Raw genomic sequence first — 57,671 nt, 5'->3', positions numbered from 1 at the left:
TCTGTTCGCCTCGCTCGATCCTAACTCGCCCGACCAGTGCAGACAGCACTCGGTTTGAAGCCTCCGTATCGCGATATAACAGCTCGCTTAGGTCGGCTACCAACTCTGCAGCTTGATCAGGTCGGATGGGAGCGACTCTCGTGTGGGATTGCTCAGCCGCGGTCTGCAGAGACTTCAACTCAGAAACTTCTTTCCTCAGCTTGGCGACCTTTTGTAGCACAGGAACTAAATCATCCTCCTCATCAAAAGCTTCAAGCGAACCGACGATACGGTCAATCGATTTGGATTTCGACTCGATCGTCTGCGTGATGACTTCCGTGTTCGGCAATGGTGCCCGAGACAAATCAGTGAGGTGTTTGTTAGCAGCGTTTACAAGATCGGTCACGAATTGTCCGTCGGCCAGTTTGCCAAGTATGAAATTCAGCAGCGACTGATCGATGTGACTGAGAGTCTTACTCCCGTCCATCTTGCATCCATCGATGCCGTCCCTTCCTCTTGAACAGCAAACGACCGGCCGCGATGAACCGCGACCGGACCACATCGGATTTCCGCAACTGTAACAAAAATAGTTGAAGATTCGTTTCGCGTGACCCTCGTTGCGAGTGATTGATGAGTTCGCCGGATTGTAAGCCACGCTGAGCTTCTTCATCCGGTCTTGTGCACGCTGCCAGAGTTCATCATCAATGATACGAAGATGCGGCATTTCGCGTATACGCCACTCGTCCTCTGGACGATTCACGGTCTTGATCGCCTTGGTTAGAGGATCCATCTTCTTGGCCGTGCGGTTCCAAATTTCTCGACCGCGGTACATCTCACGTTGCAGGGCATTTCGAATCAGGGTATTGCTCCACGCTTGGCGATCATCGATTTGCTCCTCATTGAACAATTGTGCAATCCGCCGGGGACTCCAGCCATTATCGGCGTAGAGCTTGAACATTCGACGAACCTGCTCAGCTTCTGCCGGCACGATCACCACTTGTTGAACCGGCTTTCCATCTTGCGAGACAATTGTCGCGCCGTCGTCATCCAGGATTGGCTCTAGCGCATAACCGTAGCTGGGCTTGTAGAGCGGTTTTCCTTGTCGGAAAGCATCGTCCATTCCACGGCCTACTTTCTCGCGAAGCTGATCGACGAAGAGCTCGTGTAGCATGGAGAAGATGGTCAACATGATTTTCGACGTTGGGTTTTCTGAGTCAAAACCGTCGGTCGCGCCGATCAGACGCTTTCCACATTGCTCGATCAAACGTCCGAGGCTCAACGATTCGATGTGATCTCGGCTTGCCCGTCCAAGTTCATCGATAAAAAAGCACTTCGGAGCATCCGCGTCTCGCATAATCAGCGACTTCATCAGCTGATAGCCGCCCCTTTGATCCGTCGTGCCTGATATGGCAGCATCGGCAAACACGTACTGCCACGGAATAAAGAACGCCTCTTTCGCGGCTCGCTCCAACACGTTTTTGAGCTGCTGATCGAGCGACCGTGGATTTGAGTTCGCATCGCTGTACCGACAATACGCGACGCCCAATAATCCCCGCTCGCTTGGGCCAGCTATTTCCTTGCTCGGCTCACCGGAAATGTAAGTCCGCTCGAACAATTCGATCATACTGCCGAGATCGGAGTCTCGTGAAACTTCCGGGTAGATCCTGGCGATCTCTTTGGGCCAGTGTTGCTGCTGAACATCAAGATAGGTCTCAGCGAGCGATTGCAAACTGCTGCGATCGGGTAACCCGCGCTGCCTGGTTTTCGCTGTTTTAGTACCGTTCAATTCGGACTTTTCCGAATTTGGAGGACCAGAAACCTGCGAGGTTTTGTTGATGGACATGGGGAAACAACTTTCCCGAGCGACGGAGAATTGAACCGACGATGCGAGCTCAGAGACGGGGGAAGTGCCATGAAATTGGGTTTTCACGCTATTTTCCCTCCGTTGAGTTCGAAGACATCTTCTGCGGAAAACACAATGATTTCCGGCAAAACTTGCATCAGAAGACGCTGTCCAGGGGACTCGCTCCCCAAGGTGAATCTTGGGTCGCCCCGATTTTCTTTCGCCGTGTTCGACGGCATCTCTGGTTGGCAGTGACGTCCCTCAAAAGCTTTGCATTGGATTCCAGGGTGTCAAAGCGGGCTTCAACGGAGCCGACCAGAAAGATGGCCATCAAGTATCGATCGCCTTGCGAAGTGCTGAGAGACGACGGGCAAAAAAGCATGGGGGGGAAAGCTCCACGATATGGCCGCCCCCAGAGAAGTCCCGGTATCCATCGACCTTCTCCTTCATGGCTGAAGTGAGACGTTCTTAAAACGCATCGAGCCAGACGTGCATTCGCTCAGCTGATTACTGTCCGCCGTCACCGGGTACGGCGGGTGATTTCCAATCATGAACGCGTGAATCAGTACTCAGTCGCACACATCGCTAATCGAGGTCAAGTTTGGCGGCACGTCGGATTGCATCAACGAATCGGACATCACCGCCACCCTCGTTACTTGCGTATAGCGTGAGCTCATAACCGTCGGTCGACACAATGACGATGGTAGAGTCTTCGAGCCAGCTATCGCTCTGGATAAAGTCCACCGATTCGACCTCATCCAATGCAATCGAATCACACCATGTGTCGGTACCGTCAGCGACGTAGGACACTACACGCCTGTCCGTCAATAAATTCCCGTCACCTTCAGGAGTCATTGCGGATGAATAGAAAAAGAGTATTCGCTCGTCTTGAGCCAGACCCGCCGACGCGGAAACGATTTTGGTAATTCGTGGTGGCAGCTTGCCTCCAGGCAACACTTTTGTGTCTGCAACGTGCCCCGTCATCAATCCCCAACCAACAGCGGCGAACAACGCAATGATCGCCATGAGTGGGATGGATAGCAGCCCCGCAAGGATGAGAAGCGGTCGCGAATAAGACGGTTGTGCGTTGCTCATCAGGCTACAACTCGATGCGGGTAACGACGGAGACCACGGGGTCGGACCTTCAGATGGTTCATCCGGATTCATCATGGACTTGATAGAATTCTCTGCCGACGAGATTCACGATGCAATAAAAAGATCTGCACGAGCAGATTCTGGTGCCCTCTTTGCCCTGAACCGTCGCTGATGTTCATCTGGGCAACAAAGCCCAGGTGTTCCACGTGCATGTTAGATACGCTCGGGAAACGAAGTTCTGTTGCTTCGAATGCGATGTGGAACGCCCTTGCCTTGCCGATGCAGATGAGCGTCGCTGGAGACACCTGGTGGAAGAAGGCCAGGTCGCGATAGATCGAAAAGAGCAGTCGGCTCACGTGGTTGTTTGAACGCTTTGCAATCATCGACGAGAAAGCTTTTCACAAAGGTCAAAACGACATCGCAATGTTCTACGATTTGGACTTGGACAGCAAAATCAAGTCAATCAAGCGTCGGGTTGGTGGCCAACGAAATCGAGAGATTTTCAAGACAGCAATCCCCTCTGGCAGCCAGTGATTCACGAGAATCAACGCAAGATTTCGCCAAACAAGCTAAACGAGGCTGCGTCTTTTTGATGGCATGCTCGTCTTTACCTGCGAGAAGTCATTTTTTGAAAGGAACGCAATGAACCAGCCTCAATCAAACTGTCGAAGCTTCATCCGCCCAGAAGCCACCGCTTTCGAAACCTCACCGGAACCATCAGTTTCGGATTCAAACCAGGCCGCAGAAACGCAATGCTGTGGCGGGTCTCCGACGCAATTGTCAAACATCGCCGGGTTCAACCCCGCACGGGCGGAACCATCGACGCAGTGCTGCGGAACCTCGGCGCCGCCTGAGGCTGCTTCAAGCGCCGACACGCTGACTCAGCCTTCATTCAACAAGGCAAACGAATCTCTACCGGTCGCCATCATCGGTGCCGGACCGATTGGATTGTCCGCCGCCGCGAATTTGCTGGAACGTGATCAGGATTTCATCATTCTCGAAGCGGGATCGAGAATCGCCGCGAGCATGTGGGAATGGCGGCACGTGCGTCTGTTCACCCCTTGGTCCTACCTGATCGATCCCGCGTCAAAACGGGCTCTGCAGTCCGAGCGTTCGTGGAAGGAACCCGATGGTGACCACGTTCCTTTCGCTGGCGAGCTTGTTAAGAATTACCTTGATCCGCTCGCGGCACACGCTGGCATCTCGTCTCGTCTTAAACTGAATCACAAGGTCACATCGATCTCTCGAGATGGACACGATCGAATGAAAGACGGGAATCGAAATGACGCCCCCTTCTTGATCGTCGCGAAAACGAATGATGGCCCGCGTCGCTTCCAGGCTCGTGCCGTGATCGACGCGTCGGGAACTTGGGGCACGCCGAACCCAATGGGTGCCGGCGGAGTGTGGGCAGACGGTGAGCAACAGTTCCAAGCCAATATTAGCTACGGAATGCCAGACGTTTTAGACAGCGAGCGGCATCGGTATGCTGGCAAGCGAGTTCTAGTTGTTGGGTCGGGACACTCCGCCACCGGTGTCGTTTTGAGTTTGGCGGAATTGGCTGGTGAGTCTCCCGAAACCATGATCGCTTGGGCCATTCGCCGTAAGAATCCAGCCAAGCTTTGGGGCGGCGGATCCACGGACGAAATCGAAGAACGGGGTGCTCTGGGCACTCGCGTAAAAGAGGTCGTCGACAACGGCAAAGCAACGTTGCTGACCGGTCTTTCAATCGGCGCGATCCGCGAACACAAAGATGGATTGGAAGTCTTCGATGTCGACGGCGTGTCGCAAGTCGTCGTTGACGAGATCATCGTCGCAGCCGGGGCAAGGCCCGAATTGGGTATGCTTCGCGAACTGCGACTCGAATTTGACACTTCCACGGAAGCGACCAAGACCTTGGGACCGCTGATTGATCCCAACCAACACAGCTGCGGATCGGTCCCGCCGCACGGAGCCCTCGAGCTCCAACACCCCGAACGTGGGTTCTATCTGGCCGGGATGAAGAGTTATGGTCGGGCACCCACATTTTTGATGATGACCGGATACGAACAAGTTCGATCGATCGCAGCCGAACTCGCCGGCGATCACGAGGCGGCTCGGAAGGTCGAACTGAAACTGCCATCGACCGGCGTGTGTTCCACCGACCTCGCCTTTCAAGAACCAATGGCGGTTCCCTCGTGACCACAGCAATTCACTCCGTTGATCTCGACAACCGACTGACGGCGATCGTCCATCGCGAAGAGATCAACGGTAGAACGGAAAGAACATGACATGAGTCACGACAACACCACCACCGCTCAACTCTGGAGTTTGTTTGGCGAGCAGCTTCGATCGTTCTTCATGCACCGAGTCTCTGATGCGCAGCTCGCGGAGGATTTGTTGCAGGAGACCTTTGTTCGCATCCACACCAAACTGGATGGGGTCGACGATCAACAACGCATCCGCTCGTGGGTCTTTCAGATCGCTCGCAACTTGGTGGTCGATCACTATCGCGTCAAGTCACGCGAAGCGGCGACGCTGGCCGACGAAGTGAACGCTAGTCCGGAGAGCGAAGAAAGCGTTGAAGAAGTCGTTATCGGTTGGCTTCCCAAGATGCTGGAACAACTTCCGTCTGAGTACCAAGAAGCGATCGAGCTCTATGAGCTAAAGGGTATGTCGCAACAAGAAATCGCTGACAAGCTCGGCATCTCGTTGTCCGGTGCAAAGTCGCGGGTTCAACGAGGGCGAACGAAACTCAAGCAAGTCCTCTTTGACTGCTGCAGTTTCGAACACGACCGGCGTGGCAATTTGATCAGCTACCAAAGAAACCATGCGGACGACCCAAGGGACTTTGACGCGTGAGTTTCTTTCAAAACCTCTGCGTCGTTCTGCGATCAAGATCGTCTTGAGAGGTGAGCAACCCATCGGTTGCCACATCCCGATTGACATCCGCATTCGAATGCGGAGCAGGAAGGATTCAGCAATGAACACGGAACAAACACCTCACGAAAAACAGCCAACGCCCTGCTGCTCACCGTTGGCAATCACCGAATTGAGAACGGTCAACCAGAGCCAACCCACTACGAACGACAACTCAAAACCATGGTTCAGTGGCGGGGGAATTTGGCTGGGAGCACTGTCCGGAACCGGTGCGATCGTTGGCGGGATCACATGCTGTGGATTTCCGCTGTTGAGTGGTCTTCTGGCGTCGGTCGGAATCGGCAGCGGTGTCCCGTTGCGTGATTGAGCCCGAGTCGAACTCTGACTGAACCAGCCAACCGCTAAACTGGATTGACCGTCGCGTGCCCACTTTTTCTGGAATGTGCTAGGTTAGGCTAGCAGCCACGGAAGGTGCGTTCTTGTGGATCGCGACGAGGTAGGAACCCGCGGCGGATCGCGATTCTTCCGTCCGTTTTGTTCTTCCTAGCCAAATCAATCCGCTGATGCCTCGAGCGTCTCGGCCGAAACAAAGCTCATGGTCAAATCCTGCCGAAGTTGCAAACGTCCGATTGATCCGGATCGAGATTGGATTGAGCGATTTCTCATCGATGGTGCTCCGGCTCCGCCCGAGTCCCGGGCGACAAAGGCCGATTTGCGACAAGCTGTCGCAGAACGCGATCATTTGCTGAGCCAATTGCACGCGATGGCCCTGCGGATGCTGGCCAAAGAACTGTCGATCGCCGCCTCCCCATCGCTGAGCGACGATCGCACGCCCTCGCAGGTTCACGCTGATATGCAGCGTTGGATTCAAGATCGCGAACGTGCCCGGTGATCCCCGACCGGCTTAGTGAACGCCGATTCGCGGCCTGAACAGAAGCGATTCTTGTTCGGCGACTCCGAATTTTCGCGAAACTGGCGCATCCGTTGCTTGTGACCGATACGGGTCTTGCACCTTGTTCATTCATGCCGGCGCGGTTACACCAGAATGTTTCGGTTCGATCGTTCCCAGGCAACTTCCTGGAACCCCCTCGACGGAGATGTTTCATCCGATGGCGAAAACCCTAGTCGACTGCGGCAATTGCGGTCCCGATTTCAATGCCATACGTCAAATGGTGACCTCACACTTTGACGCTTCGGTGTTGCAGACCCACGGTGCCGAAGACACGATTGAGTTGTTGAAGAAACGCGACGTGGATCTCGTGACCGTCAACCGAAAACTCGATCGCGACTACACGGATGGATTGGACGTGATCAAGCAAATCAAATCCGACCCCGATCTCGCCAAAGTGCCTGTCATGTTGGTGACCAACTACGATGAGCATCAGGAAGTGGCCATGAGCGAAGGTGCCGAACGCGGATTTGGAAAACTGGAAATTGGTTCGGACAAAACAATCGAACAACTGAAGCCCTACCTGGTGGACTGAGTTGGTGGACACACCTTATCGAAAAATGCTGGCGGCCAAGATTCATCGTGCGACGGTGACGGGCGCAGACGTGAACTACGAAGGCAGCCTGACCGTTCCGCCGGAATTGTTGGTTGCTGCCAAAATCCATCCGTACGAGTCTCTCCATGTTTGGAACGTGACTCGCGGCACCCGCTTGGAAACGTACGCCATTGAAGGCTTGCCGAATTCCAGCGACGTGTGTGCCAACGGCGCAGCCGCTCACCTAATTCGCCCCGGCGACCATGTGATTTTGGCTGCCTACGCGATGGTGCCCGAAGCCGAAGCCGCGACTCATCAACCTCGCTTGATCTTCGTCGACGACAACAATCAGCTGTCACACATCGGCCCCGAGATCGCTGGTCCGAACATGCGTTTGGATTCAGACGGAACCAAACTGGTCTGCTCCAACACAAAGAAGCCTGACGGACAACCGCTCGCTGAAGGTTGCTAGTGCATGTCCGGTCCGGACGCTTCGCTCGTTGCTGCGATTCGGGCGAAGGAAACTCAGCCCAATGACTGGCCTCGCCAAACTCTGATGTTGCTGGTCTCGCTGGCGATTTTTTTTGCCGTCGGCTTGATTTGGTGGGACGTGCGGCTGGTGTTGATATTGGTCAGCATTCTATTGGTGCATGAAGCTGGTCACTGCATCGCGATGATCGCGTTCGGGTATCGCAACATTCGATTGGTGTTCCTGCCAATGTTTGGCGCAGCCGTCAGTGGTCACCAGGTCCAGTTGGCGACTTGGAAAAAGGCAATCGTCTATTTTGCGGGGCCGCTGCCAGGCATCGTGATTTCGATGGGATTGCTCATGGTTGCTACGGCGGGCAACTCAGATACGAATGCTTCCGTGACCGCGGTACCGATTCTGATGATGAATAGCAGCCGACCGTGGCTGTTCGAACTCGGAGGCCTTGGCCTGCTGTTGAATTGGATGAATTTGCTGCCGCTGCTGCCGCTCGACGGTGGCAAGATTGTTCAGGCCACGTTCACTCGCCCTTCGCCATGGCGGGAAGTGACCGGGCGAGTGCTCACGGTCGCGGCGATCACCGGACTCGGGATCTTGATCGGCGAGCCGTTGCTGTTGCTGCTGGTCATTCCGCTCCTGTTCACGATTCCGCTGACCTACCGAACTTCGTGGTTATGCGGGCAGCTGAACAACCAGGAGATCGAACAGCCGAACGGCCAACAAATCCCCGAATCCGCGATCGAGACCATCGCCTCTGCCATCGACGAAACGGCTCTTCGAGCATTGTCGGCCCCACAGAAAGCCTCGCTGGTCTTGCAGCTCTACGAAACCTTGATCGCGCCTTCGCCCAGCAAATTCGCGAGGCCGGCGATCTGGTTGGTGTACATCGGATCCATCACCGCGAGCACACTCTTTGGATGGTGGATTTGGACCCTTCATCGCTGGCACGATTCCGGGGCCGTCGAGCTAGGAATGTCAGCAAACATGGTCACAGGAGGCCGATTCGACAAAGGATCTCAGGCTGCCTTGTCCGCTGTCACCGGCCTTCTCGAGTCTGGCTGGCTCACGCTTTGAATCGCAACGATTGTGCGGGTGATTTTGGACGATCCCGACCAAGGTTGGTACATACCACGGTCGATCCGCAGGGCATCAGTGAGTATCCTGGTGCGATTGAATTTCGCCACTCATGAATGCCGCCACCATGTCAGACTCGTCCAACGTTGCCCACGGACCGAAATCCGAAATTTACGAAGCGTTGACGTCGATCCGGTTGATTGATCCACACTCGCACATCAATCCGCATTCGCCCGCATCGAAGACGCTGGCTGATGTGCTCGGCTATCACTACTACACCGAACTCGCGCACTCGGCCGGGATGCCCAAGTCGCACATCGAAGACAAGGCGATCGGGCCCAAGGAATTGGTCGAACGTTTGGTGGGCGGACTGCAGGCGCTGGAAAACACCGCTCAGTACAGCTGGCTGATTGAAATCTGCCGCACGTTCTTTGGCTTTGAAGAAGACCGATTGCACCTGAACAATTGGGAAGTCCTTTATGATCGCAGCGAATCGATCATGGCATCGGCACAGTGGTCCGAAACGGTGCTCGACCAAAGCAACGTCCAAGCCGTTTTCCTGACCAACGACTTCGACGACGCTCTCGAAGGCTTTGACACCGAAACCTACATTCCATGCCTTCGAACGGACGACCTGGTATTCCATCTCGCAAAACCAGAAGTTCGCGGCCGGTTGGCTGCTTGCACCGGCATCGAACTGGACGGCAGTCTCGAAAGTCTTCGTTCGAGTTTGAAACAACGCTTTGAACACTTCGTCAGCCGCGGTGCTCGTGCCTGTGCGATTTCGATCCCACCAACATTCACGCCGACCCCCGTTGGCGATGGCCGAGCGTCGACGGCGCTCAACGCTGTCTTGCAACAAGGTATTTCCGCAGATGCATCGCATCAGGAAGCTCTGTCTCGCCGAGTGTTCTGGACGCTGGCTGAACTTTGCGACGAATTTGGTCTGCCGTTTGACTTGATGATTGGCGTCAATCGTCAGGTCTACCCCGAAGGCGTCTTCCAAGGACAAGACCTCTACGATTCGCGAGTTTCGTTGATTCAGTATCGCGAACTGTTCAACTCGTTCCCGAACGTAAAATTCCCCGTCTCGGTTCTGGCAAGCGTCACCAACCAGGAATTGGTCAGCTACGCATGGATCTTCCCCAACGTGATCACCAACGGCCACTGGTGGTACAGCAACACGCCTTCGTTCATCGCTCGCGATGCAGCTGCACGGCTCGAAGCCGTTCCGCAAACCAAACAGATCGGTTACTACAGCGACGCTTACAAACTGGAATTCATCTGGCCCAAGTTTGACATGTACCGCAAAGTCCTCAGCGGTGTGTTGGCGGACCAGTTCGTCAGCGACCGAGGATGGTCAATCGAACGGGCTGTCGAACTCGGACGCAAAGTGCTTCGCGACAACGTGGAAGAGATCTTCCCGCTTCCAAAGGGTGCGCAGGACAGTTCTTCCTCTGAAGAAGTCAGCGACGACGCGGACGCTTCATCATTTGGTGCCGAGTCGTTGGGTGTGGTCGGCGTCGCAACTGCCGTGGCGGGAGTCACCGAAGTCTTGGATTTCGACTCCTCCGAACCCGCTGCCGAAACGAACGAGCCAGTCAGCGAGACAACAACGGAAGAATCCGATTACCTCCTGATCGACGACGAACCCGCCTCGGAAACGAGCGAAGCCGATTTGGCATCCAGCGAATTGGAATCGATGGACGTTGACGCTCTTCCTGCCGAGGAAGAAGTTCAAGAACTTGGCGTCGATGATGTCGAACTGCTCGACGATTCAGAACCGAGCGACACCTCAGCCGGACTGCTGTCCGAAACAATTGACGACGAGCCGCTTGATGTTGGCAACTTGCTGGATGACGATTCGCCCAGCGAACAAATCACTCAATTGCGTGGCGAATCCTCCTTCAATCCCGACGAAGATTCCTTGCAACTGGAAGCGGATCCCAACACGGGCGAATTCACTCTGCCAACCGGAGACGATGGCGGGGACGACGAAATCACCTTGTCGCCGAGCGATGAGCCGAGCAACCAAGATCAGCCTGCGAGAACCACCGACCCAACTGCGGAAACGGTCGAAGAAATCGAAGAGTTCGACCTGGATTTCTTGAGCGACGACGACGATTCCAGCAAGGACTCTTGAACCGTCGCGATGTGTGATTCGACATTAGTGAGTGGCGAAGTTGATGTCGCTTGCATGATGGCTGAACTCACGTGAGAACGACTGCGCACGCGCTGCAGAAGCAGCAGCACAAATCGCCCAACGTGCCTCGCCACGCCGCAAACTGCTCGCACCGCTCAGTTCGAGCCCACTGACCGGCGCAAATCTCAGTTTTCTTTTCCCATTTGCCTCGTCCCGGACGGTACTTTGGACGTCGACACACGTTCAATACTGTTGATGGCAATGCCGTGGGTAACGACATTTCGAGCGACAATGTTGTCACTTGCCATGCGACGACGCAGAGTCCCGAGGGAGAAACCGTGGTGCGACGTACTCGAAGCTTGAACTTGGGAACTCACTTCATCGCAATTGTGGGAGTCGGTTTGATCGTCGCGTTCGTCGCCGATGCATCCCATGCTAAATCACCGAATCCGTCGATCGATCCAGCGACGAATGAAACCGTCGCTCAACCGCTTTCAGTCCGAATGGCAGACGGATCGTCAAAAGAGGTCCCTGACTTCCAACGACACATCACTCCACTGCTCGGTCGTTTGGGCTGCAACGGGCGAGCTTGCCATGGATCTTTTCAAGGTCGCGGCGACTTTCAACTTTCGTTGTTTGGCTATGACTTCCGTGCCGACCATGCAGCGTTGCTAGATCCCGATACTGGCCGCGTCGACACCGACGATGTTGGTGAGAGCTTGATCCTGGCCAAACCCACTGATGCCGACATGCACGAAGGCGGCAAACGCCTGGATGTCGGAAGTTGGCAGTACCACACGCTACGCAATTGGATCGCTGCCGGTGCCAGCTTTGAAACGCAAACGATCGACGCGTTGGATCGCCTTGAGATTCAACCTTCCGAAATACAGTTCCAAAATGAATCGCAATCCGTTTCGCTGACAGCCATTGCACACTGGGCCGATGGAACCCGCGAAGACGTGACCGACCTCTGTCGCTTCACGACCAATGATGACGCAATCGCTGATATCGACGAACATGGATTGGTCTCTTCTGGCGAAACGGGTGACACACACGTCGTCATCGCTTACGACCGAGCGGTGGTTCCCATCCCGGTGATTCGGCGTGTCGCGATTCAGGAATCGATTCCATCGCCCGAGCCTTCTGATCATCCGATTGATCAGCTGATCCAGGTCAAACTCGACAAGCTTGGAATCACACCGTCGAACTTGTGCGATGACTCCGACTTCATCCGTCGGGCCAGCCTGGACATCACCGGAACTCTACCGGCAGCCGCAGACGTTCGTGCCTTTTTGGCTGACACACGTCCGGACAAACGAGAACGCCTGGTCGACGAATTGCTTGACTCGCCTGGCTACGCCGCGTGGTGGGCGACTCGGCTTGCCGATTGGACCGGCAACAGCGACGTGCAACTGAACAACGCCTTGCCCGTTCGCGGTTCTGCCTCGCGGCTTTGGTACGAATGGCTGAGAGTCCGTCTCGAAGACAACTTGCCCTACGACCAAATCGTCGAAGGCATCGTGATGGCAGACAACCGAGAAGAAGACGAGTCGTATCTGCAATATTGCAAAACGATGACGGATGCTTGCCGACCTGGCAACGAATCACAATTCGCTGAGCGTTCGGGAATGCCTTTGTACTGGGCCCGCCGCAATTTCCAAAAACCCGAAGAACGAGCGATCGGATTCGCGTATTCGTTCCTGGGAATTCGGATCGAATGCGCGCAGTGCCACAAACATCCTTTTGACCAATGGTCCAAGGACGACTTCGATCAGTTTGCAAAGCTTTTCAAAAGCATCGAAGCGAGACCGAACACGGTCGCCCGAGATTCTCGTGAGCAACGCGACCAACTGATTTCTAAAATCACCGGACAAGAAAAGCTCCGCAATGGCGACCTTCGAAGAAAGATCTACAAGGCCGCGCAACAAGGCGAAACCGTTCCTTTCCCCGAGTTGGTTTACAACACCGCAGCGTATCAAGCTCAGAAAAAACGTGCCAAAGCAAGGGCCAAAAAGAACCAGAAGGCTGCACCCATCAGCATTCCCGAAGGTCTGATCCTCGGTCAGTCTGACTCGGTTGCACTGGATCGCGACCCACGAGGCGACCTGATGGCTTGGCTTCGCCAAGACGACAATCCCTACTTCGCGAAAGCGATCGTCAATCGCGTTTGGGCGAACTACTTCGGCATCGGAATCATCAACCCGACCGATGACATGAACCTAGCCAATGCCCCGAGCAACGCTGAACTACTGGACGAACTGGCGAAACGATTCATCGACAGCGGCTATGACTTGAAATGGTTGTCCCGTGAGATCACCACCAGCGACGCGTATCAGCGAAGCATGGACTCGAATGCGAGCAATCGTCATGACGACCACAACTTTGCCCGTCACGTTCCGCGGCGACTCCCCGCCGAAGTGATCCACGACGCAGTGTTGCTTGCAACTCAGTCCAGTGAAGAAGCCGATCGAATGCGAGGCGAAATGCAACAGATGGCGATTGCCAATGGCGTCACCCAAAACCGCAACAACCGAAGTTTCGCGTTGCAGGTGTTTGGTCAATCCGAACGGGAAAGCAACTGCGATTGCGACCGGAGCGATTCACCCAGCCTGCTTCAATCGATCTATTTACGAAATGACTTTGAGATGTATCGACAACTTGGGTCGAAGGACGGTTGGGTCACTCAGACGATGAAGTCTCTCGGTCTCGAATCCGGCGACGCGGGAGTCGACCCTCAAATCCAGCGTCGAGCCGAACTGTTCCAGCGTCAAACCATTGCGAAGCTCAAGCGGTTCCAACGAATGACTCCCAAACAACGTCGCACCAACCGCGATCGAATTCGCGAGGAATACGGGCGAGTCCAAGACAAATTGGAACGTTACGGCTTCGCCTCGCCGGGATTAGCCGCGTTGTTGGATGATCCCGATGCGTGGGAACTGGAGCGGATCGAATCCGACAAAGACAACGCCCCAGAAACCTCGATGGATCAAGTCGTCGATGACGCATACCTTCGAACTCTCTCACGCTACCCCGACGATGGCGAACGCGAAACATCGCTTCAGTTCATCGCTGAATCCAAGTCGCCACAATCGGGTCTCGAATCGCTGATGTGGGCCTTGGTCAATACCAAAGAATTCATCATCACGCACTGATCAATCCATCGTTCGTCCGAAACGTTGACAATCGAAACGTCACTCCCATCAAACATTCCACTGGGCAATTCCAAATGAAACTTCATCGAACTTGCGATGGTATCGTTCGTCGCGATTTTCTTCGTGCGGGGACGCTGGGATTGGGTGCGGTCGCGTTGCCGGGCATGTCTTTGCCAACATTGCTGCGAGCGGAGGAAGCCGGGCGAGTCCTTCCCGGCGGTGCCAAACGTGCCATCTTCATCGAACTCAACGGTGGACCATCGCACATCGACACGTTTGATCCAAAACCTGATGCAAGCGATGGAGTACGCGGTCAGTTCAAGCCCATTCGAACGAACGTTCCCGGCATTCAAATCAGCGAACACCTGCCGAAACTGGCACAGGTCGCAGACAAATTCGCGATTCTTCGAGGCGTCAGCCACACACTCGCAGCGCATCAACTGGGGCGTGAGTACATCAATTGCGGCACCCGTCCGATCCCTTCGTTGGAATACCCCAGCTATGGCGCGGTGATGACTCGTGAACGTCCGGGCGATCACAACATCCCAAACCACGTTGCGATCCCCAAAGCATCTCACGGCGCGGGATTCCTTGGTATTCAGCATGCCGCACTGGAGACAAAGGCTACCCCGGCGCCCAACAAACCATTTTCAGTGCGAGGAATCGCGTTGCCGGGCAATGTTTCCATTGACGAAGTCACCCGGCGGCAAAGCCTTCTGAAGAAGCTCGATCGTCGATTCGCTGCCCTTGAGAACGACGAGTCGCTACTACAGGGACTGGACCGCTTTGGTGAACAAGCCTACGCAATGATCACATCGTCACGTGCTCGCGAGGCCTTCGACATTTCACGCGAACCGGAAAGCATGCAAAAGCAGTTTAGCGAAGACCCGTTCAGCCAAAGCTGCTTGCTCGCCCTTCGATTGGTCGAATCGGATGTTCGCTTCGTGTCACTTCAGCTCGGAGGCTGGGACACTCACCAAGACAACTTCACGAAGTTGAAGGAACAACAACTGCCCAAGCTGGACTCTGGGCTCAGTGGACTTCTGATCGGGTTGGAACAGCGTGGTCTCCTGGAATCCACCGCAGTGTTTGTTACTGGCGAATTTGGACGCACTCCCAAAATCAACGACCGGAGCGCGGAGGGTGGTCGCGATCACTACCCACGCTGCATGTTCATGTTGATGGCGGGCGGCAACGTTCGTGGAGGACAAGTGATCGGGGAAAGCGATGACACCGCCGCGGGACCGCGGCACGAAGCAATCACGCCCGACGACGTCGCGGCCAGTTTCTATCAGAACCTCGGCATCGATCCCGCCATGGAATTCGACAGCGAGACAGGTCGTCCCATCACGTTGGTTCGCGATGGCAAACCGATCAACGCGTTATTCAGTTGAGAACACGTCTTTCACTGCACGAACGGGTTGACCTGCACGCTGTTTTGATTCGCTTTTCGCGAATTGTGCTCATACGTTGAATCAGCCGACTGATCTGCACTCAACTTAGGCTGCGAGCCAACTTCATCGATCACACCATTTGGCGTGTTGGGTGCACTGACATCGGTGACTAATTCTTCGCTTTCGAAGAATGCATTGTCAAGTTGTTTCGGCAACGCCGCCCACATGTCTTCTTCATCGCCAACTGATTCGACATTCGCATTCATGTGAGGCTCCAATGATTGAGCCATCTTCGCAAGTTCACCCATGTCGAAGAATACACACGATGAGGCCACCAGCACGACGACGGTCAGCGCCATTCCGAGTCCGCCGATCATCATGAAGGCAAGGTAGGCAACTCCTGAGGAGATCGGTCCGCTTTGCGTCATCACCGAGACCGTCAGCACCGCTGAGCCAAACGAAAGAATGAACGCCAAGACAGGTGAAAGCGAATCGGCGAATAGTGCACAGCCAACCGAAGCCAAGCCACTAGAGAATCCAGCCGCGATCGACACGCAGAAAGACCACCCGAATCCATGCTGGCCACAACCGGCCAGCGATAGACTCCACTTCATCGCGAAGCCGTAGACGACGATGACAGCCAAGCAGAAGACCGCTGCTAGGATAGCAATCGGGACCACGGGCAATGAACTGAGATCGATGGAATTCGGATCCATGGGAAGCGACCAAATGGTTTGGGAAGACCGGTGCAGAGGTTTCTTCAACCCTAGGTCGCCCCTCCAAACTTGATCGATTCTGGCCAGCGTTGTCGCATCAATTCAGTGCTGGTAGCGATCGGTCGATTTCGACAATCGCTTCAACCCGTACAACCATCGCTGATTCTCGCCGTCACTGAGACGTCGGGGGAACGCTCGCAAGCCGGATCAACGACGTGGCAACCAACCCGCAACAGACGCTTTCGATCGAAGATCCATCTCAGCGTCGCAACGAACATCTCGTTCGCCTTGCTTCATACGGACGAACACAACCACTTTTTCACCAGCAGGTTGCTTGTCCTTCCACCGAATCGGAATTCGCAAAGATTCCCGTGGCAGATCAACCGCTGACATCTGTTGCAGACGGACCAATTGATCCGGACCAAAATCCCAGCGTCCAAGCTTGGCTTCATCACCGGTCTTGGATGCATCCAAAACAACAATGCTCAAGAAGCTCTTCTCAAATGATTCGGGAATTGGTTTCGGTTGCGGCTTCTCCGAAGACGCAAGTTTGGTCACCGGATTGAGGGAATCACCCATCAACGCGATGGCATGCCCATATTGATCCATCGAATCAACGACGACGTCAATTCCTTCTGTCGGAGGATAATCTGGATTGGTCGGTGGCGCCTGGTTCGATGCAGTGTCACTGGCAAAACGTGGCAGCGAATTTTTGTCGTTGACCGAAAGCTTCGCGGTATAGAGCTCAATCCTTTCCGGTGCGCCATTGACCTTGCCGAGGCCTCCGAGCATCCCTAGACCGGCCGGCAAATCGATCTGTCCAGGCGGACTGTCCGGACGTCCCGATGGAGAACTGGGCGGCACCGGATCACCCGGAACGACCGGGTCAAATTTCAGATCATTTGTTCCCGGCGGAACGGGTTGCGTTGGTGCGGGTAACAACGATCCCGGATCGGAATCGGGAATGAATGGTTCTCCTGGATCGATCATGGAATCGAGGTCCATACCGTTTCCGAAATCAAACGGAATGTCCGTTTGGTCTTTCTTACCGGGCGGGACGTCTTCCGCATCAGGTGAGACGTCCAAGTCTGCGGGCGACGGATCGCTTGGATCGATCAAAGGCTGATCTCGCGGCGCGAACTTGTCTGGCACGCCCGGATCAATGAATTCAGGACCTTCTAAATCGGCCCCCATATCGAAGTCGTCACCAGCGTCGTCATTCGAAGAATCTGGCTCGGGATCCACGACTGGATCTGGTGGTCGCTTTGAATCCGTGACGCTCGGTTTGGAGAGGCCTTGGGTCAGGTTCGGATTACGACGCGACGCGGGCGGAGGATTGGTCCCTGCGGATGCTGCAGCCGCCTTGGCCCGACGCAATTTCTCGATCAGCACACGGTTTTCGTAGTCGGCTTCGTAGAGCTGATCTTCTAGCAAACGAATTTCTCGAGCCATTTTCTGGCTGTAGACTTCTCGCTTGGCTCGTCCACGACATCCGATCGTCGAAAACACGAGCGTACAAGCCGCTAGCAATAGAACAACGCGACTTGGGGCAATATCACAAAACCGGTTGGAACTTCCATCGATTGCGGTCGGTTCAACCTTGCCAAAACCATCGTTTTCGTCGGAAATGCGCGCACTCGAGCGTACCGAACCCCTGGGGTTGGGCGAAGCGTTCACAGAGATGGCAGACCGTTGAAACAACGGGAATTTCCTGAAACCAGAGACGAATGATTTTTAGACTCAAGTTTCAGTTATCAAATGCCGACCCCGGGTGTCAACGGAAACTCCGGATACCCACAGCCAAGATTGTCAGCAGATGCCGGTTTGGACCAGCACGAACCCAACAAAAATCGCCGCGACTCGAAAGCATCGAATCGCGGCGAATTGGATTTGCATCGTCGATCAGTTGATGATCAGTCGATCAAGATCGAGCTGAACTACAAAGCGACACCCGGCATCGCGATGCCGTCAGGTCGCTCCACTTCTGCATCATGCGACAGAATTCGCGATTTGCCAACGAAATAGCTGTGATTTTGCTCCACCACCAAATTGTAGGTTTTGTCGGCGGAAGCTGAAGTGAGCGAATCGACAACTGCCACTCCTTTTGCACCATGCAGTGCATCACCTGGAACCAGCTGCTCCGTCGTCGTCCAGCCGCGTCCGACCACCCAAAAAGGGTGACCTTTGGACGCGACAATCTCGTCACTACCAAGCTGGATTTTTGTCAGTGGCTCGGGTTCACGGACGGTTTGTCGCAAAACGCTTTGGTAACTCAGCGTGCCAGTCTGAACGTCGCAGCTCAACACTTGATCGCCCAATCGCAGGTTCTCGACAGGTCGCATTCCGCGATCGGTCCAAACGAGCGTTCCCGCCACCAAGCAATCCGCTGCCGGACGCACATAGACGCCAATCTTGGCGCGTGGAACAGCAGCGGCACGCTTCTGAGGCAAAGTCATTGGCTGGCTACTAGATGGCTCGCTGGCAATTTGCCTATCACCGCTGCCGGATGAAGTTTGCAATGCTCGACGCGGAGTCGAGCCAATTGGTGCAAGATTTCCGACCTGACGATAGGCCATATTTCGAACCAATCTACGTTCCTCAGGCGGCAATCCTGTGTCGCCGTACCCACGATATGCGTACCACCAATCTCGCATCCCTTCCGCAGATTGATCGCCGTCGTAGTCCGAATCGAGCTGCTGAATCACAGCAGCCGTTCGAGCTTGCAGCCAACGACTTCGAGCATTGAACTCCTCCGCTTCGGAACGAACAACACTTGCATCGCGAGCACTTTCGGCTTGCAAACTTTCGATTGCGTCTCGACCAGCAATCACCCCGGTCGCCCGAATCGCTGGCCTAACAGCAACGACCTGAGTGACCGAATCAAGCACTTTCACACCCTCGACATCTTCACGGCGATATTGCCGCACAACTTGAAACGAACCATCACCCTCATTGAAGATCAAACCGTGTGTTGACTCAATCGTTCCTTGACACCAATCCAACATGGTCGGCACGAAAAGCATCGGGTCGGTGGTTTTCAACGACTCCGTCGCCAGATCACGCAAGCCTCTGCGCTGATCGAAGACTGCCAAGCGTGCCAACGAGACTGCTGCTTGTTTTTCGTTTCGCTGCTTCAGCCATTCCACAGCAGCGATTGAGAATTCATCCGGACCATTGAAGGCTTGCTGCGCGACCGGAACGATCGCGTCGGGGGTGTCGATGCGTCCAAGCTGTTTGTTTGCTTTGAGCTGCGCAGCGGCATCCTCTGACCCGAACGCTTCGGCAATGGAACGAATTTTCGGCGAGTGAACTCGAAGATTTCTTTGAGTGTCCGACAATTCTTTTTGTTGCTGGGCCGCTTCCTCCGCCGCAACCCAAGTATCACCAACACGAACGTTTCCGAGGTAACGATTCGCCGCAGCATGGTTCCGTTGCAATTCAACCACGCGAAACGCATGAGCGCGGGACCGACCGGGCATGTGTTCGGCGCGACACCACCTCGATAGCTGCCAGTGATCAGCCGCCGTGTCTTCGGAAGAGTCTCGTCGCTTTTCGTATTCAGCGATCCGATTGGACCTCGCGTCATCTTCGATCGATTCTTCGATCGACACCCACTCTCCATTGGTGTTTTTTAGCCGACCCTTCAAAGCGTTGGCCAACGACTGGGCGTTCGAATTCGCAGGTGGGTTCTCGAGCAATTGATTTCGCAGGGTGGCATCTCCAACCGAAGACGCATCGACCAGTTGCTCCGACCATTCCGCGTCTGCTGCGACCGCCTGGGATTCAATCCCGGCAACGCCAACACAGATCACGCCGACCAATAGGAATCCCATCGAGTAGCGAAAGCCAAACCTTGTTTCAAATCTCGTCGCCTTCATTTTCAACTCCATTGACATCAGAGGCCAGAAAAGGGGAGGTGGATGTAGGAACGCTGCACAAGTGGATGGTTGCCAGGCAATCCCCCCGCAGCATCCTTCAAGGGTACAGAATTCACCCATGTGGGGAAAGCAAATTCCGACTTCCGTAGAATCTCGCTGGAACGTCCCCAAGCTTCCAGAAATGGAACCCGTCCAAGCTCCATCCAAAGCTCATCCGCTAATAATTCGCTTGATTCCCGTGTCCCAGGCAATCGATGCATCACCAGGTTCTCAATTCCTGCCGCATGCAGACGGCTAGCTTGTGTGAATAAATGTTCTTGGATTTCAGGTCGAAGAACACGCGACACCTTCCCAAACGTAGGAGACTTCGAACTGAGATCGACCCAATTTTTCATGCCAGTCTTCCCTGCCCGCATATGACGTTGATCCGCAGGCAACACTCGTCGAGGCGCCGCTCCATCTTCTATAGAGGAAAGCGGCGTGGCTGAATCGGGCCGCACCAACAAATTCCGACTAACATCGCCCCACCACATGGAGTCGCCCCAAGTGCCTGCTTGCCCAGCAGTCAATGTCGTGGGAACTTCCTCGGACAGGGAAGTGGAACTCCTTGAAGGATCCGCATTCCACAAGACCACGGGATTCGATTCTTCTGGGGAATCGGCCGGAGATGGAGTCGTCGCCATCGCGACGGCGGTACCGAGCGTGTGAGCGTAGGCGACCGCGTATTCGTCTTCCCAACGTTCGGATTTGTTGTCGGCGTCGTGACGGATCACGAGTTGCTCAAACGGCAATTGCCATAAGAAGCCATCTGGAACAACGATGATGCTGCGAATCTCCGGATGATCAATGCCGCACAATGGCGGGAACAAACGCTGAGCAAGTTCGAGTTCCAGTTGCTGGGCACTCAATCGCGATCTTTGATCTAAAATCTCATCCACTGTTGTTGGCAAACGTAAAATGGTTGCCAACCAAAGCTCACATTGTTGACGAAGTTCGCCACCATCTCGTACCCGCCAGTGGCTAGCTTGGTTGCCATGCACCAAAACACCTGTCACATCGTCTCCGTCAACATGGAAAGAAACGATCGCAACTTCATCGGGAAGTTTGCTCCAATCAGGTCGTTCATCTCGCAGTATGACCGGGGGTGGTTCCACGCGGCGCAAAGGCGGCTGTCTTAATGCGAGCAAGTTCAGCTGTGCTTGGAATCGTTCGTGCAGAATCGCGGCGTCGAAACCAAGGACCTTGGGATTGATCAACATTGATGGCTCGAGTGCTTGCAATGCTTCTTGCAAATCCTCCTGATGCGGCAAGAAGTCTTCGAGTAACCGCCCCTCTCCCCGCAAGACTTGACGCAGGACGCAACGCAAGTCCGTTGCTAGGGGCAATTCATTGAAAACACTCCGTGCTTGAACCGATTGATGTTCATCCATACGAAGGGCAATCCGCTCTTCTTCGCCCGCCTCGACCGCAAGCTCAACCCCCAACCCAGTCCAAGTTCCACGGTCCAATTCAAAGCAGAATTGATCAAACTCGCTCAGGTCTTCTCCAGCGGTTGATTCACGCCAGTGCGATTGATAGCGTCGGCTTCGGGTTGCAGCCATTGTTTGCTCTCGAACGTCATCGCGAATTCGCGAAAATCGATAGGCAATGGGATGTGTGATGGAACGTTGGCCGACGCCTTGGTCATTTGACTGAACGCCGCGAGCAAAGTCCCTGCATTGCCCTAACAATTCATTCCAACGTAAGTTTCGCCTCCCGATCTCTTCGAACGTCTGGAAGTTGACCGCTTCATCTCCTTCTGGATCCAGCCGAGCAATGGCGATCGACTGTGATGCATCGATCTGCAACTGCAACCACCGAGCAAAGGCAGCGGAACGAGGCAAATCCAAACGACGTGATTGGCGATAGCGATCCGCCAAGGTCAAGTGACGGCGAGTGTCGCCGGGACGGCCCGACAACAACGCAGCTCTCGCAGCTAACACACGCAATTGATAGGCAATGAAAGGAGCATCTGTGCGAAAGAACTCAGATCGAGCCACCAAACGATGTTCCACCTGAGTTGCTAATTCGCCAATATCGTCCCAACGGGCCAGCTCATCCAAACTCAAGCTAAAACAATCAACGGCCAGTTGAAACTGAGCCAATGCGAAAGCAATCTCAGAAGTCGAGATCGCGGTCTCGATGAAAGCGTTTAAATCTTGAGTTGACGGCAACACGACTGCGGGTTGACCTTCGCGTGACGGGACCACTCCTCGAGCAATTTGCCGATTGCGCCACCAACGATTCCTGAGCGATCGCATCCGAGTTAAACGTGAGATCGGCGTCAGTGCATGAACCCCACCGGAGATTTCATCCAACGGATCGACCAGTTGGGTCTCGGAGTCATCACCGGCATGATAACGCAGTGCCACACGTGATGCCGCAACCAATGTTCCTGCAGCATGAAATCGTTCTTCGGTGCCAAGGACACCTGGAGGTACCGTCGCGGCAAGCAGTTGTTCCCCGACGCGGTCCTGCAGCACTGCCGTGCGACCTCGCAACCATCGCAGTCGGTAAGAAGAAAGAGCAAGCTGCCGAAGCGTTTCCGCAACATCCAATCCACGAAGTTGATCGAATTCGTCAGGCACGTCAGGTGAAACTTCCCAATGATCGGCAGGAACCCCAGCCATCAAGTATCGCCGTACCCAGAGCAATGGCACGTTGCGAGCCGAAGGCCATAGGTCCAACTCCGTTCGGACGAGTTGAATTCGAGGCACCAACGAATTAGGGCGGTCGGTCGATGGAACCATTTCGAGAATGCGCTCAGACGCGGGCTCTCTCGTTGGCGACGTCAAAGCTCCCCACTGAATTCCGGAAAGAAACCGTGGGTTTGCAACGATGATTTGCAATGCAAACTCATAGTGCTCAGCTGCGGTAGTGAAGTCCCCAGCTTGCAGATGACACTCTCCGAGCAGGGTTCGAATTGATACGCGACCGAGCAAGTGACGCGCTGTGCTCGAGGCGGCCGCCTCGCGTTCGAGCTGGTTCAAAATGGCAATCGCCCGAGTCAATTCACCTTGAAAGTAGGCTTGCCGCGCGACGAGGTACGCCAGGGGCGGGGCGACATCCAGGTACGCGAGATTCGGGTGTGGTTGTTGTCCATTTCCGCCCAAACGATTCGCTAAACCACCGGCCTCCAGGGCTGCCCGAGCCGCATCCTGGCCCTCTTGTTGAGCCGAAGCTTTGGTCGCGACCGACGAACTCAAAACAATCGCAAATCCGCACAAACACGGGATGAGCCAACTTCGAATCAACACGCCTGTTTCCTCGTTCGAAGGATTGAAATTCAGTTTGACCGCGATCGATCTGGCCGAATCGCTCAGTCGCCGACGCCTAGATCTTCGTCCAGTGCGTCCAAGATCAACTTCAACTCCGCTTCCTCGTGCTCGTGAAACTGCTTCACGAACGAGTCATACCGGACCAGTACTTTCTCTTGAGCGGTGGTGACCTCGGGAGTCACCCCTTCAATGGGCGTGTCTCCGGTGCACGCGTGCGCAGCCGCTTCCGCCAAGTGTCGCGAATCCTCGAATAAAACACCGTGTTGACCTCGCAAATTTTCCGCCGCGATGGACATTTCGGGGTCCGCGTCCAGTGCTTGATCAAAGTACCCGTAGGCTTCTTCCAAGCCAAAATGCAGAGCCAATTGGTCATTCAAATCACCAAAAAGCTGAATCAATTCGGGCCAATGATTGGCCGCTGCTTCCCGCGGTTGAGTCAGCACAGACAAACGATCCATCAATATTTTCAGATCGCGATTGTCATTCTTAATGTCCTGCATAAACGCCGCGTTGACGCTCAAACGGCGTGGATTGTTCGCTTGTTCGGCCATGATGCTACCTTCCATTGCAGTGAATTGACTCGTTTCATTGTAGCCTTCCCGCGAATCCCACTGGGAAGCTTCCCGCGATGAATCCGCCTGGATCAACAAAATGATTTTCGACCTTGACTGATTTTCGCGGATGGGAACAATTTGCCTTCGTGGTCGAGACGAATTGTTTCGGTCGCGAAAATCTTGGGAAAGGAGTTCTCAAGAAGTGTGCTTCCCAGGAATTGGGTTCGCGTGAAACTGGATTCGCGTGAACAACGAAGCACCACGACGATCCATTCACGTCAGCAAGGAGGCGACGAGATGCGTCACGCAATCGATCAATGGTTGAGCCAAACCAAACCGGGTGGAACTTTCCGGTCTTCTTTCGGCTCCTCGACCCTTCCGCCACACGCAGCAGTGAAGTGGAACGACCCGGCCGGCACCAGCGTTCAAACGTTGCGCCGCGTTGACCAATCCACTGCCTCCGAGCAGCTTCAATCGCGAACGGCCAAGTTGGCCAGTGCGAAGAAAACGAGCACACCCAGCCCTTCGGAAACGAAACGCGATGCGTCGACAGCACACTTGTCCGGGTTGCTGAACAAAGTGCGTTTCTTCTCCGGTTCCGACATCGAATTCATCTCGATCGCGAAATCGGCAGAGACTTGTGAACCCGGTCAATTGGTCGTCTATCGCTTGGGCGACGATTGTCCAGTTGAACTGATCTCACAAGCACTCGCCCGCGGTGCGGCTGGAATTTTGACCGAGCAAATTTTGCCGGCACCAGTTCCGCAAGCCATCGTGGCCGACACCGATCGGGCCCTCGCGGAAATCCGGTCCAAGCAAACCGATCGCCCCGACCAAAAACTGATCACAATCGGCGTCGTTGGGTCCGCAGGAAAGACCGTCACTGCTTTCCTCACCGCGTCGGTTCTTCGCGACATTCCCTGCCGAGTCGCCTATCAAACCGACCTCGGCTCAAGCGATTCCGTGGTTACCGAAGCCGGCACGGCCAAGGTCACCAATGGTGCTTCGCTGATCGATGCCTTGTCCGACGCGGTCGATGCGGGCGCGGCTGTTAGCATCACTGAAATGGATTCAGCTCAACTTCGTCTGGGATCCTACGACCAAGTCGAACTCGACATCGTGGTGGTCACCGGGAGCGACGCTGGCGGCAACGACTTTGGTCCTTCGCCCATCGAGTGTGCCTTCGAATTGGTGGGGCAGGGCGGTGTTCTGATCATCCCCGAGTCGGACCAACGCATCCTTGCAACCGCTCACACCGCGGCGCAATCACAGAACATCGAACTGGTTACCTACGGCGTCGACAATGCAGCCGACGTTTCGATCCGTACGATCTCGCACGAAGACGGCACTTTGACCGCCATGTTGCGACATGAGTCGCGTGCCGCCGTGATGGAATCGTTCCTCGGTCGTGGACACTTCGCACAATGCTTGGCCGCCGCTGCGGCGGTTGGCGTTGTGACGGAAAATCCATTGCCACAAATCGCGGAATCGCTTTGCAAACTTCGCGAATTGCCCGGCCGCTTCGAATCCATCACGACTGGCGACTGGGAAACCGACCAAAACAATCCATCGGTCCGCCTGGACATCGGCGGATCGCCTGAACGCGTCAAGTTTGCCCTGCAATCGGCTCGCAAAGAGCTCCTGCAAACTCCCGCAAGTTCCATCCCGATGACTTTGTCCATCAAGGGTTCCTCGGAATCGAGCAACCCGAGACGCCCGAAGCTTTGGTGCGTCTTATCCGTCAGCGAGAACGAAGATGCCGAAACGCTGATGCAATACGGTCGACTGTTGGAAACAATGCCCGATCATTGCGTTTTGACTTGTGCCGACAAAGACAAAGCCAACTTTTTGTCGATGAGTCATGGTGTTTTGGATGGGATCCAGGACGTTGCCGCCATGCGATTGGTCGCAGACTCGAGCCGCGCGATTCAGTGGGCTCACGGGGAAGCCAACAAAGACGACATGGTCTTGGTCATCGGTGGAATTGACCGCAGCCATCCAGACTCGGAACGACGATCGCTTGATGCAGTCACGCAGGTCATCGCGGCCTGTGCCGAAAATCGCCAACAAGCTCGTCAAGCCAATTCGCACCCATCGATTTTGCAAGGATCTCACCCTGATCCGTCGGCCAATCTAGACTTGACCGCCCAGAACACTGAATCCGACAAACCAAACTTGAAACTGTTTGACGGAAACTGATCCTTCGCTCTCGAGAATCTCATGACCACTTGGTGGAAACGAATTCAATCCAAGTGGGATGGGTGGTCCGGCGACCGCGAGATGGAGCAATCCATTCGTCGGCACCTGAGTCAAAATGGGTACTTCGGCACGACTGCGACGTTGAGCGGCGTGCGTCTGGTCGCGGTTCAGCGCCCCGGCTGGCAACAAGTGTTCCGGTTTGAGGTTCGAGCACGCGTCGATTTTCGAACGCCCGATGACGAACCGGATCCCGAGCCGGTCTATCACGACCTGTACGGTTTGGTGCACGAAGACTTTCGCGAAAACCGTAGCCAGGTGCGAGTGTTTGAGTCGCAGGAACAACGCGGCGAACTGTTTCGCGATTGGAGTGACGGGTTGATCTGTTTGCGGGGTGCGAAAGGACTGCTAAGTTGATTCGAAAGCGATTCATGTTCGCTTTCCCTCCTTTGCTGTCCACGCACCTTCCATCGCAGACTCGATAGCCGCCATGTTTGATCCCCGCGATTCTTCGGTTTTGAACTCGCTTTCGACAACGTTCGTTCCATGCCGGCTAATTCTTGGAGTCGCACTTCTGGTCGGTGGAAACGCGACAGCGATTGCCCAAGATGAATCGGACCTGCTCACCAACGTTCGCAAACTAACGTTCGAAGGTCGACGCGCTGGTGAAGGCTACTTCAGTGCAGATGGAACTCGGATGGTGTTCCAAAGCGAACGCGATCCATCCAACCCGTTCTATCAAATTTATGTTTCCGATTTAGAAACCGGCGACATTCAACGTGTCTCGCCCGGATTTGGAAAAACAACTTGCGGCTGGATTCATCCGAATGGTGAGAAAGTATTGTTCGCCAGCACGCATGCCGATCCTGAATCGAAACGTTTGCAGCAAGAAGAACTCGACTTCCGTGCCTCCGGCGATTCGCGTCGTTATTCGTGGGACTACGACCCAAACTACGAACTGTATGCCGCTGACCTGAGTCAAATCGAAGCAGGCACGACGAAGGGACTGACCCCGCTGACCGATGCCGAGGGCTACGACGCGGAAGCCAGCTACAGTCCCGACGGAACCCTGATCGTTTTTGCTTCCAACCGAGCCGCTTACTCACGCGAATTGACCGAACGGGAACGCGAGCAGTTCGAGCGTGACCCCGCGTTCATGAACGACCTCTACATCATGGATGCGGATGGATCGAATGTGAAACGACTGACCAGCGAACCGGGTTACGACGGCGGACCGTTCTTTTCTCCCGATGGCCAACGCATTTGCTGGAGACGCTTCGCCCCGAATGGAGCGACCGCGGAAATCTTCACCATGAAGATCGATGGATCCGACGTTCGGCGATTGACGGAGATCGACGCGATGAGCTGGGCACCGTTCTATCACCCCAGCGGCGAATTTCTGGTTTTCACCACCAACAAACACGGATTCGCAAACTTTGAACTTTACTTGGTCCGGGCCGATGGCGAAGGCGAACCTGTTCGTCTGACCACCACAGAAGGCTTCGATGGCCTGCCCGTTTTCCTCCCCAACGGCGAGCAACTGTCCTGGACAACCACGCGTGTCGTGGACAGCAACGGTGACGTCGTGATGGAAGACGGCGAGCCCAAGAAAAGCACTTCGCAGATCTATTTGGCGGACTTCGATGTCGAGACCGCTCGTCAACGACTTGGCTTGACGGAACCGGCCGACGACAGCCAAACGGACGAGGACGCGTCGCTGGCACGATCCAACGTGGCAGCCACTGCACCGGAGTTTCGCCCGAGCGATGTCATGCGTCACGTTGACTACCTGACTCGGCCGGAACTCGGCGGACGGTTGACGGGAACGCCTGGTGAAAAACGAGCCACCGCGTACGTGGCGGCTTACCTGGAGAGCCTAGGCTTCGTTCCCGCAGGTCAGGACGGAACGTTTTTCCATGACTTCGAATACCCTGCTGGTTCATCTCTAGGACCTGCAAACGGGCTGACGATTACCACGTCATCGCCCGGTGGCAATTCGGCAACGATTGATGCTGAGCTGACCGAGTCTTGGACTCCGCTTTCTTTCTCGCAGACCGGAGGCATCGAATCCGGCGAAGTCGTTTTCGCAGGCTACGGTCTGCAGGTCCCGGGAGACGAAGAGAACGATGAATACGACAGCTACGTTCACCTCAACGTCGCTGATAGCTGGGTTCTGGTACTGCGAGATCTGCCCCAAAACATCTCTGCTGAGCAACGCCAGCGAATGGCACGCTACGGCGATCCACGTCGCAAAGCCACCATCGCTCGCGACCTGGGAGCTCGCGGGATCATCTTCGTCGCTGGTCCCAACAGCCAAGTCAAACGAGACGTGATTCGCTTTGACGCCAACGCCTCCCAGGCACAAGTCAGCTTGGCCGCGATTTCCATCGACAACGAAGTTGCATCGAAACTGGTTCGTGCCGGTGGACATGATTTGAAGGAACTGCAAACGCAACTCGACGACGGCGAGATGGCGATGGGAATTCCCATGTCCGGCATCACCGTGAAGGCGTCGATCGAAATCAATCGCCGCACTGGTAAAGGTCGTAACGTCGTCGCGAGACTTCCGGCTGACTCAACCGCTGATGTCACCGACAAGGTTCAATTCCCGGTTGCAATGGTGGGGGCTCACATCGATCACCTGGGACGTGGCGGAGGCAGCAACTCACTGGCCCGATCGGACGAGGAGAACCAAGTTCACGTCGGAGCCGATGACAACGCCAGCGGAGTCGCAGCGATGTTGGAAATTGCTCAGTACCTGGTCGACCAAAGAAACTCCGGACGATTGAAGATGAAACGGGACCTGATGGTTGCCGCGTGGAGCGGTGAAGAACTCGGTCTATTCGGTTCACAAGCCTACGTCGACGACTTTAAAAAACTGTATCCCGATGCTCCGATCCAAGAACCATCGGAAGACGACATTGCGATCGCTCACGCTCATGGCATGACTCCTGATGCGGCATCTCTTGGTGACGCGGTTGCGGTTTATCTGAATCTCGACATGGTCGGTCGTTTGCGTGAAAAACTAGTCGTGCAGGGCATCGGTTCATCTCCTGGTTTCGAAGGCGAAGTCCAGCGTCGCAACGTGCCCGTCGGTGTCGCATTGCAACTTGATCGCACCAGCACGCGATTGCCAACGGATGCGTCCGCATTCGTGGCTCGCAAGGTTCCGATCTTGTCTGGATTCACCGGAGCTCACGAGGACTACCACACCCCTCGTGATACACCCGACAAGCTGAACTACGACGGCAACGCCGACATCGCGAATTTGTTTGGCCTGCTGACTCGCGGATTCTTGATGTCGGACGAGGTGCCTGAATTCAAGCTGGATGAAGGCCAATCGACCGAGGAGGTGCCGCGAGCCCGTTTGACCGCTTACCTTGGCACCATTCCTGATTACGCCGCGGGTGAGGTCAAAGGTTTGAAACTGAGTGGGGTTGCGTCCGGGGGCCCGGCAGAGACCGCTGGGGTTCGCGGCGGGGACGTGATTGTGAAGTTGGCCTCTCAAAAGATCGAAGACATCTACGACTATACTTATGCAATCGAAGCGCTGAAGATCGGCGAAGCGGTTGAGATCATCGTCAATCGTGAGGGCAAGGACGTCACGCTATCCATCACCCCCGGGTCACGAGATTGATTGCATCGAAACAGACCGCCTCGCGATGGCAATGCCAACTCTGCATTGCCGGTCTGATTCTGCATCTCGGCTGCAACCTTCCGACATTGATCGCACAAGATCCGACTCGTGCGGACTCGGCGGCGGGAATGATCGACGAAGACACATTGGTCTCCGAACCAATCGCAATGTCTTCTCTTCCCGTCCCGGATGAGGAAGTCGCTGGATTACTCGAGACCGGGCAGGTCGAATTCTTCTCCGGTGGCCCGCGCCCATCCGTCGCTTTGGGCCTTCAATCAACGGGATTCATCAACCGGAGGTTTGATGCCGAGACTCGATTCAATCTTTCTTATCGCTTTGTCAGTCGGTGTCGATGGTGGTGGAACGAAGACGGAATCGTCGTCCGGGTCCGTTATCCCGAGCTGGAACTCAAAGTCGACCACAAGGTCTGGTTTCGCCGTCGTCCCGATGACCTCAGCCAATTTTGGGATCTTCAATTGGTTCAGCACGAGATGGATCACATCCGTCTCTCAACCGATCCTCGAGTGCTGAATCGGTTTGAGACTGCAGTGCGAGGGAAAGAGAGTTTACGGTTCCGTTTGTCGGAAATGCGATCTGTTCTTGGGGAAGGCGCTGTGCCAGAGCACATTGATGGGCAAAGTCGAAACGCTCGCTCAGGTCGAAACGGCCGGTCATCGGGCCTGTCTCAGGATCAAGTTCGAAAGCTGATCAATCAACGCGTTCGCGCCCACTTCGACCAAACCGTCGAGCTGGTTGAGATTCGCTACCGAGAACTGGATCGACAAACCGCACACGGGTCGTTTCCCGTCCCCAGTGACGGACCTCTTCGACAGTGGCTCGATCGTTCATCGAGCGAACCAACGGACGAAGCTGCTTCTGATTTGCCGGAAGGCTGAAACTAGCCGCGATTCGGTTCAGCGATCCACGCTTCTTCGCGGGTGAAAGTCGACATTGCGCTGAAACGCTTGAAATTGGATTGCCTGACAATCCCTCGGCGGATCGCATCTTGGGACACATCGTTCGGCGTGGTAAGTTGCCAGCTTCACTCGCTCACTCGGCAGCCAAGCTGTCCGCACGCCTCCATTTATTGCGACTGTTTATGTCCATCGACACTTACTCGATATGCCCTTGCGGTAGCGGCAAGAAGATCAAGTTTTGCAAATGCAAGGATTCCGTCCACGAACTGGATCGTGTGCTGAAGATGATCGATGGGGGCCAACTCGTCCCCGCTTTGGACCGATTGAGCACAATCCTTGAAGAGCACCCCGACGCTGCGTGGGCGCTCGCGATTCGCGGTCGTTTGTTCATGGATTTGCGTGAATACACGTCGTTGGAAGAAAACGCAGATCGATTCCGTCGCCTGCAACCGTCCAACCCATTGGCGCTCACGCAAAGCGCCGCGGCAGCCCTTTTCCGTCAGGATTTGTCGGCCGCGACCGAGTTGATGTTGGAAGCATTGACCGAAAGTGGTCAGACCGTCGATTCGTTCGTTCTGGACGTCGCTTCGCTGCTGGCATACGCATTGGCGGGCAATGGCATTTTGCTCACCTCGCGTGTGTACGCCACCTTGGCTCTGGTCTCGACGGGCTACGAAGACAGCCGGATGGCCGCAAATGTGCTGCAACAGATCAATGGCGATCCATCGGTCAATCAATTGGCAAAAGCCGTCCCAAATCTCATTCCGCCGCCGGAAAACGCCGATTGGGTCGAACGATACGACGAAGCCGCCTTGTTGCTTTCCAACAACAAAGTGGCACTCGCCCAAACCAAATTTGAATCGCTGCAACGATCCGCACCGCTTCAGCCCGCCGTGCTTTCCGGTTTGCTCAACTGTGCCATCTGGAGAGGCGACCATGCGACTCAAACGGACATGCTGGTCAAGCTTTCTCAGTGCGAAGAGCTGAGCTTCGACGAGCGTGCACGATTCCTCGCAATGTCGCAAATGGCCAGCCCCGATGCCGATGGTTTGGCCGTCGATCACTTGGAATTGAGCGCCGACGTCGAGTCGATCGACGAATACCAAATGGCGATGATCGCGAACCCTCGCTTCGAAGAACTACCAGCGGACGCGTTGGAATCGGTCAAACACGAGAGCGACGTTGCCCCGCGATCTGCATTCCAAATTTTGGACAGCAACGTGCTCGGCGAAGGCGACAAGCTAACGGCTGACAACCTTCCGGTCGCTCTTGCAGCGGTGTTCCTGTTCGGCCGCGAAACTGACCGTTCGGCTCGACTTCAGATCATCGGTCTGCCAGCGTCCAAGCGGGCTCAGGTCGAAGAATTGATGAACGAAGTCGCTCCCAATCTCAGTTGGACCCAAGCGGACGAGATCGGCAAGTTGCCTCTGACGATGATCGCAACGCCACAAATTGGCGGAATCCGACCAGAGCACCAGTCCGACCTGGATTCGGTTGTCAAAGAACTGATCAGCAAACGTGTGCCGGAAACACTTTCAACAACGCCCGTCAAAATGCTCGGCGGCGTGTCGCTGAAGGATGCGGCGAGCGACGAAAGCAAATCCCTGCTTCGTGCTGCGATGATCCGCTACATCGAGGGCGAAGACAGCTTGGTCGCCCGAGACGAAGAGTTGATCAATCAGCTTTGTGAAATTGGCAACGTCCCGAAGGTAGAACGTAAAAAGATCACCGGCGAAGAACTCGAAGAGATTCCCGGCAGTGACCTGGATCGCATCGACCCGTCCGATCTGGACCCCGAAAACCTGATCTACCTGATTCAGCGTGCTCAGCAGATCTCCGCGACTTCGATCGGCCGACGTGCCTCGAAAGCCTTGCTCGAAGCGGATACCGAGTCGGTGGACGATGGGCGTTTCATCGGTGCCAAGATCATCGCTTATTCGTTCTTGATGCAACGAGCGACCGAGTCGGATGAAGCGGTCGATTACTTGGACAAAGCCAAAGTCTACGCCGAAGAACACAAGCTTTCGGACGCTTCCCTTTTGCTGGCGGAACTCGGACTTCGACTACGTCGTCAAGAAATTGACTTGTTCCAAAACACCGTGCAGGCCATCGTTCAGAAGCACAGCGATAACCCCGAGGTGATGGGTCGGTTGCAGCAAATCTTGGCTCAACTCGGACTCATCAATCCTGATGGAACGCCTCGCCAAGGTCCGGGCATGGGCCCACCTTCGCAGGAACCTGCAGGCGGTGGACTTTGGACTCCCGATGGCGAATCCGGCGGCCCAGCTCCTGCGAGCCCAGCGGGTGGTGAAGCTTCCGGTGGCGGCAAACTTTGGGTCCCCGGAATGGACTGATGCCAAACGATTCCAACGCGGCCGCGAACGGTCATTCGGCGGAAGATATCCGCTGGATGACCAAAGCAATCGAACTGGCTTCGCAGGGTCGAGGCAAGGTCGAACCGAATCCCCCGGTCGGCTGCGTATTGGTTCGTGACTCGATCTGCATCGGCAAGGGCTACCATCAGCGATTCGGCGGACCTCACGCCGAAGTCGAGGCATTGTCCGATTGCGATGATGCATCCGGAGCGACCGCGTACGTTTCGTTGGAGCCATGTTGCCACCATGGCAAGACACCGCCTTGCGCGGATGCGTTGATACGAGCGAACGTCGCCCGAGTCGTGATCTCAGTCGTCGACCCATTCGACCAGGTTGATGGCGGTGGGATCGAGAGACTCCGCTCCGCGGGCATTGAGGTGATCACCGGCGTTGCAAAAGAAGAAGGCGAAGAACTCCTCGCCGCCTACCTCAAACGTGTCCTTACCGGCATGCCGTGGGTAATCGCGAAGTGGGCGATGAGCCTGGATGGACGCATCGCGACTAAAACCGGCGAAAGCAAGTGGATCACAGGCCCGAGTGCACGAAGCGCCGTTCATGAACTCCGTGCCAGCGTCGACGCGATCGCAGTGGGAATGGGCACTGTTCTAGCAGACAACCCCTTGCTGACCGTGCGTTTGCCCAAGCCGACGAAAATTGCGACTGCCGCTGAAACTGACGCGAAAACCGCGAACAATTCCGGTCCGCTGGTTCGCTTGGTCTATTCCCGCTCGCGAGTCCCGGACTTGCAAAGTCAATTGGTCCAAACGGCGTCGCAGACTCCCACATGGCTGGTCGCGGGACCAGAAATCGCGACTGCGGACTTAGCAAGACTCGCCGATCACGACGTCGAGACCTGGCAATGTGAAACCATCGATCCCGTGGAGATGGTTCGCCAATCACTGCTTTGGCTGGGCAGCAACGACAATCCTCGTGGGCTTGCGATGACTCATCTGATGGTCGAAGGCGGCAGTCAATTGCTTGGCAGCTTCGCAGCCGCCGGGCAAATCGACGAAGTGCACGCTTTCATCGCTGGGAAATGCATCGGAGGCCATTCTGCACCAGGACCGGTGGGCGATCCGGGAATCAAAACATTGGCCGATGCGACGTCGCTGCGAATGAGCCGCATGGACTCATTCGACAACGACGTGCGATTGATCTATCGCCGGCAGATTGCCGCGACCGAGACGACTTAGTTACCAAGTCCGCCGAAGCCACCGCCGGCTCCGCCACCCGCGTTGCCGATTCCGCCGCCGGCACCCTGACCCCCATCTTCGGTATCACCGGAGACGAAGTTGAAGGTGGTGATCTCACCAATCTGCGAGAACTGCGGTGCAGGACTGATTCGAACGTAACGACGATCCGCCGAGATGATGGCCAAGGTCGACATCGAAGCACCTTCCGGCAAGGTTGTGATTTCCGGTCGGTAGCCAACACCACCTTGTGGATTGAAACCGTTGACACCGTTCAAGCCACCCGTTCCGAATGGCCCACCGTTCGCCCCTGGGATCAACGAGGGATAGTCGCTGAAGAATTCCTGCAACAGTTCACGGTTGTCTCCCAATGCGTTTGCGGCTTGAGCATTCAATCCGCCACCAGCCGCTGGGCCAACGAACTGCCCCAATGCTTCATGACCGGCGTTGCGGCCGAATTCAGCCAGGTGTTCCACTTGGGCTTCGGCGAGCTTCTCTTTTCTTTGTCCTTCTTTGACTTCAAAGATCACCAACGCGTTCTGTTCCATCAACGGAATGTCTTGGCGAATGAACTTCTGCTCAGGACGTCCCACATCGGTCAAAATCTCGACGGTGACTTTTCCGGTTGAAACGTTGCCCCAGATGCGTCGCAGCAGGACACGATATTCTCCCGAGAAACCTTTGGGACAAAGGTATGTTTCTGAGACTTGCCCAGTGGCATCGTCCTGTGCACCCGGATAAGCGTCGCCAAGCAATGTCCCACCGCTGGTGCTGTTGGGTGAATCCAACGAGCAAACCGTTCCGGATGGTTCTTCAACGGACAAATCAACGTCCGCGTCGCCGGTCCAACTGACACGCACGATTGCATCGTGCGAAGCAGCACGTCGGAGAGCTTCGCTAAACTGCTTGGCCGAATCGCTGTCGCCTTCAGCCATCAACTCTTGATGAGTTGCACGAGCCAACAAACGAGCCTCTTCGACCAGCGGTTGGAACTTGTCGCTCCACGCCAATCCCAAGACACCTTCGCAAGCCCAAGCCAAATCGGCGGGTTGATCCAAACGTTTTGCCAGCCGAAGTCCCATCACATAAGGTTCACGACGGTCTGCGTCGGCGGCCGAAATTTGACGACATAGCTTCATGGCAGCCGAGAGCTGACCCATGTCTTCCAAACGAGCAGCGACGTTCAGCAGATCCTCAGGGGTCTCAGCAAAGTCAGCAGCCGACAGCAGAGCCCGTTCGACTTCTGAATCGGGTGCATCCGTTGCGGCCAGCGACAAGGCGTACGCTTGATACATCCATGGTTGGATGTGTCCGGCCGAGATCGCACCGGCGATCACCGCACGGATCTCGTTGAAGTGAGCCTTCGATGCTTCTTTATCGCCGGCTTCTTCTGCTGCCGATGCCTTCACATTCAAGTGTGACACGGTGGCACGAACTCGGCGATCAAGGATAGTGAGAGCACGAGCCGATTCGACTTTCCAATTTGCAAAGTGCTCCGACCAAACTTGATCGACCGACTTTCCTTCTGGAACGTCGAGACGAATCGCACGGTCGATGTTTTCAACCGAGCCAGCATCGGACGATTGAGGCTCGGTCGAGGCAGCAGGCGAGTTAGCTTTGGATCGTAGCGAGGCGTCATCAGGAACGACGAACATACCTCCGCCGCCACCCATGCCGCCCATACCACCGCCGCCCATGCCTCCCATGCCGCCGCCCATGCCGCCTCCCATTCCTCCGCCCATGCCGCCGCCCATTCCTCCACCCATGCCGCCGCCCATACCGCCGCCACCAAGGCTGACGATTGGCACGACCAAGTCACCGACGGGATAAACCTTGGTTACCAGGTTGTCTTCCGCGGCAGTCACGGTGGTGATGTTCAGAACCTCGTCTTTGATCATGTAAGTCAAGTTCTGGTCACGCAGCATCAAACGAAGGAACGAACGCAGCGAAACGTTTTCCAGCGAGATGTTGACAGGAATGTCTTCCGACAAACCTTCGCCTTCCAAACTGAAAACGTCAATTCGGATTGGAATTTGACGATCTTCACTGATCAGACGAATCGCATCATTCAACGGCGTGTCGGGAAATTCGTACGAGACCTCATCAGACAGACTCGCTTCGATGCGTCGCTCTGTTTCGCTGTCGCCCACCAATTCGATCGATCCGTAACGCTCGATGCGTCGACGGCTCAAACGCTGCCAGGTCTCAGCTTCTGGGTAAACGATCGGCGGGTCATCAACAAAAGGAACCGCCGACTTCAGAACCAAAGAGAACGCGTCCACAAAGTTACGCTCACGCAATTCGCGATAACGACGATCGCGAGCGTACGTTTGCAAAGCAAGCGTTTCATCTGTCACGTGACGACCAAGGACGCTGTCGTCAGTGATCGTGTCACCCGCCAACGCAGCCATCTCCAACGAAATGCCACCATCGGCTTCTGTGTAACGCCCTTCGTCAATCAAAGCATTCATCTGCGACGACAGACGCTTCAAGCGATCTTCCCGTCGATAAGTTTCTTGCAACAAGCGAGCGGATGCGGTGGCACCGGCTGCCAACTGTTCCAGGTTGGCTTCTTGCTCGAGGAAGTCAGCTTCGCGAGCACTGGCGATTTGAATCGCGGAACGGACTTGGCCGAGCAATTCGCGACGCAGTTGCGGATCAATGTCAGGAGTGGTTTCCACTCGCGAAAGCAGGCTCTTCAGACTGCCAGCGACACCAACAGGGTCTTGGCGAATCAAACGACGTGCTTCTCGCAACTGAGCCCGGACTTCACCTCGCAAACGACCTTCTTCTCGCGAACGAAGTTGCTGGAAACGGCCTAGCAAATCGCCGCCGTCTTCTCGCAGTTCATTGTCACCGACGACAGGCCCAAACCCGCCATCGAATTGACCGCCACCGCCCATTGCGGGACCTGGACTTGCAGGAGCAACATCAGCCGGTGCTCCAAAGACATCATCATCGGCACCGAAGCCAGCGCCAGCGTCAGCGTCAGCAGCCGGAGCCGCTTCAACCGCGGGTGCTTCCGCCGCAGGGGCGTCGGTGGCAGGTGCCTCAGCCGCAGGAGCGTCCATCACGGGTGCATCGTCCGCTGCCGCACCGAAGACATCGTCGCCAGCAGCAGGCTCAGCACCGAAGGGACTGTCGTCCGCCGCGTCACCGCCACCACCAAAGATGTCATCGAATGGGTTGTCGTCACCGTTTTGCAAAATCAAACGCTTGCCTTCCGGAGTCGCCATCTTCAAGATCGCTTTTGCTTCCGCGTTGTTCGGGTCAGCTTGCAGTGCTTCTTGTGCAACCGCGCGAGCCCCACGCATGTTGCCTTGTTGCATCGCCATCGTGGCGGCGTTGGCCAGCGATTCAGCACGGGCCGTCATCGCTTGAGCCGTTTGACGCAACATCGGTGAGCCCGCAGTTGCCAACAACAATCCGCGAGCTGTCTTGTGCTCGTCGATCAAGCCGGTCAAGAAAGCGAAGTCGAGGTTATCTGACTCAACTGCAGAGTTAGCTTTGATTTGAATGTCGCTGTTCAGCGTGCCACCGACCAAGTCGATCGACACTTCTTGAGCTGGAGATTTCAACTGTCCCAGGTAGATCGAATCGCGATCCAATCGCAGGGGCGGCAAACGCTTGCCGTGCACCCAATCGACTTTCGCATCCGATTTGATTTCAGAAATCCAGATGGGCGACATCGTGGCCGCGTCAGCGACCGAGTCAGCGATCTCGGCTGGCGTTGCGTCGGTCCCCACGACCCCCAAAACACCACCGGTTTGATTTGCCAAAACTCCCATCAGCTCGACGTTCTTGGTCGGTCCAATTGCGACCGAATGAACCGAGATGTGATCGTTTCGCAAAGCGTCGATCAGGTTCTCGAATCGCGAAAGGTTTTGAGCGGCATCAATCGAAGCCGCATCGCCGATGTAGACGATCGAACGTGTCCGCGAATCGGGGCGACCGGTCAACGATGCTCGGACGGTGTCCAAAACCGAGACCAAGTTCGTGTTGCCCAACGGCAAACGCGAAGTCAACTTCGTGGTCGCGGAAGCCAGGTTGCTGTCGCCAGGAGCGGCGAATCCACTGGTCAACTCGTTCGCTTGAACGTCCGCGGCAAACAATGCCACGCGAACGTCGCGGTCACCCACGGACTCGAGAGTCGCTTGAAGAGCTTTCATCGCATCGTCGCGATACGCTCCGACTTGACTGGCGGAGGTGTCGACGACGATGACCACGTCACCGGCGGACTGCCGTACCGCACGCAACATCGCGTCCTCGGCACCGGGCTGGATCGAAGCGGCGATCGATTGACCACCTTCGTCCGTGGTGTGAGCAACGATTCGAATCGATGCTCCGGAGGAAACAGCTTGGGATTCGGTCGTTGGCGGTGCCGCCGAAACCGCGGTCGCCATGACCGCCGACGTCAACAAGGCCGACAATTTGCAGCCGAAAGTGGAAAAGATCTTCATCGACAACTCAGAGAAGGAGTGGGGACCAGAGGAGAGATGCTGGGATGCGTCAGGTGGCATGTTCATCGTAGTTCTCAGCGAAAAGACGCGGGATGAGACGGCGAAAAGCCAGGCGCGGACCACTCAGTCTATTTCTGGAAACTGCAATTTCCACGAAAAAACCGCTTCAAACAGCCTGTGACCCGCCAAGAATTCCGATTGTAGGGTGTAGCATTCTGCAACACTTGTTGCGAAACGCCGCAGCACACTGCCGCAATCAGGTTCTCAATGACTTCGCAGAGATAGAAACGCGATTTTCGGGCCAAAATGCCGAGTGAAACAACCAGCGTCGACAACGTGAACGGCCATTTCGCCTCTCGCGTCGTTGTCGTTGTCCAGCCGAAGTCACTCAGCCCAATTCGCTCAGCAAACGCTCGCGCGCCAAATGCAGACGCTGCGAAACCTCTGGCAAATCGTCGCCAACCGCGGTCAAGTGCCCCATTTTGCGGCCCGCAGGCGCAGCGTGCTTGCCGTACAGATGCAATGCGACGCCGGGAGTCTCCAAACAGGCTTCCCAATTGGGCGAAGCGTTTCGAGCCTCGGCTGCTTGCCAAAGATCACCCAACAAATTCAACATGCTGGCGGCCGGGACCACCATCGACGTGTCGCCCAACGGCAATCCACAAATCGCTCGAACGTGTTGCTCAAATTGGCTGGTCGCACACGCTTCGATCGTCACATGCCCCGAATTGTGCGGTCGCGGAGCCACTTCGTTGACGATCAATTCGTCTTCTGTCACGAACAGCTCCACACACAACAGCCCAACCAATCCCACATGCTCCGCCACACGCATCGCAATTTCACGAGCCTGTGCCTGCATCTCTGAAGAGACTTCCGCCGGGAGCTTGGTTTCGTCAAGAATGTGATTCTGGTGATCGTTTTCGAAAACAGGAAACGTTTCGACCCGCTGATCGAGTGTCCGAGCCACAATCACCGACGCCTCCCGCTCAAACGGCACCAAGGCCTCAGCAACCCAAGGTGGTTGGCCATCTTCACCGCCTTCGGCCCCGGCCCATTCGACCGTCGCCGCATCGTCCGGCGAATTCAAACGGTGCTGGCCTTTTCCGTCGTACCCACTTCGACAAGTCTTGACGATGATTGGCCACCCCAACAAATCGCCGGCGGCAATCGCCGATTCCCGGTCGTACACCGGCTCGAAACCTGCAACGGGAATCCCCGCTTCGCGAAGCGTCGTTTTCTCGGTCCATCGATCTTGTGCCATCGCCAACACGGAAGCGTCGGGATAGGTCGGCGCGTGCTTGCCGCAGGCCGCGATCGTATCGGCGGGAATGTTCTCGAATTCCAACGTGATCACATCACACCGTTTCGCGAATGCTTCGATGGCGGAATGATCCGTCAGCGGCCCGCAAACCGTGAATGCTGCGACCTTGGCGGCGGGTTCATCGCTGCTTCCACAAAAGACGCCAACCCGATAGCCCATCCGAGCCGCGGCCATCGCGAACATTCGCCCCAGCTGACCTCCGCCGACCATGCCAATTGTCGCCCCAGGCAAGATCACTTGCTTGGCATTGGTCGTCTCATCATTTTGAAGTTCCTGGCGGTCACTCATGGCAACTCCGCCGATGCGATCACATCATCGCGTTGTTTTGCCACGAAAGCCTCCAACCGCTCCCGCAGGGCGTCGTCATGGGTGGCCAAAATCCGAGCCGCCATGACCCCAGCGTTCTTGGCTCCCGCAACTCCGATCGACATCGTCGCCACCGGAATTCCGCCTGGCATTTGCACGATCGACAACAGCGAATCCAGTCCCTGCAAGGCTCGGCTCTGAATCGGCACCCCGATCACCGGCAGAACCGTCTCCGACGCGACCATCCCTGGCAGGTGAGCGGCGCCACCGGCTCCGGCGATGATGACTTTCAGCCCGCGAGACGAAGCCGAACGAGCGTATTCGAACATCCGTTCTGGCGTGCGGTGAGCGGAAACGACCGATCGCTCGTGCTCCACGCCAAGTTTCTCCAACATCTCACAAGCCGCTGACATCGTGTCCCAGTCATTGCGGCTACCCATGATCACACCAACGCGAGGCACGGGAGAAGCGGTCGCGGAATCGTCTTGGTCAGTCATCAGCTACTCTGGAGAAGAATCATCTGGATCGTCTGGGCGATAAAAACGGAGCGGCGAAACCCGGTTGTGGTTTACTCGGCTCACACAACCTGCACTGGCCGACCTGTCATCCTGTCCTGGGTTATACCGCAACGGCTCCCCGCGATGAATTGCCCCTTTTCCGCCCGCATTCCCTTTCCCATACGCATCCATGACATCGCCTCCATTTGACCTCACGCCATGGGAAGGATTTGATTCCGACGGACCAGTCGCCGTTCGGCTGATGCATCACGACGCGCGTTGGAAACAAGAATTCGAGCAGACTCGCAGCAGCATCCTGCAATCTTGCCAGGGCCACGTGACGCAAATCGATCATGTGGGAAGCACCGCCATCTCCGGCCTGATCGCACAACCCATCATCGATGTCGTCGCAATTGTTGCCGACCTCTCCAGCCTCGACGCGGCATCGCTGCACATCGAAGGTCTGAACTACCGAGTCGTGGACTCACCGGATTGGCTGCATCATTCACTCGTCCTGCAAAAACCCCGGCACGGCGAACCCACCCACCAAGTCTTCTTGATGGTCCAGGGCAATCCTGCCCATCACCGTCTCATGCGGATGCGAGACTTCTTGCGCAACACGCCCGAAGTGGCACTCGAGTTCGAGAGCACCAAAGTCGAGCAATGGAAGCGAAAAAACGCCGCCCCCGACGAATACGAGCAAGACAAAGCGATTGTCTTCACGCAACTGGAAGATCAAATGCCCGGCTCTTTATAGCCGGCGGAGTCCGTCTTCCGTCATCGCGTTGGGGATCTCGACTTCAATGGCATCGATTCGAGCCATCGTTTCATCATCAAGAATCATGTCGTCGGCCACCAAGATCTCTTTCAACTGATCGATGGATGTGGCTCCCACAATTGTTGACGCGACGAAGTCATGTTGCTTGCTCCATGCGACCGACAATGCTGTTCCGGTTGTGCCAATTGATTCCGCAATCTGGTGCATGCGTGCCGCCGTTTCAATCGTGCGATCATTGACGAACCGCTGGGCCATCGCCTTCTGCCGGTCATTCCCAGTCAGCAGGTACTCGGAGAAACGACCTCCCGGTGGCGGTCCGCCTTTGTACTTGCCCGTCAGGACTCCGCCACCAAGCGGCGAGTACGGTAGCAGACTCACATTTTCGCGGCGACAAACCTGAGCCAACTCGTTCTCGCAGCGGCGATTGATCAGGCTGAAATTATTCTGAACCGTTTGGTACCGATCGACACCGTGAATGTCGGCCGACCAAAGACTCTTCATCAATCCCCACGACGTTTCATTGCTGCACCCGATCACACGCACCTTTCCAGTGCGACGTAGATGAGTCAGCGATTCCAGGACTTCCTCATATGGCATGCCGTGATCAGGCCAGTGGATCTGATACAGATCGATCGTGTCCACACCCAATCGACGCAGCGAATCTTCACAGGCTCGGACAATCTGATGCCGATCCAACGTCGTGCGACCGTGGCGAACCGGTGGCGTGAACCATCCGTGGCCGGGCCCCGTCACTTTCGTAGCAACCGTCACACAATCGCGCGGTTTGGTTTTCAACCATCGACCAAAGATTTCTTCGGTGACGCCAAAGGTGTCGTCTTTCGGCGGGACGGGATAGATCTCAGCTGCATCAAAGAAATTGATCCCAGCATCAAAGGCGTGATCGCAAATCGCATGACTGGTCGATTCGTCACAGGAACTTCCAAACGTCATCGTTCCCATGCAAATGTCAGAAACGACAATTCCGCTGCTTCCTAAACGACGCTGTTGCACGACTGATCCACCAAGAGAAAATTGGGTTACACTGTTCGGTCTTCGACGGCGGAGGTTTTAGCTCAAACCGCATTGGAATCCCACCACATGCCCGTTCCCCGTCGATTCCCGCCTGCAAAAGCGTCCCCTGGTCGCTTCCCGCCAACCTTCTCCCGTTTTCCCACCGACACCCACCTCGCCAGACCCCAAACGCATGAACCATTCTCACGGGCATTCTCGCCCGCCCGCCGCATCCATGACGCATCTTACCTCGCTGAACACCAAGTGGCTTCGCATTCCCCTGACCGCCTTGACGCTGCTCTTGGCGTTCCAGCCCACCGCCATGTTCGCGGCGGAAGAAACCTACACCTGGTCGGCTGATTCCAGCCCTCGAGAAGGCGTCCCCCAAGGCAAAATCACCCAGCACGAATTTTCAAACAGCAAAGTCTTTGAAGGCACCCGGCGTCGCTACAGCGTCTATGTGCCAGCCCAATACGACGGCTCGAAGCCTGCCTCGTTAATGGTCTTCCAAGACGGCCACACCTTCCAAGGTCCCGGCGGCGACTTCCGCCTGCCCACCGTGTTCGACAATCTGATCGCCGCCGGCGACATGCCCGTCACGATCGCCGTGATGGTCGACCCTGGCCACAAAGGCGAATTGCCACCCAAGCGTGGATGGAGCCCCACGCCGTCCAACCGAGCTTTCGAATACGACTCCGTGACAGGCGACTACGCCGAGTTCCTCCTGACCGAACTGCTTCCCGAAGTGGAGAAGCAATACAAAATCACCGAAAACCCCGAACTGCGAGCCATCTGTGGCAACAGCTCCGGCGGCATCTGTGCGTTCTCCGTCGCTTGGTTCCGCCCCGACTCTTTTCGCAAAGTCATGTCCCACATCGGCAGCTTCGTGAACATTCGCGGCGGAGATCACTACCCCGCCATGATTCGCAAGACCGATCCCAAACCGATCCGAGTCTTCCTGCAAGACGGCAGCGGCGACCTGGACAACCGCCATGGCAATTGGCCCCTCGCCAACCAACAGATGGCGGCCGCACTTGCCTTCCAAAAGTACGATTACAAATTCGTCTACGGCGAAGGTGGCCACAACGGAAAACACGGGGGATCGATCTTCCCCGACTCGTTGCGTTGGCTGTGGCGCGGATGGAAAGAGTTGACGCCGTGACCGAGCATGACATTTCCTTCGAAGTCAAATTTGTTCATCGCCTGAGACAGACCGACGACGTCTCTCAAGCCGACTTCCCCGTGCTGGAATCAGTCCTGCACGGCGAACAAAGTGAAAGCTCCGCGCCGAAGGTTCTGTTCTGCTTGGACAGCAACCTCGAGGGCGGCGAATTTGCCACCGCGCTGATCAACCGAATGCGAACCAGCGACCGAATGCGGTTGGTTCGCGAACCGATGATCGTGCCCGGTGGTGAATCCTGCAAAAACTCCGAAAACACCCTCCGCGACCTGCTCGCCGCGATCAACTCGCACGATCTGGATCGCCGCAGCTACATCGTCGTAGCGGGTGGTGGCGCCGTCCTGGACGCGGTCGGATTCGCCGCCGCCATCGCTCACCGAGGCGTGCGTCTGATTCGATTGCCGTCGACCACGCTCGCGCAAGCCGACTCAGGTGTCGGTGTTAAAAACGCGATCAACTACTTCGAAAAAAAGAACTGGATCGGCAGCTTCGCGGTGCCCTGGGCGGTCTTCAATGACACAGCCATCCTGAAGACACTTCCCGATCGAGACTTCCGTTCTGGACTGACCGAGGCCGTCAAAGTCGCGCTGCTCAAAGACGCGGCCTTCTTCGACTACCTACGAAAATCCTCCAGCAAACTTCGCCGGCGAGTGGCCGATGTTTCCAAGGAAGCAATCGCGCGTTCGTGCCAATTGCACCTCGACCACATCACCGCGGGAGGCGACCCGTTCGAAGCACTCGAAGCTCGCCCGCTCGACTTCGGACACTGGTCGGCCCACCGAATGGAACCGATGACCAACTACGCCCTTCGACACGGCGAAGCAGTTGGCATCGGCGTGGCTCTCGACACGTTGTACTCGGCTCGGAAATTTGGTTTCCCAACGCCGCTTGCACACGCGGTCTGCCAAACCCTTGCAGACCTTGGCACGCCACTGTGGTGCGATGAACTCGACACACCCGACGAAGTCCTGCGAGGACTGGAAGAGTTTCGCCAACACCTCGGTGGTCGCTTGACCGTCACCATGCTGAAGAACCCCGGCGAAGCCATCAACGTGCACGAGATCGACCTTCCGGTCATGAAATCCTGCATCGACGAACTGCGTGATATTGCCAAACAACACCCCGTTTGACCAACTGCGACGAGACGCCCCATGAAAGTCCTGGCCATCGTCTTCCTGACCCTGCTGGCGAGTTTTGGTCACGCGGAAGAACCTGCCACTGGCAAGATCCACGAAGTCGTCTCCACGCAAACCTCGGCCATCCTCTGCGCCGACCAGGCTGAAAACCGAATCCGTCTGGTCGATCCGCTCGCACAAAATGCCGACGAAGCTGACCTCTGGTCCTATCCGGCGACCAAAGATCAGCCCGGCGAATACATTCCAACCGATGCGAAACGAGTCGAACTCAATAACGAGGTGTGCATCCTCGCCACCTACCACGGACGCGTTCGGCTGGTGCGTTTCCGAGATTCAAAGCTGATCAAAGACTACCCAAGCTACAGCAGTTGCCATTCCGCCGAACTCCTGCCAGACGGCTCGATCGTCACCGTCAACAGCAACCACGGCATGCTCCGCCTGCATCGCTCCGCCGATGACTTCGTCGACACGGAACTACCGTACGCACACGGTGTGACCTGGGACAAAGAACGCCAATGCCTGTGGGTTCTCGGCGACCAGCTTTATCGGTTTCGATACCGCGACCGGCAACTCTCGCTGGACCAGCAATTCGACTTGCCGACGTCGCCGACCGGTCACGACTTGTTCCCGTTGCGAACGGAACCCAAGCTTCTGGTCAGCAACAACGACGCGTTGTATCTGTTCGACCTCGAAACCGAGGCCTTCCAACTTTTGTCCGACCTGAAGTGGATTAAGAGTGCTAGCCAAAATGCCGATGGCTCAATCTGGATCAGCGACCCTCAACGAACGGAAGTCGGCACCAGTTGGCAAAGCGACTCCATCGTCCCCTTGCAGACATCCGGCTTCAACCAACGACACACCATCGCCGGTTCAAAATTCTACAAAGCCCGTTGGTGGCAAACCGTCGGCTTCAGCTACTGAGCATCGCTCACGAAGACGATGTCATGCGCAAGGCAAGCTGTCGCCGGCGCAGCAGATCGGTTCACGACTGTGCCATTCATGGCAAATGCCCCGCATCACCAACGCGTTGTCGAACACAACGGAACCTCGGGGAAAAACATCAACGTCATCAAAGAACGAAGATTGAACTCGAGTGACCGCAAGTGGCTGGACCTGCCAGTCGCTCGTGCGGAGTCGCAGCCCATCGAAATTGCCGCCTGAACTGGCAGGCGAATAGCCAAGCGACCCAGCCTCGAAGAACTGCGAGCATTGTTCGAGCGTTTGAAAAACCGAATCGCCGGGCAGTTGCTCCGCAATTCGTCCCTCGACATGGACGCTAGCGGAACCGTCAACGCCAACCATCGCAATCCGTAGATCATTCTTCGTTTCGTGAACATCAAAGCGTGCATGGTGATGGACACCAGGGAACACCCGCCCGCCTGCGAACACGTTCAACAAGGACGATGTGTCGCGTCGCGGGATATACACACCTGAACGTGTGACTCCTTCGACATCCCATTCAACCGCAATTCGATGAGCGGCGTTCTCCGACGCAATGCCAACCCACGCAGGCAAGCGTTTTGGACGAATACTCTTCAGACGAATCAGGCAGATCCCCGCAACACCAAAACCATCAACAGTCTGAGGCCGAAATGGAGGCGGGCAGATGCGAGCCAAAACTCTGGCATCAACTCGAAAGTTGACGAGCACGCGTCGATCAATGATGCCTCGAATCGCCGGAATTCGCATTCAAGTTTCCCATACAAATTGCTTTCCATGAACAAGAACCGCGATCTCGCCGACAAGACAACACCAACCGTTCTTCCAAGCCCAACGCCGATCCAAAAAGAAGACGCCAAACGAACATCCATTCACATCGCGACAGAAATATTCAAGACACCGTCCCAAACGGTGCGAGCAACGCCTGGATTTTCTTGAACGGAACCAATGCCAGCCCGCGCTGCCGAACATGGTAGTTGCGTTTCAAAACGTTGCGTAAACCCAAGTCGTTCAGCGGATGCAGGCACGGCTAGGAATCGCCAGAGCATGCCGGATACAACGACAGGGCGACACCTATTTGAAGTTCAGCGGTCAGCTGAAGAAAACTCACCGGCAACCACTCGCCCTGCACCGCGACATCTCCAACGTCGAGTCGAGTGTCGAAGCCGAAATCGAGCCGGCGATCCTCGACAGACGCGTCCGCATTGAGCAGCAACAAGTCGTCGCGATGACGCGTCAAGAATGCAATAGCGTCAACAATTTGTCGATCGAGTCGACCATCGCAGTCACTAACGTCACAAGTGAAGCCGGAGGTTTCGCGTGTACGTGATGCACGGGGGCCAGATACCGCAAGAGAATCACCAGCGTGCCAGCGACTCATTGGCACGAGTGATGTAGCGGCAAGGTACGAATCTGGGTCGAAGTCAGAGCCAGCGACGCGAAGATAGCAACCGGGCATTAATCTTGCTCCGCAGAATGGAAGTTCGCCGCGACACCGCCCTGAACGAAGCGATGACTAGATTTCGACGGATTGTACTACGACCAGCGAGCGTCGCCGAAGGGCGAAGGCGAGCCCAAAGGGTCGGTGAGCGAATACGCTGTTATCGTCCAGTGATGAAGCGGAATACGCCAAGAAGCAGCATCGACGGGATCACCAAGAAGAGCATCACGAAACCAAGACGCTCAAACCACTTGCGGGAGCCTTCGAGGCTGATACCCCAAAATACGATGCACAGAATGAGAGGGAGCGCCACCGCAATCCAGAACGCCTGAAACAGTATCCATTGCGTAGTGTATTCGGCAGGATCGACGAAGCCGCGCGAACGTAAAACAAACATTGCAGCACCGTAGACGACTCCGATGGGCGCTACCGCAAGTAGCATGATTCGGCGAAGCCATCTTAAAGAGCGAGCATTCTCGAAAGGGAGGTTCGGCTTTGAATCAGAATTCGCCATGGCCGACACCAGAAAATTTCACGACACCGCCCAAAACGAAGCGAGCGATGCCTAAACTACGGGGATCCCACTAAGGCCAGCCCACGTCGCCAAACAGGAACGGTGTGCAGAAGGACCCTGCGTACGAACCATGTTGGGCGATCGCATACTGCGTCGCGGTTGAGTTTGATTGTAATCGCGTGGTTCTTTTTCAAATAGATTGAGTCCAGATAATGACGATGGTTTGCTTTTTGGCGTTTTCAGACGTTGCCGAGTTTGATATCGCTGGTTTTCGGCAATGTGCAGGAGCGACGTTACCAGGATCGTTGAAGGTAGATGAGATCACAACGAGCAGTGATTCGATCTTTCAGATTGACTTCGAATCACCACCGAGCGACTCAGACCCAGGTTGCATCATTGTTTCGCAGATGCCTGCTTTGGCGATTGACGAAGCAAAAGAGTCTGCACTTTGGCCCAGCGCGCCGCAAGATCTTGCGGCCCACAAGAGTCATTGGATCGTCACGACAGCAGGGTCAGAGTTATCGCTTCTGGATCAGGCTTGGTTGATGACGCGTGTCGTCGACGCGATCTTGCGTTCGCATCCAACGACGCTCGGAGTTCTGTGGCATCGGCATGCGTTAAAAATCTCCGCAGAATCTTATCGACAAGCGATTGCCGATCTTCCGCCGGATGAACTTCCGCTCCAGTTGTGGGTCGATATTTCGGTCTTGCCTGACGAAACCCCCGAGACGACGGCGCTCGCCTTTACGACAGGCATGGACGCGTTCGAATTGATGGAACTCGAATGTGTCGACTCGCCAGAGTCACCGATCGAAACTTATGGCCGGATCAATGGAGCTTGCCAGTACTTGATCGAAAACGGTCCCGTACTACGGCACGGCGACACACTGGGCGAAACGGAAAACGAACGCATCGATGTGTTGCATACAGATTCAGCATTGCCGCGTGAGGGCCCCGTCATTCGGCTTCGGTACTCGGGCGATGAAGATGGCTCGTTGGGTGTACCGGATGAAAGTTCGTCTGGTTTGTCGGGCATCGTCGTCTTGGTCGGCATATTGTTGGCAACAATCTTGGCGATTTTTGGAATCGTCAAAGCAGTTGGATTCGCAACCGCCATGTTCGCTGGAACTCCACCGGCCAAACCAAAGCCGAACGTTCCCGAGCAGGAGCAAAGGCTGCCCGGAGTAGTGAACGACGCCGCGCGGTCGGCTCCCGCACCCGCCCCAACTCCCAATCCCGCTGACCGCCCAAGGCAAGATCCGCAGCCAACGATGGTTCCCGATCCGGCTCCCAGTCCGACGCCTTCGCAACCGGTGGTTGATGCGCCGAAACAGGCAAGCGAAGTGAATGAACAAGCTAAAGACGTGTGGACTGATGTTCGCGTTTGGCGGGATCTGGCGGGCGAGATAATTTTGGATGCCGAAATCGTTGGTGTGGTGCGTAGTGACGGAAAAACGATGATCCAACTGACGAAGGAGGATGGCGAGCCGGATTCAATTCCCTACGAATCGGTCTCGAAAGATGACCAGGCGTTTGCCAAACAGTGGTATCAACGGGAACAAGATCGACCCACAGGCGAGGACGGTGCTAAGCTGCCGATCGTGAACGATCGTGTCAAAGTGAAGTGGGGCAATAAGTGGTGGAAGAGCCGAGTCAAAGAAGTTGACGACACTCGATACAAAGTCACGTATGTCGGCTGGGGTGACAGCTGGGATGAATGGAAGACGGCCGACCAACTACGCTGGCCGGACGATTCTCCGGTAGCCCAAACCGTATCGCTGCCGGACCCAGCGAGACGTGCAACGCCAGAGTGATCGCCCACTGCAGTGGACGAAGTTGATTGGATACGATTCGCCGCTGGCTGGGAGATTCGACGCCATGGTGGGGACTGCTGTCGAAGCGCTGTGCCTGGCCTGCTTGAAGTATTCCGATATCGCTCAACTAGCCCAATTGCTCTTTCGCGTCGATGCCGCCGTCGAGACAGTCGATTGCCAACGGTGCCGATTCAGCGATTTGACAGAAACCGCAACCTGTCCGTTGCCACTCCCATCGAGGCTTGAACAACCAACGAAGGTGTGCCACTGGCCCCTGCTTAAAATCAGTGTTGCGCGGCTAGCAGCGCTACGAATAGGGTTAAGTGGCTCGATATTTGGGTACGAGACCAAGCTCGGAGTACCGTCGTTGAATTTCGGGGAAGGACAGCTCGGGGAATTCGAGTGTTACGGTTTCGAGTAGGATCAGAACGTCACGATAGTCACGCTGTGATCGCTGGACGAGATCGGCCAGCAAGTCACGGTTGCCGTTTGCGAGCACTAAGATTGCGGCCCGCGTTCGATCCGCTCCCGAAGCGACAAGGAGCAATTCTTCGACTTCGATATGGTCGTTTTGTATGAAAGAACGCTCGATTGCACCTCGGAGCGTTTCATCAAGCGAAGGATTCACGGTTTAGCTTCGCAGCACAACGGAAGGTTTTTACGACACCGACCTGAACGAAGCGTTGGAGCTTGAATCACGAGAAGCTAATGATACGCCAGCCCCGCTTGAAGTGCAAAGGAAGGTGTGCCCGAAGGGCCTAGCGTAAAAACCATGTTGTCGGTCATTCACTGCTGCTGAAATCGCGTTCGTCAAAGATACGGGCGCTATGAAACACCGCGAGAATATCGACTCTGCGGTCGGCCACGCGATATATGATGCGGTAGTTGCCTTGGAGTACCTCGCGCAGATCCTCACGGCCAATCTCCGGAACGACCTCGCCGGAAAACGGGAATTGTCGCAATCGCCCAACGGATAGCCGCAGTTTTCGTACATAGGCAGACGCCGTAGCTGGCGCGTCACGGGCAATGTGAGCACGAACAGCACGGAGGTCTTCGCGAGACTGCCGGGTCCAGTAAATTTTACTGGGCATCTTCGGCCTCAAGTTCGTCCATGAACTCGTCGTGTTCCATCACGTCGCCAGCATCGGCTTGGGCGATACCAAGTTCGATCTTGCGGAGGAGGTAAAGGCGGTCGATGACATCGTCAAGCGAGACATCGTCATCGAGGGCCTGAATTAGCGAAATAGCCTTTTCTTTGGTTGTCATAGAAAATCCTTTGATTTATGACCGACAACGGAAGGTTTTTACGACACCGCCCTTAACGAAGCGAACGATGCCTGAACTACCTGAAATTCTACCACCAGAGGGAGGCTTGAACAAACGACAGCGGTGTGCTGAAGGCCTAGCGTAAAAACCATGTTATGTGCCACCACGCGCTGGCGGTAGGTCGTCGGCGGTCACGAAATCGTCCCACCACGGAAAAGCCTCTGATTCGAGGTCAGTAATCGCGCGACCGATTGAGCTGTCAACGTGATCCACGTATTTGCACCGGTACGATTCTTGGTCACGCAGCCATCGCGCGTTGGGAACACAGGGCGTCCAGTCATCGTCCGGAATCGCCATCACGCCGTAGCAGATGGTGATTGTGTTGGATCGCATTTTTTGGAAGAAAAAGACGTCGCGAATCGCTTCGCGATCACGAACGAAGTATGTCGTTGTGCGCAATTGCGTGAAGCCATGGGACCCGACACCATCGAGGAGCCGGCGAATGATCGCACGCTTCACTTTGGGGAACGAGTCAGCATCAGGCATGATCGGTGGCACATAACGGAAGGTTTTTACGACACCGCCCTAAACGAAGCGAGCGACGCCTGACCTACGAAGGATTGTACCAAGGCCACGGCCCGTTGCCAAAGAGCCAAGGTGTGCCGAAGGCCTAGCGTAAAAACCATGTTGTGCGGCCGTTAACGCAGCGTTTCGATGTCAATATCCGAAGACGCAACGAAATCAGCCACCACATCCGAGTCAAGGCCCACGGTGTTGAGTTGCAGCCATACGGCAAGGCATTCATCGTACCGATTCCGCCGTATGCCGCGGCCATCATCTGGGACGCAGTCGTCAATGGCGAGTAGATGATTCATTACACGTGAGACGAGTGTTTCGATCGCCGATTCCGCTTCGGTTGAGATGCGATGCTTGCGTGATTGCCGGTCGCGGTCACGTGAGTCGTAAAGCAGTTGCCAAAGGTCGGAGTATCGTTCGTTACGCAACAGGAAAGCGACAACGCGTTGCCGGTCTAGGATGTCCATTGGCTAGGCCGCACAACGGAAGGTTTTTAAGACACCGCCCTGAACGAAGCGAACGATGCATGAACTACCAAAGATTCTACCACCAGAGGGCGGCTTAAACAAACGACAGCGGTGTGCCGAAGTCCTAGCGTAACAACCATGTTGTGCGAACCGGAACCTACGTTGTCGTGTTGTATTGTTTGCAGGCTTCCCACGCCTCCTCTGAGTTGGCAAGCACCTCGCAATCGCAGTAACCGCCATTCTCGGCAAGCCATTCCAAGGTTTCAGTTTCGGGTAACCCTGCAGAGCGGATATGTGCGATCGTAAGACGTCGAGTGTGGTCGCAACCGTCAATGGGGAGGCGTTCGTCGAGCATGTCGAACAACGCCTTGAATTGCGTGTTCGAGAGCGGAAGTGCCTCGGCAGCGTCTTCCATCGCTTTCAGCTTGGCCTCACGAAGAAGCTTCTTTCGTTGCTGCTTGTCTAAACGTGCCATAAGAGAAAGCTAGGTTCGCACAACGGAAGGTATTTACGACACCGCCCGGAACGAAGCGAACGATGTCTGAACTAGATGAGATTCTACCAACAGAGGGCGGCTTGAACAAACGACAGCGGTGTGCCGCAGGCCTAGCGTAAAAACCATGCTGTGCGGCCCTAGAAGCTGGGAGGACCGATAACCTGCCATTCGTTTCGGTCAGTGACGACCTTGCCATCGCGAAATGGCACATACGTGTGCGGACCAAAGAAATCAGCCCGAAATTGAAGGTAGAAGTCACCGGTAACGCGTTCGATACCGTCCTGTAAGGTGTACCGGTCGTTGTTGTCATCGTGGAAACCTACCAAAAACGCGTAACCAACGTGATCGAGAGTCCCGTCAGCGTTGAGGACGAACCGGTCGACGTAGCCGGACCATAGGGACGAGCACGTCGGTTGATTTGGTGGACGGTCAAGTGGAAGAGCGTATTCGATTGTTTCGCAATCGTTGTCCCCGTAGTCGAGTCGCGTCGCACGACAGGCGCGGTAGAGATACATGCCACCGAAGTCTACGGTTGGATGGAGGTTCTCGATGATGTGAGGGGATTGCGCTGTCAAATGACTGGGCCGCACAACGGTTTTTTAGGCGACGCCTACGCGTCGGGTCGGCGTGTCGATCGAAATGAAATCCAGCCAGAGATAGCAAGAACTATTGCGCTGACCAATGCGATTATCGCCTGCCCCAAGTCATCGCGTCGCAGCGCGGACACGCCCGATATCGCCGCAGCAGTTGCGGTGAACGTGAATATCGCAAGCAATAGCCCGGACCGACGGCGATTGGCATCAGGTTGATCACTCATTTGCTGAGTCGCCTAACGGAAGGCTTTTACGACACCGCCCTAAACGAAGCGAACGATGCCTGAACTACGAAAGATTCTAACACCAGAGGGAGCCCTGAACAAACGACAGCGGTGTGCCGAAGGCCTAGCGCAAAAACCATGTTACGCGATCACTACGCGCTGGGACGGAGCCAGCCATGCACGCGTCCAAACCATTCTGCGTCGACATCAATGGAATCGCCATCAGCAATTCGATCGATTGCGGCAACAAGCGTTGAAAATGTGCCAGCATCGTAACCGTCTCGATCGGGATGCGCATCCTGCCCTAACGAGCAAATCGCATGAGCGGCCTGCCTGCGGACGTTGGGGTCAGGATCATCAAGCGATTTGACGATAGCGGGCAGCTTTATTGCGGCATCCTGCGGATAGCGACCGAGAGCAAGAACTGCACGACCACGAAGTTCGGCGTCGTCATCGTGTGTAGCGTCAACTAGAGGCGAGATCGCAGGGATTCCAATCGTGCCGAGTGCCCAAACGACCGAGTCGGTAACAGGGTGGTGTGAATCACAAAGAAGTGAAATCAATATTGGAATTAATGGTTCGGCATCAGGGCCAAGTTTGACAATGGTGCGAGCGGCCCAAAAGCGAACGTGCGAGTTGTCGCTGCGAAGTGCAGATTCAAGTGCGTCGAGGTCGGCAGCCAGCGGCCCGATGCGTGTGAGAGCCGTTCCCACCCAAGGGCAGGCGTCGGTTTCGCGGAGTATCGCGGCGAACAGCGCTGGAGCAGCATCGCGTGCCGCATCACCGAGATCGTGGATTGCGTGTGCAGCAGCCTCACGCGTGGAAGCGTCAGGGAACTCAAGGTCGTCGATGTACTGCTGCAGTGGATTCACCTGTGGTCGCGTAACGGAAGGTTTTTGCGACACCGCCCTGAACGAAGCGAGCGATGCCTGAACTACCAAAAACTGTACCAAGGCCAGCCCGCGTTGACAAAGTTGGAAGGTGTGCCGAAGGCCCTTGCGTAAAACCCATGTTATGTGCCGCTCGGGAAGCGTATCGAATCACCATCAATCTGCGGCAGGTTATTGCCGGTAACGCCAAGCGATTCGATCGTCGCATACGTCGCGGCAAATGCGACGGCATCCGTTGACGTGTGAAAGTGGTGACCACGAATCATCAGGATGGTGACCAAGGTAGGGTCATGTTCAGAGGAACTGAGTGCGAGTTTCGCACCGCGTTCAGCTGCCGCTCGGCAGTCGTCGCAAATTGGCCATTCCCATGCATCTGGGCCATAGTCGTCCTTGAGCCACGCAAAAACGTTGGGGGAAATTTGGACGGCGTCTTGATCGCTCGGTGTTGTGGATGCGATCACCTCAGCGTAGTGCGGATACTTCTTGAGCTTGAAGTGTGATTCAGGCATCTGCGGCACATAACGGAAGGTTTTTACGACACCGACGCAACCGAAGCGAAGCTGGACTGAATTGGATTCGATTGTATAATGGGAGCGAGGCCTGCACCACAGCGTAGGTGTGCCCGGAGGGCCTTAGCGTAAAAACCATGTTATGTGCCCCGGCCCACCGGAGAAAAGCCATGAATCTGAACCTGCCAAGCGAAGTCAACGATTTCGTGAAAGGTCTTGTTTCCCAAGGACGGTACAATACTGAGGAAGATGCCATCGTCGAGGGCATCAAGCTGTTGATGGGCCGCGAGCAATTGCGAGGCGAGATTCGAAAGGGCGTTAAGCAATTGGATGCAGGCGAGTTCTACGACGAAGAAGCCGTGTTCAACGAGGTCAATGCAGAGATTGACAAGGTAGAAGCCGAGCAGCAGGGAAGCTGAACATGCCGAGACTTCGGTATTCTGCAGAATCGAAGGACGATCTAAAGCAGATTGCTCGATTCATCGCCCGTGACAAACCGGACGCAGCCCGACAATGGGTGCAGAAGCTGCGCGAGAAATGCCGATTGGTCGCCAAGCATCCAGATGTTGGTGACGCGCGGCCCGAACTTGGTGATGACATTCGATCCACGTACGTTGGCAGTTACGTGATTTTTTTCGGCGAGTGGAAGGATTCCTGGAGGTCGTCAGAGTCATTCGAGGCGATGTCGACGATCCAAAAATCTAGGGGCACGTAACGGAAGGTTTTTACGACACCGCCCTGAACGAAGCAAACGATGCATGAACTGCGAGAGATTGCACCAAAGTCAGCCCGCATTGACAAAGTTGGAAGGTGTGCCGAAGGCCTAGCGTAAAAACCATGTTGTGCGACCGGCAACATCAGTCGATGAACGGCGGGTCAGCAACCCAGCGATCGTCATCCGCAATGATTCGGTGGCCGTCAAACACCAAATCAGTAATTGAGTGAAGCAGTCGCGGGAACATCGGGAGAACGCAATCGCATAGCAGGCCGGTGATTTTGCATGGATCGCAGTAGATGATAGCAGAGCCGCCATAAGGCGGAACACAATGCAGCAAGCGATCCGTGAGGGACGTCGGTTCGGCATGGACCAAGACGCCAATGGTGTCGTCGCGTTCAGCCACAACGTACGAAAATTGTGTTGTGCAGACGAGGATGCCAGTAAGCGTAACCGATGGTTCGCGATCTGGAGCATCGTCAAGGGTTAGCGAAAGAGCTTGGGCAACATTCACGGTAGGTCGCACAACGGAAGGTTTTTACGACACCGCCCTAAACGAAGCGGACGATGCCTGAACTACCGGAATTTGTACCAACGGAGGGCGGCTTGCACAAACAACAGCGGTGTGCTGAAGGCCTAGCGTAAAAACCCTGTTATGCACCATCCGCGATGCGTTGAAGCCTTCGTTCTAGGAAGACGAACCCGTCAACGAGCATTGGCGGATACTGTTCCGTATCAATTCTCGTTGCTCGACGAACCAAAACGTCAGATCGCCACAACTCTTGCGCGACAATACGATACGTCAAGTCTTCATCGCCGGGGGAAGTCGTGCCGGTTGAAACCACACGCCATCCACGTTTGGAAAACCCGACGCACGCGGTCCAAACGAGTTGTCGGCCAGAAGACGAAGCTTCGATCTCGTCATCGGACTCGCCAAAGCCGAGAAGCTCAAGTTGCATGACGTCTGGAAAATGGCGGGACACATGAACGACACGCAGAAACGCGGACGTGGCGTTCAGCGGAATCTGAATAGTGTCTCCGTACGTCGCGCGTGGGCGGCGAAACATTGAGCCTCGATGGCGTATAACGGAAGGTTTTTACGACACCGCCCTAAACGAAGCGAGCGATGCCTGAACTACGAGAGATTGTACCAAGGCCATGGCCCGTTGCCAAAGAGCCAAGGTGTGCCCGAAGGGCCTCAGCGTAAAAACCATGTTATACGCCCCGGCCACTACGATTGCGGCCGAGTCCAGTCACGCAACGCATCAACCAAGACTGCGAAAAACGGATAGTCGTCATGCGACGAGACGTCAGAGCAGCACCGCAACAAACGAGTCAGTTCGTTGCGATCGGCAATTTTCACCGTGTCCGAGGCGGCGTCGAACACAAACAGGGAATTGGGGTCGAACGTCGCGGTGTCGCGTGGCAGGAGATTGGAGGAATGAGATAGCTCGGCGAGAAAGTCCGCGAGCTGGGGGAGCAGAATCATCGCATGCGACCAATAGCCGGTCGTGCAGCTGCCATCACCCAGAGGTGCGCCATCGGTGTCACGGAAGTCTATGCCCATCGAAAACCTAGGGGCGTATAACGGAAGGTTTTTACGACACCGCCGTTACCGAAGCGGTGGAGTTTGAATCACCATAAATTGTACCAATGCCAACGCCCGTTGCCTAGCAACGAAGGTGTGCCGAAGGCCTAGCGTAAAAACCATGTTAGGCGACCGTTGCCATCACGAGCCAAGGTGGAATTTCTTGAACTCGTCGCTAGGTTCGCGGTCAGAATAGACGTAAACGGAGTTTCCGATGGGATCGAGAACGGAGAATCCACGGTCACCCCACGGGTGATCCTCAAGCGGCATCACGGCTTGGAGGCCCGCGCCAGTTAAACGCGCGTGTTCCGCGTCAACATCGCCAACCTTGAAATTGAGCATAACTCCCGCCCCACCAAATGCGGGGGCCTCGCCCTGTGGTTGCATGAACTGAAGCGTCGGCCCGTCGCCGTTGATGCGCAGGCTGACATACCAACCGCAGTCAAAAATCGGGCGAGCGGCGAAATGTCGAGTATAGAAGTCGCGACACTCGTCAACGGATTGCGTGCAAAAACAAGTGGAGAGTTCGTCTGTCTTCATTGCGGGTGGAACTACCTGTGATCTAGGTCGCCTAACGGAAGGTTTTTACGACACCCGCCCCGAACGGAGCGAACAAGTGTCGAATCACCAGACAGTTTACCAAAGGATCGCCGCTTGAACAAA

The 57,671-nt window shown here is 55.7% G+C and carries 53 protein-coding genes (1 of these 53 running past the window's edge); 26 read left to right on the top strand and 27 right to left on the bottom strand.

Going from position 1 to position 57,671, the window contains the following annotated elements; all coding sequences use genetic code 11:
* The 3 genes from CEE69_RS29140 to CEE69_RS29130 form a co-directional block, all read right to left on the bottom strand.
* Window positions 1–1,822, bottom strand: partial view of a recombinase family protein gene (locus tag CEE69_RS29140; RefSeq protein ID WP_099264050.1) — the 5' portion only. 692 nt of this gene lie to the left of the window's left edge; the window shows 1,822 of its 2,514 coding nt (coding positions 1–1,822); the start codon lies at window positions 1,820–1,822; the stop codon falls past the left edge of the window.
* 585 nt (window positions 1,823–2,407) lie between these two features.
* Window positions 2,408–2,917 carry a hypothetical protein gene (locus CEE69_RS29135; RefSeq protein WP_143549367.1) on the bottom strand — a complete coding sequence of 170 codons (510 nt, stop codon included), beginning with the start codon at window positions 2,915–2,917 and terminating at the stop codon, window positions 2,408–2,410.
* Between the two features lie 71 nt (window positions 2,918–2,988).
* Complete coding sequence (locus CEE69_RS29130) at window positions 2,989–3,273, bottom strand: hypothetical protein (RefSeq protein ID WP_099264048.1); 285 nt, start codon at window positions 3,271–3,273, stop codon at window positions 2,989–2,991.
* A 286-nt stretch (window positions 3,274–3,559) separates the two neighbouring features.
* On the opposite strand from CEE69_RS29130, the gene CEE69_RS29125 reads away from it, so the two are divergent.
* The 10 genes from CEE69_RS29125 (at window position 3,560) to CEE69_RS29080 (ending at window position 15,507) form a co-directional block, all read left to right on the top strand.
* A complete protein-coding gene (locus tag CEE69_RS29125) occupies window positions 3,560–5,095 on the top strand; it encodes an NAD(P)-binding domain-containing protein (protein WP_233215761.1) in 1,536 nt (511 codons plus the stop codon).
* A 90-nt stretch (window positions 5,096–5,185) separates the two neighbouring features.
* Window positions 5,186–5,755, top strand: a complete 570-nt coding sequence (gene sigZ / locus CEE69_RS29120) for an RNA polymerase sigma factor SigZ (protein ID WP_099264047.1) — start codon at window positions 5,186–5,188, stop codon at window positions 5,753–5,755.
* Between the two features lie 121 nt (window positions 5,756–5,876).
* Window positions 5,877–6,140 (top strand): hypothetical protein, encoded by a 264-nt coding sequence (locus CEE69_RS29115; RefSeq protein WP_143549365.1) that lies wholly within the window; start codon window positions 5,877–5,879, stop codon window positions 6,138–6,140.
* Between the two features lie 228 nt (window positions 6,141–6,368).
* Window positions 6,369–6,665, top strand: a complete 297-nt coding sequence (locus CEE69_RS29110; protein WP_099264045.1) for a hypothetical protein — start codon at window positions 6,369–6,371, stop codon at window positions 6,663–6,665.
* Window positions 6,666–6,882: 217 nt separating this feature from the next.
* Window positions 6,883–7,257 (top strand): response regulator, encoded by a 375-nt coding sequence (locus CEE69_RS29105; protein WP_099264057.1) that lies wholly within the window; start codon window positions 6,883–6,885, stop codon window positions 7,255–7,257.
* Window positions 7,258–7,261: 4 nt separating this feature from the next.
* A complete protein-coding gene (gene panD, locus CEE69_RS29100) occupies window positions 7,262–7,729 on the top strand; it encodes an aspartate 1-decarboxylase (protein WP_099264056.1) in 468 nt (155 codons plus the stop codon).
* 3 nt (window positions 7,730–7,732) lie between these two features.
* Window positions 7,733–8,818, top strand: a complete 1,086-nt coding sequence (locus CEE69_RS29095; protein ID WP_099264044.1) for a site-2 protease family protein — start codon at window positions 7,733–7,735, stop codon at window positions 8,816–8,818.
* Between the two features lie 112 nt (window positions 8,819–8,930).
* Window positions 8,931–10,961, top strand: a complete 2,031-nt coding sequence (locus CEE69_RS29090) for a glucuronate isomerase (protein WP_099264043.1) — start codon at window positions 8,931–8,933, stop codon at window positions 10,959–10,961.
* A gap of 359 nt (window positions 10,962–11,320) precedes the next feature.
* On the top strand, window positions 11,321–14,113 hold the full coding sequence (locus CEE69_RS29085; RefSeq protein ID WP_099264055.1) for a DUF1549 and DUF1553 domain-containing protein: 2,793 nt from the start codon (window positions 11,321–11,323) through the stop codon (window positions 14,111–14,113).
* Between the two features lie 74 nt (window positions 14,114–14,187).
* Entirely contained in the window at window positions 14,188–15,507 is a 1,320-nt protein-coding gene (locus tag CEE69_RS29080) for a DUF1501 domain-containing protein (RefSeq protein WP_099264054.1), read from the top strand.
* Between the two features lie 11 nt (window positions 15,508–15,518).
* On the opposite strand, the gene CEE69_RS29075 is transcribed toward CEE69_RS29080, so the two are convergent.
* The 5 genes from CEE69_RS29075 to CEE69_RS29050 form a co-directional block, all read right to left on the bottom strand.
* Window positions 15,519–16,223 (bottom strand): hypothetical protein, encoded by a 705-nt coding sequence (locus CEE69_RS29075; RefSeq protein WP_099264042.1) that lies wholly within the window; start codon window positions 16,221–16,223, stop codon window positions 15,519–15,521.
* 207 nt (window positions 16,224–16,430) lie between these two features.
* Entirely contained in the window at window positions 16,431–17,732 is a 1,302-nt protein-coding gene (locus CEE69_RS29070; RefSeq protein WP_233215760.1) for a hypothetical protein, read from the bottom strand.
* A gap of 428 nt (window positions 17,733–18,160) precedes the next feature.
* On the bottom strand, window positions 18,161–20,101 hold the full coding sequence (locus CEE69_RS29060; protein ID WP_099264053.1) for a polymorphic toxin-type HINT domain-containing protein: 1,941 nt from the start codon (window positions 20,099–20,101) through the stop codon (window positions 18,161–18,163).
* A gap of 17 nt (window positions 20,102–20,118) precedes the next feature.
* On the bottom strand, window positions 20,119–23,397 hold the full coding sequence (locus CEE69_RS29055; RefSeq protein ID WP_099264039.1) for a CHAT domain-containing protein: 3,279 nt from the start codon (window positions 23,395–23,397) through the stop codon (window positions 20,119–20,121).
* Between the two features lie 62 nt (window positions 23,398–23,459).
* Window positions 23,460–23,969 carry a hemerythrin domain-containing protein gene (locus CEE69_RS29050; protein ID WP_199169982.1) on the bottom strand — a complete coding sequence of 170 codons (510 nt, stop codon included), beginning with the start codon at window positions 23,967–23,969 and terminating at the stop codon, window positions 23,460–23,462.
* 231 nt (window positions 23,970–24,200) lie between these two features.
* Between CEE69_RS29050 and CEE69_RS29045 the strand changes: the two genes are divergently transcribed.
* From CEE69_RS29045 to ribD, 6 genes are all read left to right on the top strand, one after another.
* Window positions 24,201–26,171 carry a Mur ligase family protein gene (locus CEE69_RS29045; RefSeq protein ID WP_099264037.1) on the top strand — a complete coding sequence of 657 codons (1,971 nt, stop codon included), beginning with the start codon at window positions 24,201–24,203 and terminating at the stop codon, window positions 26,169–26,171.
* 21 nt (window positions 26,172–26,192) lie between these two features.
* Entirely contained in the window at window positions 26,193–26,585 is a 393-nt protein-coding gene (locus CEE69_RS29040; protein ID WP_099264036.1) for a hypothetical protein, read from the top strand.
* Between the two features lie 73 nt (window positions 26,586–26,658).
* A complete protein-coding gene (locus tag CEE69_RS29035; protein ID WP_099264035.1) occupies window positions 26,659–29,805 on the top strand; it encodes a M28 family peptidase in 3,147 nt (1,048 codons plus the stop codon).
* Complete coding sequence (locus tag CEE69_RS29030) at window positions 29,802–30,701, top strand: hypothetical protein (protein WP_099264034.1); 900 nt, start codon at window positions 29,802–29,804, stop codon at window positions 30,699–30,701. The genes CEE69_RS29035 and CEE69_RS29030 overlap by 4 nt, the downstream gene beginning before the upstream one ends.
* 80 nt (window positions 30,702–30,781) lie before the next feature.
* Entirely contained in the window at window positions 30,782–33,076 is a 2,295-nt protein-coding gene (locus CEE69_RS29025; RefSeq protein ID WP_099264033.1) for a tetratricopeptide repeat protein, read from the top strand.
* The gene (ribD, locus tag CEE69_RS29020; protein WP_099264032.1) at window positions 33,076–34,290 is read left to right on the top strand and encodes a bifunctional diaminohydroxyphosphoribosylaminopyrimidine deaminase/5-amino-6-(5-phosphoribosylamino)uracil reductase RibD; all 1,215 of its coding nucleotides are present in this window, start codon (window positions 33,076–33,078) and stop codon (window positions 34,288–34,290) included. Before CEE69_RS29025 ends, ribD begins: the two co-directional genes overlap by 1 nt.
* Here ribD and CEE69_RS29015 read toward each other — a convergent pair.
* Complete coding sequence (locus CEE69_RS29015) at window positions 34,287–38,747, bottom strand: vWA domain-containing protein (protein ID WP_099264031.1); 4,461 nt, start codon at window positions 38,745–38,747, stop codon at window positions 34,287–34,289. The genes ribD and CEE69_RS29015 overlap by 4 nt on opposite strands.
* On the opposite strand from CEE69_RS29015, the gene CEE69_RS32985 reads away from it, so the two are divergent.
* Entirely contained in the window at window positions 38,689–38,928 is a 240-nt protein-coding gene (locus CEE69_RS32985; RefSeq protein ID WP_199169984.1) for a hypothetical protein, read from the top strand. The two genes, CEE69_RS29015 and CEE69_RS32985, sit on opposite strands and share 59 nt — an antisense overlap.
* Window positions 38,929–39,135: 207 nt before the next feature.
* Here the strand turns inward: CEE69_RS32985 and CEE69_RS29005 are convergent, their stop codons facing one another.
* Together CEE69_RS29005 and purE are read right to left on the bottom strand one after the other, a co-directional pair.
* Window positions 39,136–40,356: a 5-(carboxyamino)imidazole ribonucleotide synthase gene (locus tag CEE69_RS29005; RefSeq protein WP_099264029.1), complete on the bottom strand. Its 1,221-nt coding sequence runs from the start codon at window positions 40,354–40,356 to the stop codon at window positions 39,136–39,138.
* Window positions 40,353–40,871, bottom strand: a complete 519-nt coding sequence (gene purE, locus CEE69_RS29000; protein ID WP_099264028.1) for a 5-(carboxyamino)imidazole ribonucleotide mutase — start codon at window positions 40,869–40,871, stop codon at window positions 40,353–40,355. Before purE ends, CEE69_RS29005 begins: the two co-directional genes overlap by 4 nt.
* Before the next feature lie 190 nt (window positions 40,872–41,061).
* Between purE and CEE69_RS28995 the strand changes: the two genes are divergently transcribed.
* Window positions 41,062–41,628, top strand: a complete 567-nt coding sequence (locus CEE69_RS28995; RefSeq protein ID WP_099264027.1) for a GrpB family protein — start codon at window positions 41,062–41,064, stop codon at window positions 41,626–41,628.
* On the opposite strand, the gene CEE69_RS28990 is transcribed toward CEE69_RS28995, so the two are convergent.
* Window positions 41,623–42,660: an aldo/keto reductase gene (locus tag CEE69_RS28990; protein ID WP_099264026.1), complete on the bottom strand. Its 1,038-nt coding sequence runs from the start codon at window positions 42,658–42,660 to the stop codon at window positions 41,623–41,625. The two genes, CEE69_RS28995 and CEE69_RS28990, sit on opposite strands and share 6 nt — an antisense overlap.
* Window positions 42,661–42,982: 322 nt before the next feature.
* Between CEE69_RS28990 and CEE69_RS28980 the strand changes: the two genes are divergently transcribed.
* Genes CEE69_RS28980 through CEE69_RS28970 form a run of 3 tightly spaced genes read left to right on the top strand, consistent with a single transcriptional unit; the run spans window position 42,983 to window position 45,897 of the window.
* A complete protein-coding gene (locus tag CEE69_RS28980) occupies window positions 42,983–43,822 on the top strand; it encodes an alpha/beta hydrolase (RefSeq protein WP_099264051.1) in 840 nt (279 codons plus the stop codon).
* Complete coding sequence (locus CEE69_RS28975; protein ID WP_233215759.1) at window positions 43,819–44,970, top strand: 3-dehydroquinate synthase; 1,152 nt, start codon at window positions 43,819–43,821, stop codon at window positions 44,968–44,970. Before CEE69_RS28980 ends, CEE69_RS28975 begins: the two co-directional genes overlap by 4 nt.
* Window positions 44,971–44,991: 21 nt before the next feature.
* Complete coding sequence (locus tag CEE69_RS28970) at window positions 44,992–45,897, top strand: DUF6528 family protein (protein ID WP_099264024.1); 906 nt, start codon at window positions 44,992–44,994, stop codon at window positions 45,895–45,897.
* Window positions 45,898–45,918: 21 nt separating this feature from the next.
* Here the strand turns inward: CEE69_RS28970 and CEE69_RS28965 are convergent, their stop codons facing one another.
* On the bottom strand, window positions 45,919–46,665 hold the full coding sequence (locus CEE69_RS28965; RefSeq protein ID WP_099264023.1) for a DUF2071 domain-containing protein: 747 nt from the start codon (window positions 46,663–46,665) through the stop codon (window positions 45,919–45,921).
* A gap of 27 nt (window positions 46,666–46,692) precedes the next feature.
* On the opposite strand from CEE69_RS28965, the gene CEE69_RS33415 reads away from it, so the two are divergent.
* Both CEE69_RS33415 and CEE69_RS28960 read left to right on the top strand, forming a co-directional pair.
* On the top strand, window positions 46,693–46,854 hold the full coding sequence (locus tag CEE69_RS33415) for a hypothetical protein (RefSeq protein WP_233215758.1): 162 nt from the start codon (window positions 46,693–46,695) through the stop codon (window positions 46,852–46,854).
* Window positions 46,855–46,933: 79 nt separating this feature from the next.
* Window positions 46,934–47,245, top strand: a complete 312-nt coding sequence (locus CEE69_RS28960) for a hypothetical protein (RefSeq protein ID WP_143549364.1) — start codon at window positions 46,934–46,936, stop codon at window positions 47,243–47,245.
* A 271-nt stretch (window positions 47,246–47,516) separates the two neighbouring features.
* Here the strand turns inward: CEE69_RS28960 and CEE69_RS28955 are convergent, their stop codons facing one another.
* Window positions 47,517–47,870 (bottom strand): hypothetical protein, encoded by a 354-nt coding sequence (locus CEE69_RS28955; RefSeq protein ID WP_143549363.1) that lies wholly within the window; start codon window positions 47,868–47,870, stop codon window positions 47,517–47,519.
* Window positions 47,871–48,082: 212 nt separating this feature from the next.
* On the opposite strand from CEE69_RS28955, the gene CEE69_RS28950 reads away from it, so the two are divergent.
* Window positions 48,083–49,684: a DUF4261 domain-containing protein gene (locus CEE69_RS28950; RefSeq protein WP_099264020.1), complete on the top strand. Its 1,602-nt coding sequence runs from the start codon at window positions 48,083–48,085 to the stop codon at window positions 49,682–49,684.
* Between the two features lie 319 nt (window positions 49,685–50,003).
* On the opposite strand, the gene CEE69_RS28945 is transcribed toward CEE69_RS28950, so the two are convergent.
* The 9 genes from CEE69_RS28945 to CEE69_RS28905 all read right to left on the bottom strand — a co-directional run bounded on the left by CEE69_RS28945 (window position 50,004) and on the right by CEE69_RS28905 (window position 54,705).
* Window positions 50,004–50,312: a hypothetical protein gene (locus CEE69_RS28945; protein ID WP_099264019.1), complete on the bottom strand. Its 309-nt coding sequence runs from the start codon at window positions 50,310–50,312 to the stop codon at window positions 50,004–50,006.
* A gap of 154 nt (window positions 50,313–50,466) precedes the next feature.
* The gene (locus tag CEE69_RS28940) at window positions 50,467–50,775 is read right to left on the bottom strand and encodes a type II toxin-antitoxin system RelE/ParE family toxin (protein ID WP_099264018.1); all 309 of its coding nucleotides are present in this window, start codon (window positions 50,773–50,775) and stop codon (window positions 50,467–50,469) included.
* On the bottom strand, window positions 50,765–50,950 hold the full coding sequence (locus CEE69_RS28935) for a hypothetical protein (RefSeq protein ID WP_099264017.1): 186 nt from the start codon (window positions 50,948–50,950) through the stop codon (window positions 50,765–50,767). Before CEE69_RS28935 ends, CEE69_RS28940 begins: the two co-directional genes overlap by 11 nt.
* 153 nt (window positions 50,951–51,103) lie before the next feature.
* Window positions 51,104–51,496: a hypothetical protein gene (locus CEE69_RS28930; protein ID WP_099264016.1), complete on the bottom strand. Its 393-nt coding sequence runs from the start codon at window positions 51,494–51,496 to the stop codon at window positions 51,104–51,106.
* A 152-nt stretch (window positions 51,497–51,648) separates the two neighbouring features.
* Window positions 51,649–51,993 (bottom strand): hypothetical protein, encoded by a 345-nt coding sequence (locus CEE69_RS28925; RefSeq protein ID WP_099264015.1) that lies wholly within the window; start codon window positions 51,991–51,993, stop codon window positions 51,649–51,651.
* A gap of 157 nt (window positions 51,994–52,150) precedes the next feature.
* Complete coding sequence (locus CEE69_RS28920) at window positions 52,151–52,468, bottom strand: DUF2695 domain-containing protein (protein WP_099264014.1); 318 nt, start codon at window positions 52,466–52,468, stop codon at window positions 52,151–52,153.
* A gap of 158 nt (window positions 52,469–52,626) precedes the next feature.
* Window positions 52,627–53,004 carry a hypothetical protein gene (locus CEE69_RS28915; RefSeq protein ID WP_099264013.1) on the bottom strand — a complete coding sequence of 126 codons (378 nt, stop codon included), beginning with the start codon at window positions 53,002–53,004 and terminating at the stop codon, window positions 52,627–52,629.
* Between the two features lie 454 nt (window positions 53,005–53,458).
* Entirely contained in the window at window positions 53,459–54,178 is a 720-nt protein-coding gene (locus CEE69_RS28910) for a HEAT repeat domain-containing protein (protein WP_158231094.1), read from the bottom strand.
* A gap of 140 nt (window positions 54,179–54,318) precedes the next feature.
* On the bottom strand, window positions 54,319–54,705 hold the full coding sequence (locus CEE69_RS28905) for a hypothetical protein (RefSeq protein WP_143549362.1): 387 nt from the start codon (window positions 54,703–54,705) through the stop codon (window positions 54,319–54,321).
* A gap of 170 nt (window positions 54,706–54,875) precedes the next feature.
* Here CEE69_RS28905 and CEE69_RS28900 point away from each other — a divergent pair, with 170 nt between their 5' ends.
* On the top strand, window positions 54,876–55,124 hold the full coding sequence (locus tag CEE69_RS28900; protein ID WP_099264010.1) for a ribbon-helix-helix domain-containing protein: 249 nt from the start codon (window positions 54,876–54,878) through the stop codon (window positions 55,122–55,124).
* A gap of 2 nt (window positions 55,125–55,126) precedes the next feature.
* Entirely contained in the window at window positions 55,127–55,420 is a 294-nt protein-coding gene (locus tag CEE69_RS28895; RefSeq protein WP_233215757.1) for a type II toxin-antitoxin system RelE/ParE family toxin, read from the top strand.
* 142 nt (window positions 55,421–55,562) lie between these two features.
* Here the strand turns inward: CEE69_RS28895 and CEE69_RS28890 are convergent, their stop codons facing one another.
* The 4 genes from CEE69_RS28890 to CEE69_RS28875 form a co-directional block, all read right to left on the bottom strand.
* Window positions 55,563–55,826 (bottom strand): hypothetical protein, encoded by a 264-nt coding sequence (locus tag CEE69_RS28890; RefSeq protein WP_099264009.1) that lies wholly within the window; start codon window positions 55,824–55,826, stop codon window positions 55,563–55,565.
* A gap of 247 nt (window positions 55,827–56,073) precedes the next feature.
* Window positions 56,074–56,487, bottom strand: a complete 414-nt coding sequence (locus tag CEE69_RS28885; RefSeq protein ID WP_099264008.1) for a hypothetical protein — start codon at window positions 56,485–56,487, stop codon at window positions 56,074–56,076.
* A 164-nt stretch (window positions 56,488–56,651) separates the two neighbouring features.
* A complete protein-coding gene (locus tag CEE69_RS28880; RefSeq protein ID WP_158231093.1) occupies window positions 56,652–56,909 on the bottom strand; it encodes a hypothetical protein in 258 nt (85 codons plus the stop codon).
* Window positions 56,910–57,149: 240 nt separating this feature from the next.
* Window positions 57,150–57,548 carry a VOC family protein gene (locus CEE69_RS28875; RefSeq protein WP_099264006.1) on the bottom strand — a complete coding sequence of 133 codons (399 nt, stop codon included), beginning with the start codon at window positions 57,546–57,548 and terminating at the stop codon, window positions 57,150–57,152.
* Window positions 57,549–57,671: the final 123 nt, after the last annotated feature.

It is taken from the genome of Rhodopirellula bahusiensis (assembly GCF_002727185.1).
Classification (GTDB): Bacteria; Planctomycetota; Planctomycetia; order Pirellulales; family Pirellulaceae; genus Rhodopirellula; species Rhodopirellula bahusiensis.
This window is presented reverse-complemented; position numbering and strand designations above follow the sequence as displayed.

What these genes read in the sequence shown, in the direction of transcription:
- CEE69_RS29135 (WP_143549367.1), bottom strand. Translation starts at nt 2,917, where the DNA reads ATGAGCAACGCACAACCGTCTTATTCGCGACCGCTTCTCATCCTTGCG.
- CEE69_RS29125 (WP_233215761.1), top strand. Translation starts at nt 3,560, where the DNA reads ATGAACCAGCCTCAATCAAACTGTCGAAGCTTCATCCGCCCAGAAGCC.
- sigZ (WP_099264047.1), top strand. Translation starts at nt 5,186, where the DNA reads ATGAGTCACGACAACACCACCACCGCTCAACTCTGGAGTTTGTTTGGC.
- CEE69_RS29115 (WP_143549365.1), top strand. Translation starts at nt 5,877, where the DNA reads ATGAACACGGAACAAACACCTCACGAAAAACAGCCAACGCCCTGCTGC.
- CEE69_RS29110 (WP_099264045.1), top strand. Translation starts at nt 6,369, where the DNA reads ATGGTCAAATCCTGCCGAAGTTGCAAACGTCCGATTGATCCGGATCGA.
- CEE69_RS29105 (WP_099264057.1), top strand. Translation starts at nt 6,883, where the DNA reads ATGGCGAAAACCCTAGTCGACTGCGGCAATTGCGGTCCCGATTTCAAT.
- CEE69_RS29095 (WP_099264044.1), top strand. Translation starts at nt 7,733, where the DNA reads ATGTCCGGTCCGGACGCTTCGCTCGTTGCTGCGATTCGGGCGAAGGAA.
- CEE69_RS29090 (WP_099264043.1), top strand. Translation starts at nt 8,931, where the DNA reads ATGAATGCCGCCACCATGTCAGACTCGTCCAACGTTGCCCACGGACCG.
- CEE69_RS29080 (WP_099264054.1), top strand. Translation starts at nt 14,188, where the DNA reads ATGAAACTTCATCGAACTTGCGATGGTATCGTTCGTCGCGATTTTCTT.
- CEE69_RS29075 (WP_099264042.1), bottom strand. Translation starts at nt 16,223, where the DNA reads ATGGATCCGAATTCCATCGATCTCAGTTCATTGCCCGTGGTCCCGATT.
- CEE69_RS29060 (WP_099264053.1), bottom strand. Translation starts at nt 20,101, where the DNA reads ATGAAGGCGACGAGATTTGAAACAAGGTTTGGCTTTCGCTACTCGATG.
- CEE69_RS29050 (WP_199169982.1), bottom strand. Translation starts at nt 23,969, where the DNA reads ATGGCCGAACAAGCGAACAATCCACGCCGTTTGAGCGTCAACGCGGCG.
- CEE69_RS29040 (WP_099264036.1), top strand. Translation starts at nt 26,193, where the DNA reads ATGACCACTTGGTGGAAACGAATTCAATCCAAGTGGGATGGGTGGTCC.
- CEE69_RS29035 (WP_099264035.1), top strand. Translation starts at nt 26,659, where the DNA reads ATGTTTGATCCCCGCGATTCTTCGGTTTTGAACTCGCTTTCGACAACG.
- ribD (WP_099264032.1), top strand. Translation starts at nt 33,076, where the DNA reads ATGCCAAACGATTCCAACGCGGCCGCGAACGGTCATTCGGCGGAAGAT.
- CEE69_RS32985 (WP_199169984.1), top strand. Translation starts at nt 38,689, where the DNA reads ATGACCGCCGACGTCAACAAGGCCGACAATTTGCAGCCGAAAGTGGAA.
- CEE69_RS29015 (WP_099264031.1), bottom strand. Translation starts at nt 38,747, where the DNA reads ATGAAGATCTTTTCCACTTTCGGCTGCAAATTGTCGGCCTTGTTGACG.
- CEE69_RS29005 (WP_099264029.1), bottom strand. Translation starts at nt 40,356, where the DNA reads ATGAGTGACCGCCAGGAACTTCAAAATGATGAGACGACCAATGCCAAG.
- purE (WP_099264028.1), bottom strand. Translation starts at nt 40,871, where the DNA reads ATGACTGACCAAGACGATTCCGCGACCGCTTCTCCCGTGCCTCGCGTT.
- CEE69_RS28995 (WP_099264027.1), top strand. Translation starts at nt 41,062, where the DNA reads ATGACATCGCCTCCATTTGACCTCACGCCATGGGAAGGATTTGATTCC.
- CEE69_RS28980 (WP_099264051.1), top strand. Translation starts at nt 42,983, where the DNA reads ATGTTCGCGGCGGAAGAAACCTACACCTGGTCGGCTGATTCCAGCCCT.
- CEE69_RS28970 (WP_099264024.1), top strand. Translation starts at nt 44,992, where the DNA reads ATGAAAGTCCTGGCCATCGTCTTCCTGACCCTGCTGGCGAGTTTTGGT.
- CEE69_RS28965 (WP_099264023.1), bottom strand. Translation starts at nt 46,665, where the DNA reads ATGCGAATTCCGGCGATTCGAGGCATCATTGATCGACGCGTGCTCGTC.
- CEE69_RS33415 (WP_233215758.1), top strand. Translation starts at nt 46,693, where the DNA reads ATGAACAAGAACCGCGATCTCGCCGACAAGACAACACCAACCGTTCTT.
- CEE69_RS28960 (WP_143549364.1), top strand. Translation starts at nt 46,934, where the DNA reads ATGCAGGCACGGCTAGGAATCGCCAGAGCATGCCGGATACAACGACAG.
- CEE69_RS28955 (WP_143549363.1), bottom strand. Translation starts at nt 47,870, where the DNA reads ATGGCGAATTCTGATTCAAAGCCGAACCTCCCTTTCGAGAATGCTCGC.
- CEE69_RS28950 (WP_099264020.1), top strand. Translation starts at nt 48,083, where the DNA reads ATGACGATGGTTTGCTTTTTGGCGTTTTCAGACGTTGCCGAGTTTGAT.
- CEE69_RS28940 (WP_099264018.1), bottom strand. Translation starts at nt 50,775, where the DNA reads ATGCCCAGTAAAATTTACTGGACCCGGCAGTCTCGCGAAGACCTCCGT.
- CEE69_RS28935 (WP_099264017.1), bottom strand. Translation starts at nt 50,950, where the DNA reads ATGACAACCAAAGAAAAGGCTATTTCGCTAATTCAGGCCCTCGATGAC.
- CEE69_RS28930 (WP_099264016.1), bottom strand. Translation starts at nt 51,496, where the DNA reads ATGCCTGATGCTGACTCGTTCCCCAAAGTGAAGCGTGCGATCATTCGC.
- CEE69_RS28925 (WP_099264015.1), bottom strand. Translation starts at nt 51,993, where the DNA reads ATGGACATCCTAGACCGGCAACGCGTTGTCGCTTTCCTGTTGCGTAAC.
- CEE69_RS28920 (WP_099264014.1), bottom strand. Translation starts at nt 52,468, where the DNA reads ATGGCACGTTTAGACAAGCAGCAACGAAAGAAGCTTCTTCGTGAGGCC.
- CEE69_RS28915 (WP_099264013.1), bottom strand. Translation starts at nt 53,004, where the DNA reads ATGTATCTCTACCGCGCCTGTCGTGCGACGCGACTCGACTACGGGGAC.
- CEE69_RS28905 (WP_143549362.1), bottom strand. Translation starts at nt 54,705, where the DNA reads ATGCCTGAATCACACTTCAAGCTCAAGAAGTATCCGCACTACGCTGAG.
- CEE69_RS28900 (WP_099264010.1), top strand. Translation starts at nt 54,876, where the DNA reads ATGAATCTGAACCTGCCAAGCGAAGTCAACGATTTCGTGAAAGGTCTT.
- CEE69_RS28895 (WP_233215757.1), top strand. Translation starts at nt 55,127, where the DNA reads ATGCCGAGACTTCGGTATTCTGCAGAATCGAAGGACGATCTAAAGCAG.
- CEE69_RS28885 (WP_099264008.1), bottom strand. Translation starts at nt 56,487, where the DNA reads ATGTTTCGCCGCCCACGCGCGACGTACGGAGACACTATTCAGATTCCG.
- CEE69_RS28880 (WP_158231093.1), bottom strand. Translation starts at nt 56,909, where the DNA reads ATGATTCTGCTCCCCCAGCTCGCGGACTTTCTCGCCGAGCTATCTCAT.
- CEE69_RS28875 (WP_099264006.1), bottom strand. Translation starts at nt 57,548, where the DNA reads ATGAAGACAGACGAACTCTCCACTTGTTTTTGCACGCAATCCGTTGAC.